This is a genomic window from Streptomyces griseorubiginosus (assembly GCF_001514195.1).
GTDB classification, from domain to species: Bacteria; Actinomycetota; Actinomycetes; order Streptomycetales; family Streptomycetaceae; genus Streptomyces; species Streptomyces griseorubiginosus.
On the sequence record NZ_KQ948747.1, the window covers coordinates 124554 to 182086 of the forward strand.

A 57533-nucleotide genomic window follows, 5' to 3' on the forward strand; every position below is an offset into this window, starting at 1 on the left:
ACCCGAGGTTCCGCCGACGATGAGAACGGTGCGGTTGGACAGATCCACGAGAACTTCCCTTAGTCCAGGGCGCCGCCGGCATTCAGGCGGCGCAGAAAGTGATGCTCCCTGTTCGGAACAGGTGCTATCGCAGTCTTGACGGCATTCGCCGGGTGTGGCAGGGCCCCCGTCTTCCCTGGTCCTGCCAGGGCCCCCTCTGGGACGCGTGCACCGCATTACGGTGTCGTTATGAAGGATGAGGAATCCGGCAACCGGCTCGGCAGCTACCTCCGTGCCCGACGCGAACTGGTCTCCCCGGCGCAAGCAGGACTTCCGCCCGGGGGCAACCGCCGCGTGCCCGGCCTGCGCCGCGAGGAAGTCGCCCTGCTCGCCGGAATCAGTCCCGACTACTACCTTCGCCTGGAACGGGGTCGTGACAAGAACCCCTCACCGCAGGTTCTCGAGTCACTTGCGCGGGTCCTGCAGCTCGACGACATCGAGCGGACGTATCTGCTCGGCCTCGCGGCGGCGCACCCCAGGGCGCCGCGGCGCAATCGGCCCGAGCACGTACCGGCGCGCATGCATGAGTTGCTCGCTCACCTTCAGATCCCCGCATTCGTCGAAGGGCGCGCGTTCGATGTCCTGGCCTCCAACCCCATGGCGGTCGCGCTTTCCCCCCGCCTGCAGCCCGGCCAGAACCGGCTTCGTTCCCTCCTCCTCGATCCCGAGGAACAGACCTTCCACCAGGACTGGGCGAAAGCCACCGCCGCTTTCATCGCCGCCCTTCGCAGCACCATCGGGGACGACACCGACAACCCCCGGTTCGTCGAACTCGTCGGAGAACTCGCACTGTCCAGTCAGCGGTTCCGCACTCTGTGGGCCCGCCATGACGTTCGCAGTTTCGACGGAGGCACGACCACAGTCCACCACCCCGTCGTCGGTGAGCTACGCCTCCACCGCGACAAACTCCCCATCGACGACGTCATCCTCGTCGTCTACTACCCCGACAAAGACAGCGACAGTGACGAGAAACTGCGGCTCCTCGCCGCCCTCTCACACACCGAGTCCGCCGGCACAGCACACGACCGACCGGCGGATGACCCACGCCCAAAGACACCCTGACGAGCACGCGCCGCCCCGGCTTCGCAATCAGAACGCCCGCACGATGCCGCATCGGTTCCCACCGCCGGACGTACCTTCATCGGGGCCTTCCTTCGTGGATACCCCGGCCTTCAGGCCGGGGAGGAAACGAAGCTCCTGCGGAGCAGGGCAGGAGACGTCGGTTTGCCGCCAGGGCGGACCGGCGTCCATCGCTCACCGGCCGAACACCCGCCGCTCACATGGGAGTTGATAGATTGGGAGGTATGGCGGAGCAGGTCAAGCGGGCGTTCAAGTACCGCTTCTATCCCACGGGCGAGCAGGCGGCTGAGTTGTCGCGCACGTTCGGCTGTGTCCGCCTGGTGTACAACAAGGCGTTGGGAGGAGCGCAGCCGGGCCTGGTACGGCGAGCAGCGCCGGATCTCCTACGTGCAGTCCTCCGCCGCGCTCACCCAGTGGAAGAAGACCGAACAACTGGCCTTCCTGACCGAGGTGTCCTCGGTTCCGCTGCAGCAGGCGCTGAGGCATCTTCAGACCGCGTTCGCCAACTTCTTCGCCAAGCGCGCGAAGTATCCGCGCTACAAGAGCCGCAAGAAGTCCCGCGCGTCGGCCAAGTACACCCGCTCCGCCTTCACCTGGCGGGAAGGGAAGCTGATTTTGGCCAAGATGGCGGAGCCTTTGGACATCCGCTGGTCGCGCCCCCTGCCCGAGGGCGCAGAGCCGACCACGGTGACCGTGTCCCGCGACGCGGCCGGCCGCTGGTTCGTGTCGATGCTCGTGGAGGACACCATCAGCCCCGCCCCCGCCACGCATGCGGCGGTCGGCCTGGACGCCGGGATCACCTCCCTGGTGACCCTGTCCACCGGGGAGAAGATCGCCAACTCCCGGCACGAACGCCACGACCGCGCCCGCCTCGCCAGGGCGCAGCGGGAGCTGTCCCGCAAGGCGAAGGGCTCCGTGAACCGGGCCAAGGCCCGGCGCAAGGTCGCCAAGGTCCATGCGCGGATCGCCGACCGGCGCCGCGACTTCCTGCACAAACTGACCTCGCGCATCGTCCACGAGAACCAAGTGGTCGTGATCGAGGACCTGACCGTCCGTAACCTGCTGAAGAACGGGCGCCTGGCGCGCGCCATTTCCGATGCGGCGTGGACGGACCTGCGCTCCATGCTGGAGTACAAGTGCGCCTGGTACGGGCGCGAACTCGTCGTGATCGACCGCTTCTTCCCCAGCTCGAAGCTGTGCGGAAGCTGCGGCACGGTCGCGGCGAAGATGCCGCTCAACGTCCGTGCGTGGACATGCAAGCACTGCGGCGTCGTGCATGACCGCGATGTGAACGCGGCGCGCAACATTCTGGCCGCCGGGCTGGCGGCAGCAGCCTGTGGAGACGGTGTAAGACCTCAACGGGAGTCCTCCCGCACAGGGCGGTCGTCGGTGAAGCAGGAATCCCAGCGGGTGACCGCTGGAATCCCCCGCCTCTAGGCGGGGGAGGAAGTCAAGGTCCTTCCCTCCGGCGGTGCCGGCCAGCACCCCGTCATTCCTCGTCGGTGACGTCCGGGTCGCCCAGCGGGCGCAGGCCACCGGGCAGGTCGGGAAGCTGGAAGGAGTACCGCCCTCCCCGCATCGCGGGGAAATCTCAGTGCCGCCCGAACAGGCCACGCGGCCCAATGGCATCCTGCTCCTCGACCCCGACATAGATGAGGATCTGAACCCGCAGGGACATCAGCCTTTCTCGTTGGCTGAGGTCGAGGCGGCGCCCACGGGTGGTTCCCGCGCGGGCTCCGGGGCCGGACGAGGGCGCGTGCCCTCGGATCGGCTGTCGTCCTCCAGGGCTTCTTCGTCCGCGAGCGGCTGGGCCTCGTACAGGACGCGGATGATGCCATCGCCGTGTCGTTCGGTGCGGGCGCGGACGCCGAAGACGTCGGCGAGGATCTTCGGGGTCAGCACATCGAGGACCGGTCCCGCCGCGACCACGGCCCCTTCGTGCAGGACGACCACGTGGTCGCAAAGGCGGGCTGCCAGGTCGAGGTCGTGCAGGACGGCGAGGGTGGTGATGCCGGTGGCCCGGATGAGGTCCAGCAGTTCGAAGCGGGCGCGGATGTCGAGGTGGTTGGTGAGTTCGTCCAGGACCAGCAGCCGGGGGTTCTGGGCCAACGCGCGGGCCAGCAGAACGCGTTGGCGTTCGCCACCGGACAGGGAGGCGTAGTCGCGGTCTGCGAAGGGCCGGACGCCGCAGCGGTCGACGGCGTCCGTCACGGCCTGGTGGTCTTCGGCGCGGTCGCGACTCAGCAGGCCGTGGTGGGGTGCGCGGCCGAGGGCGACGATTTCGGTGACAGTCAGGCCCGTGGTGTTGCCGCCCGCGTCTTGGAGGACGGTGCCGGTACGGCGTGCGGCGGCTCGGGGGGACAGCGCCCAGACGTCGTCGTCACCGATCCGGACGGCACCCTCCGCTGGGCGCAGCGAGCGGTAGACGGCGCGCAACAGGGTGCTTTTGCCGCTGCCGTTGGGGCCGACGAGACCGACGATGTCGCCCTCGCGGGCTTCGAGGCTCACGTTGTGGAGGATCGGGGTGCGGTCCAGGGTGATGTGGAGTTGGTCCACTGTGAGTTTCATTGGTCAGTCCAGGCCCTTGGTGTGGCGCAGCAGCCAGAGGAAGAAGGGGGCGCCTAGAAAGGCGGTGATGATGCCCAGTGGTAGTTCGTTGGGACGGGTGAGGGTGCGGGAGAGCAGGTCGACGAGGACCATGTAGACGGCTCCCAGCAAGGCGGTCAGGGGCAGGAGTCTGCGGTGGTCGGCGCCGAGGGTCAGGCGTACCAGGTGCGGGATCATCAGGCCGACGAAGCCGATGCCGCCCGCGACGGCCACGACCGTGCCGGTCAGCAGCGCGCTGAGGATCAGCAGGACGGCGCGCAGGCGGTTGACGTCGACGCCGAGCGCGGTGGCGGACTCGTCGCCGGCCAGCAGGGTGTTGAGACGTCGGCCGAAGAGAGTGAGGAGCACAGTGGTGGACAGCACCACCACGGTGACCGCGGGGAGTTGGTCCCACTGAGCTCCCGCGACGCTCCCCAGCATCCAGAACATGACCGTTCGCAACTCGTTCGGTGTCGCCTGGAGTTGTACGAAACTGGTCGCCGAGAGGAAGACGTAACCGACGGCCACGCCCGCCAGCACCAGCCGGGTCGGCGCCAGCCGGCCCCGCTGCTGCCCCAAGGCGAAGACGAGCGCGCCGGCCGCTACAGCACCGATGAAGGCCGCCGCCGATACGCCCAGCCCTGCGAGGGCCGCGCCTTCGCCCAAGGTGATGACGAGGACCGCGCCGAGTGTCGCTCCGTAGGAGAAACCGAGCACGACGGGGTCGGCGAGCGGGTTGGAGACCAACGTCTGGAGCACCGCGCCGGCCACGGCGAGCCCAGCGCCGACCAAGGCGGCAAGGACCACCCGCGGAGCGCGGAAGTTCCAGACGATCTGATCCAGCGCGGGGTCGGAGGGTGCCGAGCCTGCTCCGGTGACGTGGTGCAGGACGATTCCCCACACGTCAGTGAGGCGGACGTTCACCGCGCCGACGCTGATCGACACGATCATGGCGGCGAGCAGCGTGAGGAGCAGGAGCGTGAAGGCCAGCGGGCCTCGGATCCGGCTCAGAAGGCGTTCGGGTGGAGCTTCTTGGCGATCTTCTGGACGGCCAGGTCGTTGCTGGGGCCGAGGTACATCGAGTCGGACACCGTCACGTACGCGTTGTTCTTGGCCGCCGGCCACTGGGGGAACTCCTTCAGCAGTGTCTTGGCATAGGCCGCCGGATTTGGGTCGTTGTAGGCGATGACGACGAGGGCGTCGACGTCGGTGGCGGCCACCTTCTCCTTGCTCAGGTCGGCGAAGGTGGTCGTGGCGGCGCTTTCGAAGGCGTTGGCGGCGCCGGCCTTGGCGAGGATGTCGTTGACGATGCCCCTGGCGAAGACGGAGCTGAAGTCGTTGCTGCCCATCGACATGCTGGAGAAGAGCACCATGACCTTCGGTTTCATCTCGCCCTTGACCTTGTCGGAGACTGCCGCGATGTTCTTCTCCGACTCGGCGATCAGCTTCTCGGCCCGGTCACTGACGTTGAAGATCCTTCCCATGTCGCGCAGCAGCCGGTAGCTGTCGGCGATGGTCATTTTTGAAGGGTCGTCGTCGCAGCCCTGCGGGGAGACGTAGCTGTTGGCTCCTACCTGGTTCAGCTGCTCGCGGGTAGCGAAGCCGTTCTTCTGGTCGAAGCCGTACGTGGTGGTGGACAGGACGAGGTCGGGACGCAGGCCGAACATCGCCTCGCGCGGGATGTCGTAGGCCTCGTTGAGCTTGACGCCACCGGTGGGCAGCTTCTTGATGGCGGCGGCCCGGCCTGCGACATCGGAGGCGCCGTAAGTCTGCTCGTTGGCGACGATCCGGTCCCCCAGACCGAGGGCGAGGAGCGTGGAGACTTCGGCTACGGAGGCACCGTTCATGACGACGACCCGGCTGGGCGCCTTCGTGAACGTCTCTGTCCGGCCGCAGTTGTCCAGCCTCACCGGATAGCCGGCCTGCGAGGCCGGGGTCTTGGCCGTGTCGTGGGACGACGAGCCACACGCCGCTGTGAGCAGGCAGAAAGATGCGGCCAGGACGGTGGCGACCGGCCGGTTGATGGACATGCTGACTCCTGTGCGTGCGAGGTGCGTTGACGTTCTGAGAGCGTCTGATGCAGTAGTCGGGGCGCGGTGGCTGCGAGTTCCCACGAGTTCCTACGAGATCCGGAGCCGGGGTTGGTGCTCTCTTTCACCGGGAGCCCGGGGAGCACCAACCCGCTTGCGTGTCAGGCCGCCAGGGCAGCTGGTGCCTCGGCTTCCAGGAGTTGCCGTTCCAAGGTCGCCCGGGCGCGGGAGACCCGGGAACGGATGGTGCCGACGGGGCAGCCGGTGAAGCCGGCGGCCTCTATATAGGACAGGCCGACCACCTGGGTGAGGACGAACGCTTCACGGCGTTCGCCGGGCAGCGCGTCCAGCAGGTCGAACAGCGCCACTCTTTCTTCGAAGCCCGGAAGGCCGCGCGGCTGGTTGCGTTCGACGACCGGCTGCCAGTCGGGGACGTCGGCGAGCCGTGGCCTGGCGGCGGCGTGCCGGAAGCTGTCGACCACGGCACGGCGAGCAATGGACAGCAGCCAGGTGCGGGCCGAGGCTCGCCCCTCGAAGCGAGGCAGGCTATCCAAGGCCCGCGCGAAGGTTTCCTGGGTCAGGTCGTGCGCGCCCTGGGGATCGCCGCTGAGGCGGGCGACGTAGCACAACACGTCGTTGTGGAGCGCGCGGACGAAGTGCTCAGCTGCGCGGGCGTCGCCGCTACGGGCGGCCAGCGCCCAGGCGGTTGCCTCCGCGTCCGTCGCGGCGCGTCGGGTCCGGGAAGCGGGCAGGACGGTAACAGTCACGTGTATGTCCTTCTCGGGTCGTCAGGACGTCCGGGGCCGGCCGCTGGGAGCGGTGACGGCGTACCAGGACTTGAGGTGCGGCCGTACGCGGTGGGTACGGCGATGCCCGGGGCCCGACAGGAGGGTGTCCGCGCACGGCGGTACGTGGACGCGCCGGGCTGAAACGCCGGCAGGAAGGAACTGCGTGCCAACGTGGCAGGACGCAGAAGGAGAGCGAGACGTGAGGACCCGGTGGTTCCGGCTGTCAGGCGACAGCGGCACCCGTGGGCGGCGCCCGAGAGGTGAGGGAGCAGCAGAGGAGAAGGCGCGCCGGCCCCGGAACGTCGGCGGCGCGGCGTCGGCCCTCGATCGGGCGCGGGAGCGGCGGGGGCCCGGCCAGCAGCATCCGCAAGGGTGCCACCAGCCGCGTGGCCGCGGCCCGCAAGACGCGAAAGACCGCGCGCTCGCCGCACGCGAGCCAGAGCCCGCACAGGATTGCGGCCAGGAGGTGGGCGGCGAACATGCCGTACGGGGCGGTGCCGCTCGTACCGGTCATACCGTGCGTGTGGGGGGCGCCGGTCATGGCATGCGCCATGGGGCCCATCTCCATGGGACCCATGTGCATGGATCCCATCGAGCTCATGGAGCCACTGGAGCCCATTGGTGGAGAGCCCATGGCCATGCCACTCATGCTCGTCGTGGAGCCTGGGGCACTGGTCACGGCACCTCGTCCGGGCACCGACGCGGGTGTGAGCGTCTGCGCGAGCGAGAACCCCTCGTGCAGCACCGCCTGTGCAATCGTCACGACCGTGACGATCAGCATGTGCCCCCGTTCACGGCCGGCCAGCAGCCAGCCCGCGGTGCCGGTCCCGGCCGCACCGGAGACCATGGCCCACCAGGGGACCGAGGCGCCCGACATGAGCACGTGGCCGAGGGCAGCGAGCAGCACGCAGGCTGTGGCGAACACACAGGCCCGCAGCGCACGGCACCACCCTCGGACAGTCACAACCCGCCCATCCTCGCACTCGGCCTCCCCTCGTCGTCAGGGGGTACGTGCGGGCACCCGCCGTCCGAATCACCGACCAGCCAGTGCGCGCCTCACACTCGACGATCGGGAACTCGGCGACCGGGCGGCACGACTACTGGAACGAGGCACTTCCCGGACGCACCACCACCGCTAGGACCTTGACCCGCCCACTGCGCCGGAACTCCAGGGTGAAGGGCACCAGATCGCCCGAACGCCACTTACTGGCCGGAGCGGACACCGTCAGGTCCACCCCTTGCGGCGACATCACGACGCTCCCGCCCGCCGGTATCCCAACCGACTCGACACCGGCGCGGTAGGCCCCGTTCCCCTCGTTCATACGGTGCCGGGCGAGCGTTATGCCGCCGGGGACATCGCGCGAGGTCACCCGTATCAGTGTGTCTGCCGACCCGCCCTTGTTCTCCATACGGAAGAACGCGGCCGTCTCCGTGACTCCGGCGGACGGCAGCAGGACGCGTCCCTCGGTGACGTTCATACGTGCCGGGCTGCCCGCCTCGCCGGTGCCAATCCAGGCGGTGAGGCCCGCCAGTGCCACGCTGCACGCGGCGACGGGGACGAGGGCGGCCAGCACGCCGTCCTTCAGCCGACGCCGGTCGTAGAGGGCCGTGGTCGTCGACCTCACAGAACTGCCGCCTTCCCTGATCGTGCCCTGCGAGCACGGCCGCCGGGTGTCCGTTGCGGTTGCCAACCGCGCAGGCGCAGGCTGTTGGCCACCACGAGCACCGAGCTCACCGACATCGCGGCGGCGGCGAGCATGGGGTTGAGCAGACCCACCATGGCCAGCGGTACGGTGATGACGTTATAGCCGAAAGCCCACAACAGGTTGGCGCGAATGGTGCCGAGCGTCCGCCTGGCCAGCCCGACAGCGTCAACGAGTGCCTCGATGTCGCCGCGCACCAGAGTCAGGTCGGCTGCCCCGATGGCCACGTCCGTGCCGCTGCCCATGGCGATGCCCAGGTCGGCGCCGGCCAGCGCGGCGGCGTCGTTCACACCGTCGCCGACCACCGCGACCCGGCAGCCCTCCTCCCGCAGCCACCGGACCAGGACGGCCTTGTCCTCCGGGGAGCAGCAGACGTGCACCTCATCGATCCCGAGCGCCTCCGCCACCGCCCTCGCCGGAGCCTCGCGGTCTCCGGTGGCGAGCACCAGGCGCAAGCCCAGTCGCCGCAGCCGTTCCACGGCACGGTAGCTGCCGGGCCGCACGACGTCGCCGACGGCGATCAGCGCCACGGCCCTGCCGTCCACCCGGACCACCACGGGCGTGCACGCCTCCCCCTCAGCCGCGGCCAGAGCGTCGGCCAGCACGGGCGGCAACTCGCCCTCCGGCACGGCCACTTCGACCGTACGACCGGCCACACGCCCCGTGACGCCCCATCCCGCCGTGGCGGTGAAACCGATACAGTCCGGGAGCGGCCTCTGGCCCGCCGAGCGGCGCGCATACGCCGTGACCGCCCGCCCGATCGGGTGCTCGGAGCCCTGCTCCACCGCTCCCGCCAGGCGGACCACCTCCTCCTGCGCAGGGCCGCCGGGCACGGTGGTCACCCGGGCGACTGTCATGTGACCGGAGGTCAGGGTGCCGGTCTTGTCCAGGACGACCGTGTCCACGTGCTGGAGCGCCTCCAGCGTCTGCGGACCGCTCACCAGCACACCCAGTTGCGCCCCGCGCCCGGTGGCGGCCATCAGGGCGGTCGGGGTGGCGAGCCCCAGCGCACACGGGCAGGCCACGACGAGTACGGCCACGCAGGCGGTGAGCGCCGCCTGCGGGTCGGCGCCGGCGCCTAGCCAGAACCCGAGGACGGTCACCGCGATCGTCAGCACCACCGGCACGAAGACCCCGGCCACCGTGTCGGCCAGGCGCTGCGCCCGTGCCTTGCCCGCCTGCGCCTCGGTGACCAAGCGGGTGATCCGCGCCAGCCGGGTGTCCACACCGACGGCCGTCGCCCGTACGAGCAGCAGTCCGCCGGCGTTGACGGCCCCGCCGACCAGCGTCGAACCGGGGCCGACCTCGACCGGCTCACTCTCGCCGGTCACCAGAGACAGGTCCACGGCCGAACTGCCCTCCGCCACCTGCCCATCGGTGGCGACACGCTCCCCCGGACGCACGACGAAGACCTGCCCGACCCTCAACTGCCCGATGGGGACGGACCGCTCGCCGTGCTCGTCGCGGACGGACACCTCCTTGGCCGCCAGGTCCGCCAGCGCCCGCAGGGCCGTCCCGGTCCGCCGGCGCGCCCGCGCCTCCAAGTACCGTCCGGTCAGCACGAACAGAGGCACGCTCACCGCCGCTTCCAGATAGACGTGCGCAGTGCCGTCCGACGCGGACGGCAGCAGACTGAACGGCATCCGCATCCCCGGTTCGCCCGCTCCGCCGAGGAACAGCGCGTACGCCGACCAGGAGAAGGACGCCACCACTCCCAGACAGACCAGTGTGTCCATGGTGGCCGCGGAGTGGCGCAGCCCGCGTAGCGCGCGCTCGTGGAAGGGCCAGGCGCTCCACACCGCCACGGGGGCGGCCAGCGCGAAGCACAGCCACTGCCAGTTGCGGAACTGGAGGTCGGGCACCATCGACAGCACCAGTACGGGGGCGGCGAGCAGTGCGGTGATGAGAAGCCGTTCGCGCTCCTGCCGGGTGGCGGTCTCGGTGCCGTCCGGGTCGGCGTCCGCCGTCCGCTCGTCCTCTTGGACGGGCGGTACGGGCAGGGCAGCCTGGTAGCCGGCCTGTTCGACCGTGGTGACGAGTTCCTCCGGCGCGATGGCCGCCGGGTGACTGACCCGAGCAGTTCCGGTGGCGAGGTTCACGGTGGCCGTGACGCCGTCCAGCTTGGTGAGCTTCTTCTCCACCCGCCGCACACAGGCCGCGCAGGTCATTCCGCCGACGGTCAGGTCCGTGACCACGAGACCGGTCACCGCTTCACCCGCCGTCACTGCCCACTCCCGTACGTCATCCGCGGCATGTTCTGCATGCTCTTGTCCGTCCCGGGCATCTCCTCCATGCCGCCACCACTGCCGTCTCCACCGTCTCCGCTTTCGACGCTCCCGGTCCCGTGAATGCCGGGTGCCACCGGCCCGGCAGCCGATCCGACGGCGTAGGACACTGAGAACACGAGGACGAGCAGCAGCAGGAAACCGCACCACGCCGGGGGCGGCAGCAGCCTGCGGGCGATCACGCCGACAGGGTGGGACGGTTGTCGGATCTCGGCCATGCTCGACCTTCCTGGTCGCGTCGAACCGTCATACAACGGACATCACTTGAAGCCGTACCGTTGCAGGAGTCGGCCAGTTGGAACGCTGAGTTCCCGCGCCGAAGCGTGACGTGCGACACATGAGAGGCATTGGTCTTCGCGTGGTGCGTGTCAATGTCCGGCTGCGTCAGGTCACCGCACCGGACCTCGCGGCGATCTCCGGTTACGGCTGCGGCGTATAGGGCCGCCCGAGGTTCGAGGCGGCGGAGGTCGACCTGCCGGAGGGCAGCCTGCTCGCCCTCTACGCCGACGGCCTGATTGGAGCCCGCGACCACGACGCCGAGACCGGCCTCGCGCTCCTGCGCCACACACTCAATGAAACCCCCAGAGATCCGCGGCGACGCAACGGGCGTCGGCCGATTCGTTGTCCTCAGCACTGATGCCGACTATGAGCAGGAGCTGCTCGTTGGGGGTGTGTGCGGTCTCATCGGCAACATAGAAGTGTCTGTGTCCGGAGCTCTCGACCACCCTGCACCCGATCTTGGCCGCCCGGTCCACCCCGCTCGCCCGGCCGGTGATCGGTACGGTCCGCCCGCGCCGCGGCAAGGGCGCCGATGTCCGCGGCGCGAAAAGCCGTCGCCCAGGCCCTGGCCATCGCGAAGGACGCGGGCGGAACCGGAATCCGGATGGTGCGGGCGGACAACCTGTTCTGCACCGCCGACGTGGTCTCCGCCTGCCACACAGCCGGTGCCCACTTCTCCCTGACCACGGGCCTGAACCCCTCCATCGCCGCCGCGATCGGCCGCATCACCGAAGACGCCTGGGTCTCGATCCACTAACCCGAGGCCATCGTGGATCCCGACACCGGCGAAATGGTCTCCGCCGTCGAGGTCGCCGAGACCGAGTACACCGCGTTCACCGGACGCAAGAAAGCCGAGCAGATCACCGCCCGACTGATCGTGCGCCGGGTGCGACGCCTGAACACGCGAGTAGCCACCAGACAGGGCGAGTTGTTCGACTTCTGGCGCTACCACCCCGTTTTCACCAACAGCCCTTCGGCATGCTTCAGGCCGAACTGCACCACAGGCAACATGCCGTCGTGGAACAGGCGATCGCGACGGGAAGTCCTCCGCGCTCGCCTACCTGCACTCGGGAAACTTCCAGGCGAATGCCGCCTGACTGACCCTGCGGGCCATGCCGCACAATCTGCTGCTGGCCGCCGGCGCCCTGGCCTCGGCCTTTCACGCCAAGGCCCCCACCGCCACACTCTGCGCCCACCTGATCCACGTCTCTGCCCGACTCGCCCGCACCGCGAAGATCAAACTGCCCGCCCACCCTGCCCGCCAACTGGCCGTGGCAGCACGCCCACCAGGACTTGTTCGAAGCCGTCCACCACTCGTCATCAACACCTTGACGGCCTCTGTCTACACCGCACTCTGACGGCCGCCCGGCCACCGGCGACACCGCCACGACCCAGCCCCGACCCGAAAGACACCTCGGACAGGCCACGACCCGAGCGCGGCGGACACTGCACGCCCGCGAACTCATGGCCCCACCCCACCATCAGCCCTCGGCGAGAAAGCGGACTTCGGAAACATCAGCCGGTGGATCGGGGTTCAGTGACTCCTGTGGCTGGGGGAAACCCGCGATGACACCGCTGTAGCTGATGGTGCCTTCGTTGATCTAGTGGGCGTGCACGACCACGATCCCGCCCAGCAGCTCGCCGGCAAGCGCTGTGGCCGTGGGGGATACCCCCGCCACCCGGCACATCAGCTCAAGCCCGTAAAGTCTGGCCCAGGTGGCCGCGTTCCAGGAGCCCATGTCGGCCAGCGCTGCCGCTACTTCGGCCACCTTGACGCCCTTACGGCGCGTCGGCTTATCGCGCAAGTGGGCAACAAGTGCCCCATTACGGTGCACGACGAAGTCTGACTCCATATCATCGCGACGAGCGGGGCCATCGGCGCGCACACGGGTGATGTGACAGTTGGTCACGGCCAGCGTCCCTGCCGACAACTCCGGCCTGGGCGGGCCCATCCGCCAGTCACCGGCCAGCACCAGCGTGTGCGGGCCCAGCGCGACAGCAGCGACAGTGACCGCCTCGGCACCGGCTGGGTGCCGGTCGCGGCAGGCAGCCAGCTGCGCCCAGGTTCCACGGGTGAGCGCGTCACCCGCGAGGCCTAGCCGGCGCAGCGCCTCGGCAGGTCCGAGATCGCGCACGACCGTCGCGCAGTAGCCCCCCTCGCCTGTCAGGGAATCCACCCACGCTTCCAGCTGATGCTGGCACGACACAGGTGGCTGCTGTGGCGGGGCGGCCTCGGACAGGCCGCCCCGGGCTGTGGTCCACACCACTGTGCGATCGCCGCCGCGCAATTGCGCCTGACCCCTGACCACGACCAGCTCATGTCCTGGGCCGGCTATCTCGCTGACCACCGTTCCGTCGGGGTAGCGCATCTGCAGCATCCCGTCCTCGTCGAGGACGAGATACATCCGGGCCTGGGCCTCGGCGTCTCGCGGGTGAACCACCCCATGCTTATCCATCACGTTGAGCTGGCCCTGCTCGTAGGCGTGGTTCCACTTCAGCTCGCCATACGTATCGAGCACCGCTACCCACGAACCATCGGCAATCAGAACGGTACTGCCGTCGTCGCTGGTCAGGCTCTGATGCCGTAGTCTCTCGCCGCGCCGTAGCACCGCCCTTCGCCCTGGCTGCGGGGCGGCCACTGGTACGGTCGCCGCCCCGGTGGTCCAGACCACCCGGCTGTCGTCATCCACCAGCACAGCCTCGCCGCTGTCCCGCACCTCCAGCCGCTGTGCGCCGGACCTGGCTGTGCCACTCGTCCACACCGGCCGCCGGCCGCCGCCCCAAGCCACCAGATCGCCATCCAGGCCCAGAGCCAGGCAAGAAGACCGCCCGACCGGGGCGGACCACACCGGCCGACCCAGCGTGTTCTCATACAGAACCACCCCGGAGCCCATAGTATGAAGCAGGGAGTAGCCACCCGAAGACGAGGTGAGCGACTGGCACCTCAGCACCCCGCCCCGCGCCAGCCAAGAACCACCATGCCCCGGCGGCAACTTTGCATCCGCATCAACCGTCACAGACAGATCCTTAAACTTGTCCTACCTTCCAAGCGTGGGCCTGAGGCGGTCATTCGTAAGATCGTCGGGCTCCGGGCTTCTGGGTCTGGCTGTGAGCTTGTCGCCACTCGATGGCTCACGCTGATCGATTGCGGGTATGGTCTCACCCGGACGTGATCAGTCGATGTCCGGATCATCGGCCTCTTCCAGGAGACGGGCCGCGAGGTCGTCGGCCCACTCCACAGCCCAAGTGCGAAGCGCGGTGACGGTGGCGTCATCGAGGCCGTAGGCGGCGAAGGCTTCGTCGTCCGTCCACTCGGCGCCGGTGAGGTTCGACTGCAGATCCTCGTGCTCGAAGCGGCCGCGGGAGTGGCGGCGGCCGAACTCCTCGAGCTCGGCATTGCTCCAGCGGCGGGATGCTGCGAACACGTCGATCAGGTCGCGGGGTGCTCCGCGGTCGGCGAGGGCGCGGACCTTGGTCCCAATCACGTCCTCCTCCGCGAGGATGGGCCCGTATGGGCTATTGGCGACCGGCCGCCAGAAGATCTCCTTGAGGATGTCGACTTCGCATTCTTGCCCGGTGGCCGGGTCGGTCACGGTGAAGCGGGCGGACAGCGGGGCGGTCTCGAGCGCGTGCACCTGCCAGCCGCGGGCTTCCAGGCCGACGCGGAGTGTGGCGGCGATGTCGGCCATGGGCGCCGGGTTTTCGGTGGCGACGTCGAGGTCTTGACTGGGGCGGTTTACGAGGCGGTGCGCCCGCACGGCGTATCCACCGGTGAGGACTAGTGGATACGGGGAACCGAGCGCCATCACATCTGCCAGGAGCCGCGTGTGCAGCTCCGGCATGTCCGTCACGCGGCTGCCCGGGTACGGGCGGCGAGCTGGGGGAAGTCGTCCTCCCACACGGTGCGCACGGTGCGACCGACGAGTGTGCGCAGCACCGGCCACAGATGGAGAAGCATGTCCCGGTTGAGGTAGCGGGGCAGGTCGTCACGCAGGCCCTCGTGCAGGACGGTGCGGTACAAGCCCATGCGCTGGCGAGGCTTGCCTAGGTCGTACGACGTCATCCCGGACCAGGCCATGTGCAGCGGTAGCTCCACGACACCATGAGTCGGCCCTTGCAGCTGGTCCAGCGACTGTGGAAGACGAAGCCGGAACTTCTCCCGGTACAGCGCGAGGTCCTCGGCATCCGCGCCCGAGAGGTCTCTCGGTGCCGGGGCGCGATGCTGTGAGCTGGAAGCCATGAGCCCATTATGGCGGTTGAAGAAGCGGCGCGGGGCATGGGAGCGAGCCGATAGCTGGAGTGAGCAAGAAGGAGCCAGCAGGGGGCTGATCGTGGCAGCTCGGCTGGTGTGCTCGACCTGTATGCCAAGGTTACCGCGTGGAGCGTGTCGCAGGCTTGCGCCCCGTGCCTCACTGCGGGCTTCACGCGGCGGCGCACGGGTGAGGAGCACTCTGCCGCGAGTTCGTGAGGCGGCTGGGGGAAACGTCTTGATGCTCGTTCGACGCTGATTCTGACGGAGTATCACGACGCTTGCTCAGTCGGCGGTCGCCCAAGTCGCAGATCTTGGTCGGTTCCGAAGTTTTGATCCTCGGCGGCTGCGCGCGCTGGGGCAGCCGCAGCGACGCCTTCCACCAGCCCGGCGTGGCAATCGGCGGCAAGACCAGCATCCGGGAGCGGTCCGCTTCGAGCCGGTCCGCCGGGCGGGCCTGCAAAGTGCGGTGGATGCGCCGGCTCGCCCTGGTCAGCCAGTCTGCAAGCTGGATGTTGAAGTCCGCCGGCGAGGTAAACACTCGGCCGGGAAGGAACGAAGTTCCCAGAATGAGGCCTTCCTCGGCCTCGCCGTCTGCCTGATCATGCACCGCCACGTCCAGCGGCTTTGTTAGGGCCAGTAAGCCATCGCCGCCAAATCAGCGCCGACACGGTAGCTGTCCCGGAGTCGGTCGGTGCGCACCCCCGGGTCTTTGCACAGCCAGCCACTCGCTCCGGCCAGAGTGTGGCCGTCCGGGCTGAACGGGAGGTATAGCGGAGCTCCTGGCCCTCGGCTTGATTTTGGTGCGCTCCATGCGGCTGATTGCGACGTCGAGCAGCGGGGACCGGGCGCACTCGCAGCCTCAGCGCCAGTCGGGTGCCCCTGAGACGGGCGGAAGGTGAGTTTCGATCTTCGCTCGTGTCTCCCGCATCACGGAGACGATGTGGACCTCGTGTTCCCGGGTGAGCCGGGCCACCGGAACCGAGCAGCTGATGGCGTCGGTGGCGGGTGTGTCGTACCTCAGAGCGAAGCCGAAGCCGGCGATACCGGTCACCGTCTCTTCGCGGTCGATGGAATAGCCGCGCTCGCGCACCTGGGCCAGGTCGTCGAGCAGTGCGGCACGGTCGGTGTGAGTGTTCCCTGTGAGGGCGGTCAACGGCCTGTCCGCCATAGGTAGTTCGTCGTCGGCGCGCTCGGCGAGCAGCGCTTTGCCGAGGGCTCCGGCATGGGCCGGGACGCGACGGCCGACCCGGCTGATGGTGCGCAGGTACTCATGGGACTCACGGGTGACGAGGTAGACGACGTCCGGGCCGTCGAGCCGTGCCATGTGGATCGTCTCGCCGAGCGTGTCCGAGGCCTCGTCGAGGTAAGGGCGGACCGCACGGATGCGCCGGTCGCCGTCAAGATAGCTGGTGCCGGTGAGCAGCGCGCGGATCCCGATGCCGTAGAGGGAGCCGGTGGCGTCGGTGCGGACCCAGCCGCAGTCGACGAGGGTGCGGAGCAGCTGGTACATGCTGCTGCGTGGCACGCCCAGATCCTCCGCGAGCTCGTCCAGGCGCGAGGGCTGCTCGCCCCGCGCGGCGAGCAGTTCCAGCAGCGCGACGGTCCGGGCCGCCGACTTCACGCCGCGGACACCTCTCCCCTCCGACATGGCCCCATCGTAATTCCGCAGCAAACCGTGTCTGCACGCCCATTGACCCGTCCTGTTCACCAATTTAATCTGCATCTGCATACATGGACGGCATCTGCATACAGGGATGGAGCTCATGGCAGAGATCAGCGCGGAGGTCGCAGAAGCCACCCAGCGGCTCCGTGACGGAATGGCAAACGGGGTGCTGTCCTTCCCCCTCACGAGCTTCCGGGACGACGGCAGCCTCGACCTGGACGCGTACAGGGCGTACCTGGCCGACAGGTTGGCCACAGCACCCGGCGCGGTGTTCCCGGCCTGCGGGACCGGAGAGTTCTTCTCGCTGGACGAGGACGAGTACCGGGCGGTTGTACGGACCACGGTCGAGATCGCCGACGGGCGGTTGCCGGTGGTCGCAGGCATCGGCTACGGCTGGGCGCAGGCGCTGCGGTTCGCCCGGATCGCGGAGGAAGCCGGTGCCGACGCCGCGCTGGTACTGCCGCATTACCTGGTCGGGGCCCCGCAGGACGGTCTGGTGGAGCAGTTGAGCCGGATCGCCGCCGGGACTCGGCTGCCACTCATCGCCTACCAGCGCGGCCAGGTCTCCTTCACCGCCGACGGCCTGCGCCGGATCGCGCGGATCCCCACCGTCGTCGGCCTGAAGGACGGACACAGCGACCTCGACCGGCTCCAACGCCTCACGCTCGCCGCGCCCGACGGCTTCCTCTTCTTCAACGGCGCCGCCACCGCTGAGCTTCAGGCCCGTGCGTACGCCGCCGTCGGCGTCCCCGCGTACTCATCCGCGGTCCACGCCTTCGCGCCCGAGATCGCGAACGCCTTCTTCGCCGCTCTGCGGGACGGGGACGACGCGGGCGTGACCAGGCTCCTGCGCGAGTTCTACGTTCCGCTGGTCGAACTGCGCGACCGGGTGCCGGGCTACGCCGTCTCCCTGGTCAAGGCCGCCGCCCGGCTGCGTGGCCTCCCGCTCGGTCCGGTGCGCGCCCCGCTCACCGACCCCGGCCCGGTCGACCTCGCCGACCTGGAGAAGGTGCTGGATCACGGCCTGAGCCTGGTCGGCGCCGCACGCCGATCCGCTTGACGATCCTGCACCCGACGAACCCGCGGGTGCCCGTCGTGTTCGCCTGGTAACCCCCTACAGCCTGGACCGGAGCAGGCTCAGGCCAGTACCCACCCCGTCTCTCCTCGCTACCCCCACGCGCGGTACGGCCACAGCCGCCGCCCTCATCACCCCCAGTACCACGCGCCAGCGCCCTACCGCTCCTCCGGACGTGCGGCCGATCACGCCGTACACCGATCGGACCGTGCGCCGAGCCGGCGGAGCCTCCGACTGCTCACTCAACAGTTCAAAGGGGAACTGCCATGCCTCTGCTCGTAGTCGGGATCAGTGTTCTGAGTCTGCTTCTCCTCATGACCAGGCTGAGGCTCAACGGCTTCGCAGCCCTCCTGCTCGTGGCGGTCGGCGTCGCACTGGTCCGTGGAATTCCCGTGGCGAGCATCCCGGATGTCCTCTCCGAAGGCATCGGGGACCAGATCGGCGACACCATGCTCACCATAGGACTGGGCGCCATGGTCGGCCGCGTCATGGGGGACTCCGGCGCCGCACAGCGGATAGCCTGCACGCTCCTCCACGCCTTCGGCCCCCGGCGGGTTCAGGTGGCCATGGTGATCACGTCCATGCTGATCGGCGTGACCATGTTCTACGAGGTCGCTTTCATCATCATCGTGCCCATCGCGTTCACCCTGGTCAGGGTCACCGGATCGAAGCTGTTGTGGGTCGGCCTGCCGATGTCCATCGCCCTGTCCACCATGCACAGCTTCCTGCCGCCGCACCCCGGCCCCACCGCCGTCGCCGCGACCTTCCACGCCTCCGTCGGGCTGACGCTGTTCTACGGCCTGTTCATCGCCGTTCCCCTCGGTACGCTAATCGCCCTCACCTGGCCTCGCCTTCCGTTCATCAAGGCGATGACCCCGTCCATCCCCAAGGGCCTGGTCAGCGAGCGCGAGTTCACCGACGAGGAAATGCCAGGCCTGGGCTGGTCGTTGTTCGTGTCGCTGTTCCCCGTGGTGCTGATCGTCGCCGCCGCCGTGACCGACATGGCCACCGCCGAGAGCCCGTTCCTGCACGTCATCACCTTCATCGGCTCGGCACCGATCGCGCTGCTGCTGACGCTGTGTCTGGCGGTCTGGGCGTTCGGTCCGCGGATCGGCCGGAGTCTGGACGACGTCGGCGCCTCCTGCACCTCGGCGGCCCAGGCGATGGCGATGATCCTCCTGGTGATCGGTGCCGGCGGGGCCTTCAAGAACGTCCTCGTCGAAGGAGGGATCTCGGACTACATCAAGGACGCCACCGAGGGCTGGTCCATCTCGCCGATCGTCCTCGCCTGGGTCATCGCCGTCATCCTCCGCGTAGCGCTCGGATCGGCCACGGTTGCCGTCGTCACGGCCTCCGGCGTGGTGCTGCCGCTCCTGGCGGGCAGCGGGGTCCACCCGGAGATGATGGTTCTTGCGGTCGCCTGCGGTTCCATCGCCTGCTCCCATGTCAACGACCCGGGATTCTGGCTGTTCAAGGAGTACTTCAACCTCTCCGTCATCGAAGCGATCAAGGTCCGTACCACCTATACGACGGTGCTCGCCGTCCTCGGCCTGGGTGCCGTCCTGGTGGCCGAGCGGACCCTCGACGTCCTCAACCTCTGAACCCGCCAGCCTCCTGGACCCGGAAACATCCGACCCACCGCACCACCTCACCGCAGAAGGACACCCGATGAGCAGCGGACAGCCGACCGTCACGTCGTTCTCCGTCTACCCGGTCGCCGGCCGGGACAGCATGGAGCTGAACCTTTCCGGCGCACACGGCCCCTACTTCACCCGCAACGTCGTCGTCCTCACCGACTCCGAGGGACGTACCGGACTCGGGGAAGTACCCGGCGGGGAAAAGATCACGCAGACGCTGCGAGACGCCGAGTCCCTGGTCGTCGGCGCGAAGGTGGGCGACTACAAGCGCGTCCTGCGCATGATCGGCGACCGGTTCGCCGATCGAGACGCCGGTGGACGGGGTGCCCAGACCTTCGACCTGCGGACCACTGTCCACACCGTCACCGCCGTCGAGTCGGCGCTGCTCGATCTCCTCGGACAGCACCTCGACGTGCCCGTCGCGGCGCTCCTGGGAGATGGTCAACAGCGGAATTCCGTAAAGGTGTTGGGCTACCTCTTCTACGTCGGCGACCCGGACGCGACCGACCTGGAGTACGTCCGCGAACCCGACTCTCCTGTGGAGTGGTACCGGGTCCGGCACGAGGAGGCCCTGTCGCCGGAAGCGATCGTCCGTCAGGCTGAAGCGGCCTACGACCTCTACGGATTCCGGGACTTCAAGCTCAAGGGGGGCGTCCTGGAGGGCGCCGAGGAGGTCATGGCCGTACGCGCCCTCAAGAACCGTTTCCCCGAGGCCCGGATCACCCTCGACCCGAACGGCGCGTGGTCACTGCGCGAGGCGATCGAGCTGTGCCGGCCCCTGGTCGGCACGCTCGCCTACGCCGAGGACCCCTGCGGAGCCGAAGGCGGCTACTCCGGACGGGAGATCCTCGCCGAGTTCCGGCGCAACACCGGCCTTCCCACCGCAACCAACATGATCGCCACCGACTGGCGTCAGATGACCCACGCCCTGGCCCTCCAGTCGGTCTCCATCCCGCTGGCCGACCCGCACTTCTGGACCATGCAGGGCTCTGTGCGCGTAGCGCAGCTGTGCAACGCGATGGGCCTGACCTGGGGCTGCCACTCCAACAACCACTTCGACATCTCCCTGGCCATGGTGACCCACTGCGGTGCTGCGGCACCGGGTGAGTACAACGCCCTGGACACACACTGGATCTGGCAGGAGGGACTGGAACGGCTCACCACCGCCCCACCGCGCATCGATGCCGGTGAGATCGCCGTCCCGGACGCCCCGGGGTTGGGCGTCCACCTCGACACGGACCGGCTCCTCGCGGCCCACGAGCTCTACCGGGAGAAGGCATTGGGGGCACGCGACGATGCCGTCACCATGCAATACCTGATCCCTGACTGGGAATTCAACGCCAAGCGCCCCTGCCTGGTGCGGTAGACGACTGTCTGAGTGCCCTGCTCTCTTCCGCCCATGGTGTGCGCGACGCCAGAACGATCGTCTCGTCCGCCAAGGCCGCCTCGACGGGCGCCGCACCGACAGCAGTATGGTCACCCGCCGTCACGAAAAGCTGGGTCGACACCGGCTTCAAGAATGCCGTCGTCGAGCACGGCGCCACCCTCGGAATCGACGTCGAGGTCGTCAACAGAAACCCCGAGAAGCGCGGCTTCCACGTCGTGAAAAGGCGCTGGGTGGTAGGGCGCAGCATTGGATGGATCATGCTGCACCGGCGTCTCGCCCGCGACTACGAGACCCTCACCACCAGCTCCGCAGCCATGATCCACGTCGCCTCGATCGACAACCTCGCCAAGCGGATAACGGACGAGACCACCCCCACCTGGCGAGGAACTTACTAGAAGATAAGGGGCAATCTTTTTAGATCAAACGCCCTCTGAACGAGCGTCTCATCCTGACTTTCGGCTGGCGCCCCCGGACCTTCCCTCCCGCCCCGCCTGGTCACCCGACGGACACTGGATCAGATGCACTGGACTTCCACTTCGAATGGGACACCAGCAGTGGCTGGGCCCTGGCTGTAGTAGTCCGTGGAGCCGAGCTGGTCCCCCCTGGGTGGGAGTTGGCCTCACGCCAGTACCCGAGAAGGTCGCCGATTTCTTCCTTGCCGGCGTTATGGACTTCCGCAACGCTGGCAGCAAGGACTGTTCCCGCTACCGCCGGACTGGTGACGACCTCGACGGCCTGGCCGAACGGCTCGCTCCGTTCCACGAGAAGACCTCGTTCGAATGACCCTTTCAGTCACCCCCCGCAACGCCGTCGCGGAGCGCTTGGCCGTCAACGCCGTACTCCACGACGGCAAGGACGCGATCCTCTCCGTCCCCGTACGTGCCGGAGAGCTTGCTGCCCTCCAGTATCTGGTCTACATCGCCGGCATGGGCGATGACCTCCGAGAAGTAGCCATATTGCTCATCGCAGACCTCACGACTCGCGCCGTCCCTACAGCCGACAAGAACCACGCCCAGGTCGTCATCGCTCACAGCGCCGGAACGGAGCAGGCGAAACAGGTGGGTCTCCCACAAAAGCGTGGCTGGGCGAGAAGTGGGCCATGAAGGGATGGAGGCTGCCTACGGCACCTCGGTGCCACAGACGTGGCCGCCGACTGGGATGCCGCCGAAGGAGGGGGCTTGGCCGCGTCACTCGCGGGTCGACGCCGGGACGGGCACGGTGACTGTGGTCGGCGCCACCGCGATGTTCTCGTCGTGTCCGTCCTTGCGGCCGTGAAGGCCGAGCGCTGAAAGGACTGCGCCGATGAGGGCGAGGATGCCCGTGACGAGAGCGGCAGTGTGGACGCCGTTCATGAAGGCGGTGTGGCTGCCCTCCATCACGGAGGCCCTGAGCTGCGAGGGCATCGTGTCGGACACCGGTGCGACGCCCATGGCCACCGCGTCCTTCGCCTCCTGGAAACGCCCGGCGACCGCGTCGGGCACGCCCGACTCGGTCAGCGAGTCGGTGAGCGTGGAGCCGACACGGCTGCTGATGAGCGAGACGAGCACCGAGGTGCCGAGCGCGCCGCCGACCTGGAGCGAGGTGGCCTGCAGGCCGCCCGCGACCCCGCCATCTTGGACGGGAGCGTTGCCGACGATGGCGGCGGACGACGCGGACATCACCATGCCGACGCCGAGGCCGAGCGCGATGAAGGGCGGCCACATGGTCGCGTACGACGAGTCCACGCTCCACCCGAGCATCGTGAACGCGGCGCTGGCCTGGAGCACCATCCCGAGTGGCATGGTCAAGCGCGGGCCGAACCGCTGCGTGAGCTGCGCGCCGAGCGGCGAGGACAGCATGGAGGCGGCGCTGAGCGGCAGGGTGCGCACACCGGATTCGACGGGCGTGAAGCCCCGTACGTTCTGCAGGTACAGCATGACGAAGAAGATCACGCCGAGCATGATGAAAAAGTTCAGCGCGGTGACGACCGTGCCTATGGTCAGGGCCGGGTTGCGGAAGAGCCGCATGGGCAGGAGCGGGTGCGCGACGCGGGTCTCGTACCAGCCGAAGAGGACCAAGACGACAACTCCCCCGGCGATCGCGCCGAGCGTACCGCTCGAAGTCCAGCCCCATGTCTCACCCTTGACGACACCGAAGACGACGGCCAGCAGTCCGAGCGCGAGCAGGACGACGCCGGGCACGTCGAACTTCTCGCTGGCGGCCGCCTCGTTCTTGGACTGCGGCAGGACCAGCAGGCTGACGAAGAGGGCGATGACGCCGACAGGGGCGTTGATGTAGAAGACGGACTCCCAGCTGACGTGCTCGACGAGCAGTCCGCCGACGATCGGGCCGAGTGCGGTGGAGACGGACGAGATCATCGCCCAGATGCCGACCGCCGTCCCGAACTTTTTCGGCGGGAACACGGCACGCAGCAGCGCGAGGGTGTTGGGCATGAGCATCGCACCGAAGGCGCCTTGTACGGCGCGGAAGGCGATGACGCCCTCGATCGAACCGACGAGCCCGATCGCAACGGACGAGGCCGTGAACCCCACGACGCCGACGAGATAGAGGGTTCGGCGCCCGAAGCGGTCGCCGAGCTTGCCGCCGAGGATGAGGGTGGCGGCAAGGGCGAGCAGGTAGGAGTTGGTGACCCACTGCAGTTCAGGGGTGGTGGCGTTTAGGTCGCGGGCGATCTCGGCGTTGGCGATCGCGACGACGGATCCGTCAAGACCGACCATGAACAGGCCGAACGCGACGGCGATCAGTGTCAGCCAGGGGTTCGCGCGGAGACCGCGGTGGTGGGGATCGGATACCGAAGTGGGCGCTGTGGAGCCAGGTGTGACAGACATGCGTGAGATGTCCTCGAGACGTGTGGCGCGCGGCTGGGGCGCGTGGACATGTGTGAGGTAGGGCTGCGCAGGAGGGCAGCACACTCTGCCTTGCCGCGGCAGCGGCAGCGGCAGCGGCAAGGGGACAGGCGTACGGGAAGCCGGACCGGTCAGGCGGACTGGTCGGCGAGGTGTTGGGCGAGCGCCTCGAGGGCGCCGAGAGCCGCGCCGAGAGCCTCGAGATCGCCGTCGGTCAGAGTGCGCAAAGCTGACGAGAGGTGCCGCGTCGCGATGCCCTCGGCCTCACCGATACGTTGACGCGCCATGGCGGTGACGCACAAGCGCGCCACGCGCTTGTCAGTGCCGTCCTGATGCCGCTCCAGCAGACCTGCATCGGTGAGGCGGCTGACCAGGGTACTGACGTTGTTCGGCACCATATGCAGCACGTCGGCGGCCTTGTGGACGGTCGCGCCGTCGTGTGCAGCGACGTAGCGGAGCAGGGCCAACTGCCTCTCGGGGAGCCTGGGGTCAGGCAATTGCCGGTCGATGCTCTGTTTGATGTGCCGGTTCAGCACGGGCAGGCATGCCACGAGGCCAGCGGCCACATGGTCGACACCGCGGCTCGGACGAGCCTCCCTGATTCCGGTCACACCGCGAAGTTACCTATGAAGAGAAACCTATGTCAAGATACCAATCTACGAAGTCGATGACGCGGCAGGTGAGGTAGTCGACTCCACGCACGCAGCAAGGCTTCCACGCGTCTGCCCGGAGTCGGGCGCGCACTTGCGGGGGTCGTCCATCAGCCGGTCGCCGGTCTGCGGTGGCGCCGGAGCCAGGCCCGCGCCGTCTGCCGCGTGCTGCATGCTCCTCGACGTCTATGTGCTCCACGTTTTCGAGCGGGCTCTACGCCGGACGGCGTGCCATCGAGGCCGGCGGTATGGCCAGCCGATGCCCGTTGAAGTTCCTCGACCGCCTGAACAGATGGCCGGCCTACTGGTCCGAGAACCTGACCCGGGCAAGGGAGGTGCTGGAACAACGCCGCGGACCAGTCGGGAAGTTGACCAGTCGCTTGAGCCGTTGGCCGAACTCAAGCGCGCTGTGCTGTACGCGTAGCCGTCCTCAGGGTCACCAAGATTCGATGACACAGCGACCAGGCTCCCATGTCACAGGACACTCGATGCTCCCGCTCCGGCTCGCCGACCTCCATGTTCCGGAGGCTCGGAAGGTGTTTGATACCCCCGTCTTGTGAATCTTCGCCTGGATGGCCTGGGCGGTCTTCCAGATGGACCACCTGCCCTTCTCTTCGCGGCTTCTGGTCGTCGGGCCGCGGTGGTCACCGGTGCCGGTGCGGTGCTCTTCTCGAGCCACGCCTGAAAGAGATGGGCGATGGTCTCGATGCCCGCAAGTTTGCGAGGTCCTCCGGGCCGGGGCGGCAGGTGTAGACAGTTTTGAAGTGGCCGTCCTCGATCGGCACAGCGGCGGTCGTAGGTCGTAGTGCTTTCTGCCGAGGCATGTTGCGCCGGGAGACGGATCCATTCCCGTCCACGCGTTCCTAGGGTGATCCCCATGAGCGACGCCGCGCACAAGACCTCCCGCGACCGGGCCCTGGATGTCGTCCGGGGTTACGTGGACCACGACGCCATCGCGGTCCGAGATTCGCTGGACGGCCTGGACGCCGGCGGCTCCCTGGAAACGTATGCCGTCCTCAACGGCCTGCTGCGCTCCACCATCAGCATCATGGAGCTGACCGGCAGGACGTGGCGGATCGAGGACCTGGTACGACGGGCCGACGAAGTGGCCGTCTCGGCACCGCCGCACTACGAGTTCGCCGTGGCCGAGGCGACACGGGCGTGGGCCCGCGGGGACGAGTCGGCCATGCGCGCGGCATCGTCCCACGACCTCACCGGGGCCGTGCACATCACCGCCGTCGGCGTCACCGTTCTGGGGCTGGCGGTGTGGGGCCGCACCGGGTTCCTCGACGTGCTCGCGGAGTTCCGGCACGCCGCGGTCACGCTCACCGATGAATGGATCTACGACATCCCTGAGCCCTCGTAGTCCAGCCACAAGACTCTCGCCGGCCTCGTCGTCGATGCCACCCCGCCTGCGAAGCCGGCGAGACCCCCGTCACGCCAGGACGCGCCATCTTCCAGAGCCCGCTGCCCGCCCTTCTTCCCAGAACCATGGGCTGGCTCCGCACCGCCGATCACCTCGCCGACACCGACCAGCCACGACTAGCCACCGTCCCTCGACGAACTGTCCAGGACCGCAGCGGTCACGTCGACTCGGTGAAGAAGCGGCACTCTTCCGCCTCGGCCTCATCGCGCCCAAAGACAAAGGAGAAGCTGTACGTCTCGTCACCGGCCGTGTCGCCCGGACGGCTTGCGCCGGCTGGCGGACCTACGAGATGACGTGATCGACATGGGCCGCCGGGAGGCACAGGCACGTCTCCAGCCGGCACCGTGCCCTGGGCCGACTGCCAGCTCGAACTGAGGACAGGCCTGGCTGGCACGGAAAGGGATGAAGACGAGAAGGGCCAGGCCGTTCCTGGAAGCGGAGTCGGCCTGCTGTGACGTCTGGCTACTGCTTCGGCGGCAGTGCGTTCCGGAGTGATCTGCTGGCCAGTCAAGTCCGCGGCCGACCAGTTCGTTTACGGCGGCCCCCAAGGAGTGGGGAGTGAAGCCCGTCTGACGAGCCATCTTCGCGGCGGAGATGCCGGTGTCCATACGAGGTGCTGGAGAGCGTTGTGCTGCGCGGGCGCGAGGCCGAGCGCACGCAACGCCCTCTCCAGGCGCAGCCCCATCACAAGACTCACTGTTACGCCAGATAGCTGGTCCGCGCGGACGGGTTGCCCGCGTGCCGCTCATGACCTCCGAAAGCAAAGTGCCTGATATTTGCATGCCAGAAATAGAAGCTACCTTACTGTTGTTTTCGTCGCTGTCGTTGTCGTCAGCCATGGAGAAGCCCGTGTCCACGTCACCGCCCAGGACCGTCGAGCCCCGGCGCGCTCAGCACCACCACGCCCTGGACCCCGCCCCCTCGCAGCAGGGCGCGACCGGCCTGAAGGGGGTTCTGCTGCCGGCGGTGATCGTTCTGATCATTGGTTCGATCTTCGTCAGTGTGTTCCTGTCGGCCTTCCACGCCCCGCGCCCTCATGACCTCCCGGTCGCCGTCGTGGGCACGACCGAGCAGGCCGAGCAGGTCACGGGAGCGCTGGAACTCGGGCTGCCCGGCGGCTTCTACGTGAAGCGCTACGGCGACAAGAGCGCGGCCCGCCACGCTCTTGAGGGTCGCAAGGTGTACGCCGCCTACGTCACGGACCCCGGGAAGTCCGCCGAGCTCCTCTATGCCGGCGCCAACGGCCCTTCCGTCACCTCGACGGTCACCGGCGCCTTCTCCGCGGTCGCCCAGCACAGCGGTACCCGTCTGACCCTGAGGGACACCGTGCCGGCCCCGGCGGGAGACACCGGCGGGATGGCGGTGTTCTACGCCGGGTTCGGTGTCGTACTCGCCGGGTTCCTGTTCGGCACGATGACCTACCAGATCGCCCCCCGCCTGGAGTACCGCTGGCGGCTGGCCAGTCTGGCCGCCTTCAGCGTCGCCGCCGGACTCCTGATCGCGGTGATAGCTGGGGGCGTGGGCTTCTCGGCGCTGCCCGGACCCTTCCTCGGCATCGCGGGGATCATCGCCCTGATGGCCGCGGCCGTCGGCAGCGCGACCATGGCGTTCATGCGCCTCTTCGGGCGGGCCGGGATGTCGCTGGCCGCCGTGGTCCTGTTCACCTTCGGCAACAGCACCAGCGGCGGCACCCTGCCCACGGCCTATCTGCCGGGCTGGCTCCATCCGTTCTCGGAGATTCTCCCGGTGGGCGTCGGCGTTCGAGCCATCCAGGGTCTGTCCCACTTCCGCAACGACGGCCTGACCGCGGGCGTCTTCGTCCTGGTGGTCTGGATCCTGATTGCCGCCGCGGCTGTGTACTGGCGCGACGCACGCGGGACACGCAACCGGGCGGCCCCCTGAACCGGGTCCCCGCGCTGTCATCAGGGACCGACTCGTCATGGGGTACGGCACAGCAGGCCACGACAGCCGCCCGTACGACGAGTCGCCCCTGCGATCCCAGTCGCGTACCGCCCCGCGCGACGCGGTAGGGGAGCGGGCGCCCGGCGCCCGGGCCGGCGGATCGTGCGCTGGAGGAGAGGAGCGGCGGGCGCTTCCGAAGGCGGCCGGAAGGCGTTCTCGTAAACTGCCGACGTGACCGACGCCGCGTTCCCCACCACCGGATACCTGGCCTGGCAGTTCTCGCAGATCGTGGCGGGCCGGCTGGAAAGGGCACTGCGTGCGGAGGACCTCACGCTGGCCCAGCACAACGCGTTGCAGCACGCCGCCCTGACACCAGGGGTGTCCGCGGCGGAGATCGCCCGCCGGACCGGCTTCACTCCCCAGTCCATGGGAGCCGCCGTGACCCAGCTCGTCGAACGAGGGATACTGCGGCGCGAGCCCCATCCTACCAGTCGTCGCAGCATGCGCCTGTACGCCACCGACGAAGGGCGCTCGGCGGCCGCTCGCGCGGCGTCCATCGCCGGTCGCATCGAGGCGGAGACGACGTCACCGCTCGGCGCGGACGACAAGGACACCATCCACCGTCTGCTCCACCGCCTGGTCGAGCGACTGAATCCGGACGCTCTCACCGTCGACAGTCCCTCCTGACCCGGGGCCATAGCACCGCCCTTCTCGCGGTGTGACCTGCGGGCGAACGCCGGAACGGAGAGGATCGCCGCCGTGCCGTTCATGCGTGAGGCAGCCGTGCACCTCGGCATGTGACTGACCCTCTACCGCGTGATCGGCGCACCGGAGATCGCCGGAGCCGCCGGTCTGCTGCTCGGACTGGCCCCGGCTCCACTCGGCGTGCCTGCCGCTGCCGGGCTAATTCTGCGGCCGCCGCCGTGGTCCACCTGCGCCACGGTGACCGCCCGTGGAAGCCCTGCCCGCCGCCGTACCGGCCCTGGCGGCTATGGCATAAGCCGGGTTGGCCATCGCCGCCGGCTGACCGCCCCGGAGTGAGCAGGGGTCTCGAACGGGAGGTTGCTGATGCCCGACGGCTCACGAGTCCCTTGTTCGGCGTACCGTCGACGGTGTGGAGTACACGGCTGCCAGCCTCGTGTCCCGTGTCGCAGGTGACCTCGGGGCGATGGCGGATGAGGTGATCGCCGACGTGGTGCGGTGCCTGCGGCGTGACGTTCCCGAACTGTGGAGTAACCCGGATCTCATCCGCATGACGTCGCAGAACATCGCTGAGCATGTCGTCGGCGTGCTGATCGGCCTGGAGCACGGCGTCGAGCCGAGCGAGATCGATCCACCGGCCGCCGAGCTGGAACGCGCGCGCCGGCTGGCTCGGTACGGCACGTCGGTCACCGTGTTGTTGCGGGCTTTCCGGCTCGGTCAGGGTGTCATCCTGGACAGACTGCTTGCTGAGATGCCGCGGCTGACGAAAGACGCGGAGCTGATCACCGCGGCATCACGCCTCCTGATCGCGATGGCGAACGGATACGTCGACGACGCCTCCGAGCAGGGTGTCACGGCGTTCCAGGAGGAGCGCGACCGGCGACTGCAGTGGCGGCTTTCTTTGGTGAACGAGGCCGGTCTGCGCATCGGGACTACCCTGGACATTGCCCGCACCACCCAGGAGCTGGCGGACCTCGCCCTCGACCATTTCGCCGACCTGGTCACCGTCGACCTGCTCGACTCCGTGGTCCACGGGGACTGCACCGCGGCGCAGAGCCCCCTCGTACTGCACCGGGTCGCTCAGTCGTCGTCGGCGCAAGGCGGTCCCGAGCCGACAGTTGGGCTGGGGGCGGTTCACGCCTGCCCGGACGGATCGGTCGTGGCTCGCGCCCTGGCCACCGGCCGGCCCTCCAGGCACACGGAGACGCCGACGGATCCGGTCGACGCCTTCGGCAGCCATCCTGCCTGCTCGATGCTGGTGGTGCCGTTGAGCGCCCGCGGCGCCACTCTAGGCGTCGCACGGTTCTGCCGTCACCGCAACCCGGCTCCCTTCGACGACGAGGATCTGATCCTCGCGCAGGAGATCGCGGCCAGGGCGGCCGTGGCCATAGACAACGCCCGTCGCTACACACATGCCCGTGCCACGGCCCTCACTCTCCAGCGCAGTCTGCTGCCACAGCGCACGGCGGAGCAGTCCGCCGTGGACGTGGCCTGTCGCTACCTGCCCGCAGGTGCCCAGGCCGGTGTGGGCGGCGACTGGTACGACGTGATTCCGCTGTCCGGAGCCCGAGTGGCCCTGGTCGTGGGTGACGTGGTCGGCCACGGCATCCACGCCGCCGCCACGATGGGGCGCCTGCGGACCGCGGTCCGTACCCTCGCCGACATCGACCTGCCGCCCGAGGAACTACTGACGCACCTGGACGACGTCGTCATCCGCCTGTCCGCCGAAGCCTCGGCCGACCCGGACACGGAGACCGCCGGGGACATCGGCGCGACATGTTTGTACGCCGTCTACGACCCCGTCGACGGCCGCTGCTCCCTGGCGCGTGCGGGGCACGTGCTGCCCGCCGTGGTGAGCGGCGGCGGAACCGTCGAGCTTCTGCATCTGCCGCCCGGCCCGCCGCTGGGCCTGGGCGGCCTGCCGTTCGAGGCGGCCGAGGTTTACCTGCCCGAAGGCAGCCGCTTGGCCCTGTACACCGACGGCCTGGTCGAAACCCGCGACCGCGATATCGAGGCAGGCCTCACCCTCCTGCGCCACGCCCTCGCACAGCCCTCCGCCTCCCTTGAGGCCGCCTGCGACACCGTGGTCCAGGCCTTGCTGCCCGCAAGCCAACCCCACGACGACGCAGCCTTGCTGCTCGCCCGCACCCGCATCCTCGGAGACCAACAAGTCGCCGCCTGGGACGTGGACGCCGACCCGGCAGCCGTCGCCCGGGCACGTTCGAGTGCTGCCGGGCAGCTGTCCGCCTGGGGGCTGGAGGACCTCCACTTCATCACCGAGCTAGTGGTCAGTGAACTGGTCACCAACGCCATCCGCTACGGGCGACCCCCCATCCGCCTGCGTCTCATCCGTGACCGCTCCCTCCTGTGCGAGGTGTCCGACGCCGGGAGCACCACCCCCCACCTGCAGCGGGCCCGCGCCTTCGACGAGGGCGGACGCGGCCTGCTCCTCGTAGCCCAGCTCGCCGAGCGTTGGGGAACGCGCCACGCCCGGCAGGGCAAGACGGTCTGGGCCGAGCTGGGCGAGCAGAAGTACGCCCGGCCCTCGGATCCGGCCTCGTTCCTTTAGAGGGCATCTGATGTAGGTAGTTGGTGCTCTGGGATGCTTTTGTGACTGGTGCTGTTGGTGATCGTTGGATCAGGCGTGAGTGCTCGTCGTCCGTACCGTAGTGACGTGTCCGACGCCCGCTGGGCCTTGATCGAACCGGTCTTTACCGCTTGGCGGGCGAGACGGACCGGCCCCGGAACGGCGGCCCGGGTGCACGACCTGAGAGAGATCGTCAACGCGATCCTCTACATCAAGCGCACCGGCATCCCATGGGAGTACCTGCCGCGCGACTTCCCTCCCTGCAAGACCGTCTACGACTACTACGCGAAGTGGGAAGCCGACGGCACCACACAGCAAGTACACGACCTGTTACGCGACAAGACTCGCCGATTACACGGCCGCCGCGCGGAGCCCACAGCGGCCGTGGTCGACGCGCAGAGCGTGAAGACCTCGGCAAACGTCGCCGAAAGCAGTCAGGGCATCGACGCCGGAAAGAAGATCAAAGGCCGAAAGAGGCACCTGATCACGGACACGCTCGGCCTGGTGCTGGCCGTCCTGGTCACCGCCGCGAACGTGCACGACACCACGGCATGCACGTCGTAGCGGGTGAAGTCGCCGGCAATGCAGATCAGGCGCGGGCCGCTCCACAGGACCTGGGACGCGGCCGTCACCCCGAGCCGGTCGCGAACCAGGTGCTCGAACTCGGCACGATGGTCCATCAGCCACGCCAGATAGAAGAGACCCTGGTTGATGACGCCGGCATCGACACCACGCTTGTACTCCACGATGACCGGTGATCCGTTCTCGTCCAGACCGAGCGAATCGATCCGGCCCCCATGCACCGGCCCCGTTCCGTACTCGCTCGCCAAGAACCGCACCCCCAGCAACGTCTCCATGTGCGCCTCGACGAGACCCTGCACATCTGCCTCGACCTCAGCAAGACGCGGCGTGACCTCAGTCATGCCGCTTTTCGTTGTGTCCGTAGAAACAACTTCAAGCCGGTCACCCCCCGTTATCGGAGACGTATGGCGCCGGACTACGGCCTGTTCTTCACCTACTTGTGGCGCCGCGGACTTCGCTGAGACGAGGCGACGGCGGACGTGCTGGAGGACTGGGAGGACTGGACGTTCGGTCAAAACTTCCATTCCTCGGTGCCGACATCAGCGCACCTTTGGTCGCCGTCGCCTACGCCGGACTGGAAATCCAGGTCACGTCGACGAATCCATGGATGTCCGCGAGGGTCCTGTCGTTGGGCTTGAGCAAGCCATGCCCGCGGGCGCGAAGTTGGGATCAGCCAGAGCGACTACGACGCCGCCTCCCCGTAGCAGGGCTTGGGGGCTACGACTTGGCCCTGACCAGTCCGGTGTCGTACGCGGTGATGACGGCCTGGATGCGGTCGCGGGCGCCGATCTTGGCGAGGACGCGGCCCACGTGTTTCTTGACGGTGGACTCGGTCAGGACGAGGCGCTCGGCGATCTCGGTGTTGGTCCAGCCCTGGCCGATGGCGACGAGGACTTCGCGTTCTCGGTCGGTGAGGGTCTTCAGGCGAGGGTCCTCGGCGGGTGGGGTGTCCGTCGGGGCCAGGAGGCGGTGGGTGTAGGCGTCCAGGAGGCGACGGGTGAGGCGGGGGGAGACGACGGCGTCGCCGGTGGCGACTGCGTGGATGCCCGCGACGAGTTCCTCGGGGCGGGCGTCCTTGAGCAGGAAGCCGCCGGCGCCGGCGCGCAGACCTTCGTAGGCGTACTCGTCGAGGTCGAAGGTGGTGACGATGAGGACGCGGGTGCGGCCGCCGGCGGCGATGATGCGACGGGTGGCCTCGATGCCGTCCATGCCGGGCATGCGGATGTCCATGAGAACGACGTCGGGGCGCAGTTCGGCGGCCATGCGGACGGCCTCCGCGCCGTGTTGCGCCTCGCCGACCGGGGTCAGGCCGGGGGTGCCCTCCAGCAGCATGCGCACGCCCATGAGTTGCAGGGGCTGGTCGTCGGCGATCAGGACGGTGGTCATGGCTGATGATCTCCTGGAGGTACGTCGAGGACGACATCGACGAGCCAGCCCTGGCCGGTGGCTTGCGGGCCGAGGGTGACGGCGCCGCCGTACAGGGCGGCCCGCTGGCGGATGCCGACGAGGCCGTGCCCGGCGTCGCCGGACCGCGTCCCGGCTGCTGCGCCGGTGTCGGCGACCTTGATGTGCACGGTGTCGGTGTCCTTGGTGAGGGTGACGTCGGCGGTGGAGCCTGGGCCGGCGTGTTTGAGGGTGTTGGTGAGGGCTTCCTGGACGATGCGGTACACGGTGAGCTGAACGCCGCTGCCGAGGGCGTCGAGGTCGCCCGTCGTCCTGTAGGTCACGGGCAGCCCCGCCGCGCGCACCCGCGTCAGTAACGCGTCCAGATCCCGGAGGCCGGGCTGCGGGCCGAGCAGCCGTTCGTCCTCTTCAGGGCCCCGCTCCTCGCGCAGCACGCCGAGGACCCTTCGGAGTTCGCTCATCGCCTGGCGGCCGGTGTCGGCGAGGATGCGCAGGGGTTCGGCGGACGTCTCGCCGCGGTTGGTGGCGAGGGTGGCGGCGCCGTCGGCGACGCTGACCATGACGGAGAGGTTGTGGCCGACGATGTCGTGCATCTCGCGGGCGATGCGGGTGCGTTCGGCGGCGGCGGTGAGCCGGACGCGCTGGTCCTGCTCGATCTCTAGGCGCGTGGCCCGGTCCTCCAGGGCCGCGAGGTAAAGGCGGCGGATCCGCAGCGTCAGGCCGATGGCGATGGCCGCGGTCGCCGTGCCCGTCAGGAAGAAGAGACTGAGGAACGGGTGCTCGACGGGGGCTAGGAGCCCGACCGCCAGGGTCATTTCGGCCGCGGTGAGGGCGGCGGCCCAGCCGAGCGCGCGCAGTGATCCGTGCAGGGCCAGGCTGTAGAGGGCGATGAGCGCGGCCATGCCGGTCTGCTGCCACACGCCCAGCGACCACTGGGCCAGCAATACCGCGGAGATCACGAAGAATGTGACGGCCGGGGCCCTGCGGCGCCACCACAGAGGTACGACGAGCGCGACGGCGAAGGCGACCACCGCCAGCGTGGGCAAGTGGCTTGGGTTCGTCGTGTCTCCGAACGGGCCGTGGCGCCTGCGGGAGAGCAGGTCGGGAAGGCTGAGCAGGGCGACGACGAGGACGACTGCGGTGTCGAGCATCCACGGATGCCGCTGGTCCAGTCGGCGTCGGGCGCTGCGGCCGCGCAGCAAGCAGCGCAGGAACGGGTGCGCCCAGACGTCGGCGAGCCCGGAGGACGGCGCGCTGGCCGTCCCCCGGGCGGTGGTCGCGGGGGCCTGTCTCATGATCCCCACTGTCTCGCACCGCCGCTCAGGCGTCGCTCTTGAGGAGCCGCCAGGCGGCTCCGGCGAGGGTGAGGGCCACCCACCCGGCGAAGACGGCGAGTCCCGCCCCGGGAGAGAGGGCGTCGGAGGACTGGTGCAGGGCGTACATCGCCGAGCCCGCGTTGCCGGGGAAGTAGGGGTTGATGTCGTCGTGGACGGAGTCGGGCAGCAGGGAGGCCAGGCCCGGGAGGATGAGCAGGACGCCGACCAGGACCGCGATCGCGCCGGCGCTGGAGCGCAGCAGGATGCCCAGAGCCACACCCGCGACGGCGACCAGGGCGAGGTAGAGGCCGGCACCGGCCAGGCTGCGCAGTACGCCGTCGTCGCCCAGGGACAGGGCGATCTTCTCGCCGTCCAGGCCTAGAGTGCCCAGCTGGAAGGCGGCCAGGGCGCCGAGGGTGGTCAGGACCAGGGTGATGGGGCCGATCACGGCGGCCTTGGTCCACAGGACCGGCAGGCGGCGGGGGACGGCGGTGAGGGTGGAGCGGATCATGCCGGTGGTGTACTCGCCGGCCGACAGCAGGACGCCGAGCACGCCGACGGCCAGTGATGCGAAGGTCACTCCGAGCAGGGCGAGGCTGACGGCGTCCTGGTCGCCGGAGCCGGGTCCTGGCGGCCCGCCCTGCGCGGTCGCGTCGGGGCTGTAGGTGGCGGAGGCGATCGCGCCGAGGGCGACCAGCAGGACCACGGAGACCCCTAGGGTGATCCAACTGGAGCGCAGCGACCAGAACTTGGACCACTCCGCGCGCAGCACCCGCGGACCGGTGACCTTGTAGGCCCGGGTGCCGGCTCGGGTGGGGGAGAGTTCGGTGACGGTCATCAGGCTGCCTTTCGCTCGGTCTGCGCCGGGTGGCTCTGGTACTCGACAACTTCTCGGGTCAGGTCCATGAATGCCGCCTCCAACGAGACGGCCTGTGGGGTGAGTTCGGACAACGCCACGCCGTGCTCGGCAGCGATCAGCCCGATCTCTCGCGCGTCGCGTCCAGTGACCAGGAGCTCCTCGGCGGATGAGGAGGAGATCGTGACGTCCGGGCCCCCAAGCAGCGAGCGCAGCCTGGTGGCCTCGGCGGTGGCGACCTTCACGCCGCCGCCGCTCGCCTGGCGGGTGAAGTCGTCGACGGTGGTGTCGGCGAGCAGCCGCCCGCGCCCGATGATCACCAGGTGGTCGGCGATCAGTGCGGTCTCGCTCATCAGGTGCGAGGAGAGCATCACCGCCCGGCCCTCGTCGGCCAGCGAGCGCAGCAGGTTGCGCACCCACAGCACGCCCTCGGGATCGAGACCGTTGACCGGTTCGTCGAGCATGACGATCGCGGGGTCGCCGAGCAGTGCCGCCGCGATGCCGAGCCGCTGGCCCATGCCGAGCGAGAAGGCCCCGACGCGCTTGCCAGCCACGCTGGTCAGCCCGGCCAGTTCGATGACCTCGTCGACCCGGCGGCGCGGAATGCCGTGCGTGTACGCGAGGGCCATCAGATGGTTGAAGGCGCTGCGGCCGGGGTGGACGGACTTGGCCTCCAGTAGGGTGCCGATCTCGTGCAGCGGTGCCGGGTGCTTCGCATACGACCTGCCGTTGACGGTGACCGTGCCCCCGGTGGGGGCGTCCAGGCCGACGACCATGCGCATCGTGGTGGACTTGCCGGCGCCGTTGGGACCGAGGAAGCCAGTGACCTCGCCGGGCTTGACGGTGAAGCTCAGCGCGTCGACGACGGTCTTGTCGCCGTACCGCTTGGTCAGCTCACGCGCTTCGATCATGAGTGTTGGCCTTTCATCACGGACGCGGCCGGGCGACTGCCGCGACCTGTGCCATCGACGTTAGGCGCGCGGCCGGCCCGAGCCCTGGGACCACGGGAGACACTTCGGCGCCTGAGTGGTACTGCGGTACCACTCGGCGCGGATCACCGGTACGCCTGAGGTATGACGCGTCGGCGGATGCGCGCCCGCCTGCGGCCGCACGCCGCTCAGCAAGGGGACAGGCACCGCGCTGTCCGCGCTTCTCACTGCCGTGACCATGGGCTTTGCGGTTCTTGTTCTTGTGGTTCGGCAGGGACGTCTTCTCCAGTACCGCAACCTTGCGGGTTGTCGATTCGGCGTGGGGTGAGTGGTCCGGGGGTGCCCCGGCCCGGTGGTGCGGCGGGGGCCGCCGGATCGCCGGCGCGAAACGGTACATGGCTGCCACGTGGACGGGACACGAGGTTCCTCAGGCGTACCCGCCGATCACCGGTTGACTTCGGGAACGCTCGCGTACGTCGCTGCGTGATCCTGCAACCCGTTCCGACTTGCTCTGGACGGTGGCCTTCTACGTCGACGGCTGGTTGGGCCTGCCGGCGATTGCTCTGAGGCCGCTCGGTCTGGTGGTCGACGGAGTATGGAGTGGTCTCCTGCGACGGCGTGCGGTCGTCCTGCTGCTGTAACCGCCTGTTCGGCCCCTTTTTCCTAGGTCTGGCGTGCCGTGGCGGTCAGGAAGGCGTGCGCGCGCATGGCCAGAGTGATGTGCCGACGCCAGCCCACGTAGCGGCGGACTTCGTACTGGTCCAGGCCGCATTCGTTCTTCGCGGCTTGGGTAGGGTCGGCCGCGCGGTGAGGTGCCAGGTGTGCTGGTCCTTTTCCGCGCGGCCTCCCTCCGAACCGGATGGGCCCGCTTTCCAAGCATCTGGCTCTCCGGTGACTACTGCGTGAGCGGGAGGGGTTCCCGGTGGTGGATGTGGTCGTGGCAGTCGGCGCAGAGCACGAGTGTCTTGCGGCGCCGTTTGGCCATGACTCGTCTCCAACGGGCGGGTTCGACTCGGTCGAGTTCCTTCAGGTTACGGCCGTGGTGGACTTCCACCTCGCCTGTGTGCTGGCAGCGCTCGCATGCCCTGGACGCGTCCTCTATGGACAGCCAGAGCGGGCTGGCGCTTCTTGATGCCGACCTGCGGTTCTGAGTCTGGGGCCGGCCGCTTTCCCGTCTCAGGCTCCGTTCGGGTGCGCGCTCGCTGTGACCAGTTGACCGGCCCGTGCCGCGATCTGCCGTAGCCAGATGTGGGCTGGATCCCGTTCGTGCATCGGGTGCCACCACAGCGTCTCCACCAACACGCCCAGTTCGAAGGGCAGATCGAGGATCGTCGTCTTGCCCTGTGGGGCGAACAGCCAGGCGATCCGTTCGGGGACCAGGCTCAATCGGTCGGTTCCGGCGATGAGATGGGGCACGGCGAGGTAGTCCTCGGTCATGATCGCCGGCCTCGGCTCGACTCTGCCTTCGCGCAGGCGGCGCAGCGATGGGAAGACCACGGACGGGTGGTAGTAGGGCAGTACCCACGGACGTCCGGCGAGTTCCTCCGCGCTGGAGACGGCCGGCTCGTCATCGGCCGAGGCGACGCACACCCAGCGGTCCTGGAACAGGTCGAGGGACGGTAACTGCGCCAGGATTCCCTGCGGGAGCACGATCGCGTCCACGGTGCGCAGGTTGTCGTGGGCCCGCTGGACGAATTGCTCTGTGCTGTGCCGGAACCGCAGCCGCACGCCGGGTGCCGTCTCGCGGACGAGATCGGCCAGGGCCCGCCCGAAGGTGGGCAGTTGGCAGTCGGTCAGCACCAGGGTGAATTCGTGCTCGTCGACGGCGGGATCGAAGTCCGGTCGGGTCCGGAACACCCGGTCCGTATAGCTGAGCGCCTCCGCTGTGTTCTCGGACAGGCGCTCTGCCAGCGGCGTCAGTTCGTAGGTGTTGCCCACCCTGGTCAGGAGTTCGTCGCCGAAGTGGCGGCGCAGCCGGCCCAGCGCCGTACTCAGCGTGGGCTGGCTCAGCCCGAGTCGCTGCGCCGCCCTGGTCACGCTGCGCTCCTGCAGCAGGGCGTCCAGCGACACCAGCAGGTTCAGGTCCAGGCCCACGGCGTACGACCCCCTCGATGGTTATTGGGAATGCCAATGCCCAGCATAGGTGACTTCGGGTTCCCCAATGCCTTCGCGGTGGCCAGAGTGGAACCGCGGCCACACCCCGACGACACCGAAGCCCGTGTCCCAGGAATGAGCCGCCGTACGCACGACCTGACGTACTGCGCCCACGGGCTCCGCCCGCACAGGTCGTACACGCGCCCGCCCCTCGCCCGAGCCACGCGGCAAGGCGAAACACATCGACTCACCAAGGAGGAGGCGACAATGCCGTCGTTTCACGTTCTGATCGCCGGAGGAGGCATCGGCGGGCTCTGCCTCGCCCAGGGCCTGCGCAAGGCCGGCATCGACTGCACCGTCTTCGAGAGTGCGCCGAGCATCGGGCGCTCCGGCTACCGGCTGCACATGAACGGTGCGGGCGGCCGAGCCCTGCGGGAGTGCCTGCCCGAGAACCTCTTCGAGCTGTACATGCAGACCTCCCGCACCACGCCGCGCCGGGAAGTCCTGGTGCTGCTTGACCACCTGGGCAACGAATTGGGCGCACGCCCGCACATCGGCCCGCCGAACGACCCCGTCCGGCCGCACACCGCGGTCAACCGCCGCACGCTGCGGCAGATCATGAACATCGGTATGGAGGAGGTGGTCCGGTTCGGCCGTACCGTCACCCGCTTCGAGGAGGACGGCGACCAGGTACGGGTGCACCTCGACGACGGCTCCTCAGCCACAGGCGACGTCCTCGTGGCGGCCGACGGCATCAACTCGGTCGTCCGCCGACAGCTCCTGCCGGAGGTGCCGATCGTGGACACCGGTGACGTGGGCACGTACTCGATCGCACCGCTCACCGACGAACTGGCCGCCACCCTCCCCGACGCCCTCTTCGACGGATTCGCCGGGGCGTCCGGCCCGGACGGGGCGATGCTCGTCTACGGCGTCTACCAGCCGCGTCGGCCCATCGCCGAGGCGGTCGCCGAACTCGCGCCCGGCGCAGCCATCGACCCGGTCGATCCGTACATCATGGTCAACCTCGGCATCATGCCCGGCACCCCGTTCGGCCGCGAGGCCCCCGACCTGTGGAAGGCGTCCCCCGAAGAGCGTCACGCCGTGCTGCGCCGGGCCGTCCGAGGCTGGCATCCGGCACTGGCCGGCCTCGTCGAGCGCATCGACACCTCGACGATCTTCCCGGTGTCCGTGCGCCGGCTTCAGCCCGCCGACCCCTGGCCCACCAGCAGGGTCACGCTGCTCGGCGACGCCATCCACGCCATGCCGCCGTCCTTCGGCGCCGGAGCCAACAGCGCGCTGCGGGACGCCGCCGCGCTGGCCCGGGCACTCACGGCGTCGGTGCACGGCGAGATGCCCCTGCTGACCGCGATCGCGGAGTACGAGGCGGAGATGCGGGCCGAGGTCTTCCCCGTCCTGCGCGCCTCCGCCGACCCCCGCGCCTTCGACCCCGACTTCCTGCCGGACGACCTCTCCGTCCCCAGCCGCAACTGACCGCACGTCCCACCCTTCCGTACGACTTGTGAGGAGAGCCGTCATGCCCGTCGACGAAGACGTCGAGTTCACCGTGCCCGGAGCGACCCTGCGGGGGAAGCTGTTCCGCCCCGACGACAGCGGCGACAGGTCCCTGCCGGTCGCCATCCTGCAGAGCGGCCTGGGCGGCCCTGCCGAATCCATGTTCCCGGTGGCGCAAGGCTTCACCGACGCCGGACTGGCCGTGCTGATCTACGACCACCGCAACACCGGCTACAGCGACGGCGAGCCCCGTCAGCAATTCGACCCCTGGCAGCAGTGCCGTGACCTGCGCCATGTCATCACCCACCTGACGCTGCGCGACGACATCGACGCCGACCGCATCGGCCTGTGGGGCATCAGCATCGGCGGCGCCAACTCCCTGTTCACCGCCGCGATGGACCGCCGGGTCCGTGCCGTCGTCAGCCTCATCCCGCCCGTCAGCGGCTGGACCGCGCGCACCCTGCAGCCCGCCGATACCCTCGCCGAACTCGACGCCCTCATCCCCGCCGACCGCCAGGCCCAGCTGCGCGGCGAACCGGCCGTCACCCTCCGCCTGCACGGCACACCCGAACCCGGCAGCCCCGTGATGTTCAGCGACAACGAGGGGCAGGAATTCGTCGAGAACATGATTCACGACGTACCCAGCTTCAGGAACGAGATCACCGTCTCCACGCTGGACTACCTGTACGAGATGGAGGTCCGCGCCTACGCGGAGCGCATCACCGTGCCGCTGCTGATGGTTCTCGCCTCCCAGGACACCGTGGCGCCCGTCGAAGAGGCCCGCGAGATGTACGGGCGGATACCCGGGCCGAAGGAGCTGATCGAGTACCCCGGCCAGCACTACGAGATCCTCTCGAACCACTTCCCCGAGATCATCACCCGCACCGCCGAGTGGCTCGCGCGGACGCTGAGCCACTGAATCGAGGCCCCGCGGTTTTCACAGCCCTTGGGGTCTTCCTGCGCACCGGGCGCCCGCTTCGGAGTCCCGAGCGGCGGCTGCGCGCGCTCCACGAGGCCGTCGACGCCGGCCTCCTCGGCCTGGGAGAACCGCGGCACCAACGCGTGACCGCAAGCCCAGGTCGGCAAGAACGGGGCGCGGCCCGCCTGTTCGGCCGGCGTCCTGACCGTCTGCCTCCCCCTCTCTCTCATATCCACGCTCGGCGAACACCTGCCGTGCGCCTTCCAAGATCGCCTCTCGCGTGGGAGCCCGGCGCTCCGCGCGAGTGGACACACCATGACTGTCTGGGAGAAAACCATGAAGAACAACCGCAGGCTCCGGACCATCACGGCCGGCGTCGCCGCGATCACCGTACTGGGAGTGGGCTCGGTCGCCACCGCACAGGCGGGTGGAGGATCATCCTCCACGGCCGCCACCGCGGGCAGCGGAATCCCCGCATCGGTGAACCCCACCACCGACGTCGCGGCCCACACGCCCGGCTCCGGGCGCACCTGGAACGACTCGATCTACTTCACCAGCGAGGTCAAGGCCGGCGGTCACGACTTCGGGGTGCTGGTGCAGACGATGCGCATGCCGAACCAGGACAAGTACAGCATGACGGTGTCCGTCACCGACGAGAAGACCGGCTGGTACAAGAACTACGAGACCGGCATCGCCAAGGACGACTACACCTGGAGCACCAGCGGGCTGAACATCAAGATGCCCGGCCTGAGCTGGACGGGCGATGCGCAGAAGATGTTCGTCAAGGCCGCCACACCGTGGGGCTCCCTGGACCTCCAGCTCAAGGCCGAGGGCCCGGTCATGAACTACGCCGGTACCGGTGTGTGGGACATGCACGGGGCGCAGCAGTATGAGTTCGCCCTGCCGTCGATGCGGACCACGGGCACACTCTCCGTCCAGGGCAGGACGCACAAAGTCTCCGGCGAGTCCTGGCTGGACCGGCAGTGGGGTCCGCTGCCGCAGTCCCTGGTGCGCTGGACGTGGATGAACCTCAGCCTGCCGAACGGCGACAAGGTCGCCGTCTGGGACACCCTGGGCGGCACGGCCGAGAACGCCTGGGCCACCGTGCTGCATCCGGACGGCTCCTACGACCTGGCGGCGGTCAGGCCCCTCGCCGACAGCGCGCACAGGTTCTGGGCCGGCCCGACCTCCGGCAACACCTACCCCACCCGCTGGCGGCTGGAGATTCCGTCACTGAAGACCGATGTCACCGTCCGGATCACCGGTACCGACGCGCAGGAGATCACCGGCACACTGGGTAACCGCCTGGAGGGCACCGCGGCCTTCTCCGGCACGTACGAGGGCAAGAAGGTAAGTGGCAAGAACTACGTCGAGATGGTCGGCAACTGGTCGGCTGCCTGAGCTGCCCGCAGCCAGTGTCTTTGCGGACCACACCGGACCGTGACCGCCGACACGGCCGAGCCGGACTGCATAGCGCCCGCCCCGCATCCCGCGATCACGGGACGCGGGGCGGGCGCTTTGACGACCGATCGGCAGGCGCCGGACGCGGAGGGGCTGAAAGAAGACAACGGCAGCGCTCGCAATGAGCGGCTTTGGTGTTCCGGAATGCCTGCGTTGGCACGAGGGAGCTCTGTGGTTCTCCGATCTGGCGCACGGCACGGTGCATCGCTGGGACGGCAGCGGGGATCCGGAGACGGTCCTGAAGGTGCCGGGCCGGCGGACTCGGCTGGCTTCCTGACGGTCGCCTGCTGGTCGTGTCCATGGACGAGGGCTGGGTGTACCGGCGGGCAGCGGGCGGCTAGCTGGTCGAGCACGCCGATCTGCGCACCCTTGTCGGTGGCCCGGTCAACGACATGCTGGTTGACCCTCAAGGGCGGGCGTACCTCGGCAACTTCGGATTCGACTACCACGCTTTCATCCGCAGGCACCCGAACTCGCTGCTCTATGCGCCGCCCGGCCCCCGAGAACCCCGGTCGCCTGCCTCGCCCCGGACGGAAGTGTGATCGGGCTGTTGGAGCCGCTGCTGTTTCCCAACGGCATGCTTCTCACGGCCGACGGCACGGCGGTGGTAGTGGCCGAAACACTCGCCATGCGACTCACCCGCCTCCCCACCCACGGCGACGGCACGCTCGAAGGCCCGCAGCCCTGGGCCGCGTTGATCTCACCGCTTCTGTGGCGCCTGGTGAACCATCCGGGGCTGTCCGGACGCATCACCCGCAGGATCTCCGCCCTCCTTGACCATCCCGCCATAGCCAAGTGTTCTGCGTCCCCCGTCGCACCGGACGGCATCGCCTGGGACACCGACGGCGAGACGATCTGGGTGGCGAACGCGCTGCGCGCGAATGCGTACGTGTGGCAGAGGGCGGCCGTGTCCTCGATCGGGTGGCGACGAGCCAGCACACGCTCAGTTGCCTGGTGGCGGGCCATGACGGGCGCACCCTTTTCGCCTCCACCGTGCCGACGGACGACCCCGTCCGCGCCGCCGCCCTGAACGGCGGCCGTATCGAGATGGTCCGACTGTGACGCACCGGGTGACGGACGAACGACGCCGAAGCGACATGACCGAAGGAGTGTGCGGCAATGGGCCGGAGAACTGAGGAGGGACCAGGTCGTCCTGGTGACCGGCGCGGCACGTGGCATCGGGGCTGCCGTCGCGGAACTCGCCGTCGCGCGCGGCCATCGGGTGATGCTGACCGACGTCGACGAAGTGGCTGTCATCAGCCATGCCCGCAGCCTGGGGCCGGGCCGCCGCCTGTGTGCTGGACATCCGCAGCCCCGCGGGATGGACCAGCGCCTTCGAGGCGGCGGAAGCAGCTTTCGGCAGTGTCGACGTACTGGTCAACAACGCGGGTATCACCCACACCGGAGTGGCTCGCGACCTCCGTCAGCAGCAGCACCGGGACATCGTCGAGGTGAACCTGCTCGGCACCGTCACCGGCGTCTGCACGGCACTGGCGCGGATGACCGCGCAGGGCCACGGCCACATCAACGTGTGCAGCATGACTTCGTTCCTGCCGCTGCCCGGATACGCGACCTACTGCGCCTCGAAGTACGGGCTGCGGGCCTTCCACCACAGCGTCGCCATCGAAGAGCGCGACGGACCGCTGGACTTCACCATCATCCATCCGCCGTCCACCCGGACCGCCATGCTCGAACAGGAGATGGCCGACCCGTCCTGCGCCATCGCCTTCGCGGAGAAGTCCTACGCACCGCAGCAGATCGCCCGAGCCGTCGTCGACGCCATCGCCACCAAACCGATCGAGGTCGTCTTCCCGGCCCTCGCGGGCCGCGTCCAGCGGATCGCCGGTGTCTTCCCCCGGCTGATGCGCCTGATCCTTCCCGTCGATGAGGCCAGGGGGCTGCGGCACCGGGAGCGCCTCACGTCCCAGCCGGGGACCGGCTCATGAGGGACATCGGCGCCCTCGGACGGGCAATCCGACGGCCGATCCGTCTGGCCGCCGACCCGTCTGACGCGACCGGACCGCTACTTCGTCCGACCACGGCCGGCTCTGTGAACTCGCCAGAAAGGGTGCTGATATGAGTGAGCGCGTAGTGTCCCCGCCAGGCATGAAGACGGCCGCCAGTACCGAGGCAGGCCCGGGCGAGGCTCGAATGGCACGGCTGAACAGGGCGACCGAGCATCTTGATCCACCCTTCGCGGTAGTGGATCTCGACGCCTTCGACGCCAACGCCGCGGATCTGACCCGCTGTACGGGCGGCAGGGCGACCATCCGCCTGGCCAGCAAGTCGTTGCGCAGCCGCGCGCTGATCCGCTGGGCCGTCCGGCGCGAGGGGTATAAGGGGATTCTCGCCTTCACCCTCCCCGAGGCGCTGTGGCTGGCCGAGGAGCATGAGGACGTGGTCATCGGCTACCCGACGACGGACCGCGCGGCGCTGAGACAACTCGCGGCGGACGAGCGAGCTGCCTCCCGAATCACCCTCATGATCGACTCCATCGGGCAGCTGGACTTCATCGACGAGACGGTGGGCACGTCCCGTCCCGCCATCCGCGTCTGTATCGACCTGGACGCGTCGCTGGAACTGGCAGGCGGCCGCATCCATCTCGGTCCGTACCGCTCCCCGGTGCACACACCACGGCAAGCGGCGGTACTCGCCCACGCTATCCAGATCCGCGCCGGCTTTCACCTGTCCGGAGTCATGTCCTACGAGGGCCAGATCGCCGGACTCGGCGACAACCAGCCCGGCTCCGCCCTCAAAAGAGCCGCGATGCGCGCCATGCAGCGCCTGTCTGCGAACGAGCTGGCCGACCGGCGAGCCGCTGCTGTCGCCGCTGTCGAGGCCGTCGCACCGCTGGAGTTCGTCAACGGCGGTGTCACGGGCTCCATCGAGCAGACCTCCGCCGAGCACGTCATCACCGAAGTCGGCGCCGGATCAGGTCTGTACGGGCCGGGGTTGTTCGACTTCTACCGACACTTCCACCCGCGCCCCGCAGCCTACTTCGTCATGTCTGTCGTGCGTCGCCCGACAACCAGGATCGCCACCGTGCTGGGCGGGGGCTGGATCGCTTCCGGGCCGACCGGCGCGGACCGCCAGCCCACTGTGAGCTGGCCTCAGGGCCTGCGAACGAACCCCATGGAAGGGGCCGGTGAAGTCCAGACCCCGGTCCTGGGCCGAGCGGCGCACGGACTGCGGCTGGGGGAGCACGTGTGATTCCGCCACGCCAAGGCGGGCGAACTGTGCGAACGCGTCAACACCCTTCACCTGGTGTCGGGCACCGACATCGTCGAGCAGGTCCGCACCTTTCGCGGCGAAGGCCACGCCTTTTTCTGAACTCGTCCCCGCCCAGAGCTCCGGCCCGTCCCCTCGGAGGCCCGATGTCCCCAGAATTCCACTGCCCTGCTCCCGCGCCGGACGGCATCGCGGCGGCACCAGGTCCTGCCCGATGCGGAGAGCCGCGCCCAGGACCTTGGCATCATGAACATCGGCTCGGTGATCCCGCCCGCGCTGGCCCCGCTGATCGCCAGTCTCATCATCACTTCTGACCGCGGTTACCCTGTTCTCTTCGCCCTCGTGGGTGCCACTTCGGCCGTCGGAGTCCTGCTCGTGTATCGCGTACGGTCCGTGCGTTAGAGGCGCCGAGACCGTCACCGTCGAGTCAAGGGATGCGGCTCAGGAACCAGAATGCCGCGCTCGCCCGGGAAGGCTTCTCGTACTGCGTAACAGGCGCGACTCCGATCAGCGATTCATCAACCTTTACTTGCACCCTGTCCTGGGGCACGGTCACGCGCTTTTTCCGATCGGCGACCGTGATCTCGGCTACGGCGTCGCTGTCATGGTGCTGGTCGAGGAAATGGGACGTTCCGTGGCAGAACCTGGTCCTGCCAAGACGGGTGCGGCATCGGCTCGGCGTTCTCCGGTTCGGCCACCCGTTCCGCTGGAGCGCATCGTCGCGACCGCGCTTTAGATCGTGGATGAGGAGGGTTCCGACGCTCATGCGGACACTCGCCCAGCGTCTGGGACCGGGCACGGCGACGCTGTTAGAGAACCGGGCAGCCCTGGCCGCCCATGTTGTGGACCGCATGCTCGCCATCGAGGCGTTCGACGGTGACGAGCTGTCCTGGGCGGGTGGGAGCGGGCGCTGCGAACGGGTGCGCATGCCATGTTCGACGCCTTGACCCCGCATCGGAACGCGGCTCGGCTGCCGGTCGCGCAGGTTCCGCTGGGGCCGAACGCCATGGCACTGGGGGAGCATTGTCGCGGTGCTCGACAGCGGTTTCCCGCCGCGAACAGTCGCGTACGCGTACGTGACCTGGCCCGCTATGTGCTCGGCTTCGCCATACAGGTCGACGGACATAGCGGAGCGGGACGAGTCGGCGGCCGTATTCCAGAGCATCGGTCGGGACCTGTTCGAGGCCACCGTCACCGGGGCCGCGGTGATGCCCGTCCCGATCGAGGAGGAGTTCGACTTCGGCCTCGAACTCCTCCTCAGCGGGCTCGCCCACCTGCGCGAGGTCTGACCGGGGCCGCGAACTCAGTCGGAAAGGTCCTGGAAGCGGATCGCTCCTTCGGGCAGATCCCGCTCCGCGGTCAGCGGCAGCTCAACGGAGGTAAGCATGTCCCGGTAGCGTTCCGCCAGCTGGGAGGGGAGCTTTCTGCTGAAGACCACCAGCTCCCGGAAGTAGCCTGACCCGATCCGCCGTGCATGGCGCGACCAGCGCAGCGGTACCGCGTTCTCCGGTGCCACCGCCACACCGATCCCCTCGACCGCGAACAGCAGCGCCGCCGACACCTGGCCGGTGCGCGCCACGCCGCGCGGAGTGAGACCGAGGCGGCCCGCCAGTCGGTCCACCACCTCGCTCATGCCCTGTTCCGGTTCGTAGAGCACCCAGTCGGCAGCGGCCAATTCCGCCGCACTCGCCGACGCGTCCGGCGGGTGTTCGGCGGCGCCGATCACCACCATCTCCTCGTACCCGAGGGAATGGACGGGCCCCTCCCACAGGTGGGGCCGCGGGCCGACCGCGATGTCGCCCTGTCCGCCGCGCATGGCCTCTTCGAGGTCTCGGCGGTGTGAGTAGTCGTGCAGCCGCAGCACTGTCGAGGGGTACATGGCGTGCCAGCGTGCTGCGGAGGGCGGCAGGATGCCCGAGGCGACGGACCGTACGGTCAAGACATGGACGTCGCCTTTGCGACCCTCGACCACCTCGTGCACCGATTCCCGGGCATCCTGGACGACACGAAGGACATCCTGCGCCCGCGGGAGGAAGACCCGGCCTGCGGGGGTCAGGGTCACGCCCTGCCGGCCTCGTTCCAGGAGAACCGCGCCCAGCTCCTTCTCCAACGCCCCGATCTGCTGGGAGAGCGAGGGCTGTGTGACGTAGAGCCGCGCGGCCGCTCCGCTGAATGAGCCCGCCTCCCACACCGCGAGGAAGTACTCCAGCTGACGTAGCTGCATCTGACCACGCTACTGGAGCAGGCGGCACGCGTCGCGTGACGTGAGGCCGCACTGACCGAGGATCACGCTGTGACCACGACCCTGCCGTCCTTGCGGGCCAGGCGGGTCAGCAGGTAGTCGACCTCGCTGCGGGCACGCGCAGACAGCGCCGCTCCGGGCTTGCGCTGAGTGTCCGAGGCCAGGATTCCGCGCCGCTTCATCACGTACTTGCGCACCGCAAGGCCGACGCCCGGTTGCTGTTCGTAGCGCAGCAGAGGTAGATGGGCGTCGAAGACGTCATGGGCGGCGTCGCGGTCGCCGGCGGCGGTGTGGCGTACCACGTCGACGAGGAGTTCGGGCACGCAGTAGCCCGTCATGGCGCCGTCGGCTCCGCGCTCCGTCTCGAAGTCCAGAAAGAGGCCCCCGTTACCGCACAGGATCGATAGTCGCGGCATCGCTCCCTCGGCTTGGAGCTGCCGTAGTGCGCTGATCTTCTCCAGCCCCGGCCAGTCCTCGTGCTTCAGCATCACGCATCCGGGCGCGACACGGGCGATGCGGGCGATGACGGTGGGAGACATGACGACAGAGAAGGACAGCGGGTAGTCCTGGATCACGAACGGCACGTTCTCACCGATGGCGGCCGACGCACCCTCGTAGTAGTTCACGATCTGGTCGTCGGTCCGCAACGTGTTCGGCGGGGCGATCATGACGCCGTCGGCGCCAGCTGACATGACGTCAGCCGTCAGGGAGCGCATGGCGGCGTAACCGGGTGCGGAGACGCCCACGACGATCGGCAGGTCGGTGCGCTTGATGGCGTGCTGGACAATGCGCACGCTTTCCTCGTGGGACAGCTTGGGGGCTTCACCCATCTGACCCAGCAGGGTCAGTCCGGTGACACCGGCGGATCCGTAGAAATCGATCAACCGGCTGAGCGAATCGAAGTCGATCCCGCCGGATTCGTCGAAAGGCGTCGGAGCGATGGCGTATACGCCTGTGGTGTCGCGGGACAGCGCTGCCATTTCTGCCTCCTTTTGATTCTGAATTGGTTTCTCAGAGGCTGGCGATGAGGCCGCCGTCGACACGGACGACCGAGCCCGTGATGTACGAGGCCTGACTGCTTGCGAGGAAAGTGACTGCGGCGGCGTATTCGCGCGGTTCGCCGTAACGGCCCACGGGGATCGAAGCGGCACTGTCTGCGGAGATCTCCTCGACGGGCCTCCGCTCCCGCTCGGCCTTAGCCTGGTCGAGGACCTTCGTCCGCTGGGTGCCGATCCGGCCGGGAACGACCACGTTGCAGGTGACGCCGTCGGCCGCCACTTCCCGGGCCAGCGTCTTGGACCAGCCGAGCAGGCTGCCCCGCAGGGCGTTCGACAGTCCGAGGTTGGGAATGGGGGCGATCACGCCGGAACTGGCGCTGGTGATGATCCTGCCCCAACCGTGCCTCCGCATCAGGGGCGCGACCCGGTCGGTGATTGCGATCACCGACAGCACCATGGACTGGAAGTGCCGCAGCCAGATCTCCGGGTCCTGTCCGCCCACGAGCGAGGGTGGCGGTCCTCCCGTGTTGTTGACGAGGATGTCGACGGGGCCGAGAACCCTCTCGATCGTCGTGATGTGCCGGTCGACTGCGCCCAGATCTCCGAGGTCCCATTCGAGGGACACGGCCTTTCCGCCCAGGTGGGCCACCGCTTCGACGGTGCGCTCAGCGGCCTCGGCACTGATGTCCGCCACGGCGACACCGGCGCCCTCCGCTGCGAGTGCCTGCGCAATGGCGCTGCCGAGCCCCCCACCTCCCCCCAGTACCAGCGCGGTTTTGCCTGAGATTCCCAGATCCACAGTTCTTTACTCCTCGGGCGGGGCCCGTTCTCCGGCCGTACGGCCGACGGCGATGTCCGCTTCAGGACGACTCTGCCAGGCAGATGCGGTGGTCCTCCAATAGGAATTTGGCACGGTGCATATAACGGATGCCTATACGCCGGAGAGAGGAAAACGGCCTTGCCGACGTGCACGATGGGGTGGGGAAAGAGCCGTTGCTGTTCGCCGATCCCCCACGCATTCCCGTGGCCGAGACTGGAGACCCCCGTGTCCTTGCCGAAAACCATGCAGGCCGCGGTGCTGGGTGAGCCCGGCACCCTTGCCGTCACGACGCTGCCCGTTCCGCAGGTGGGTCCGGAAGACGTCCTGGTGCAGGTCCGCAGGGCCTCTCTGTGCGGAACGGACCTGAAGATCCGAAGCCGGCACTTCTTCAAGGACGGCGGCCCCACGGCGGGGGAGTTCGTACCGGGCCACGAATACGCGGGCGTCGTGGCCGCGGTGGGCGGCGCGGTGACGGAACTCCGCGTCGGTGACCGGGTCGTGACGGAGGCCCATCGCGGCTGTATGCGCTGTGCCAACTGCCTGGCCGGCGCCTACACGGACTGCCTCAACTACGGCCTTCGGCACACCGGGCACCGGGTGCAGGGGATGACCGTCAACGGCGGCTTCGCCGAGTACGCGCTCAACCATGTGGCGACCCTCCACCGGCTGCCGGACACCGTCGACTTCGACGCGGCGGTCGTCCTCAGCACCGTGGGTACCGTGATGCACGCGTTCGACGTGCTGGACACCCTTCTCGTCGGTTCGACTGTCGCCGTGCTCGGCCCGGGCCCAATAGGTCTGCTCGCGACGCAGGTCGCGCGGGAACTCGGGGCGAGGACTGTCGCCCTGACCGGCACCCGCGAAACCCGGCTGGCCGTCGGGAAGTCCTTCGGCGCGGACCTGGTCGTCAACTCCCGGGAGGAGGACGCCGTCGCTGCGATCAGGGAGGCGACCGACGGAGTCGGCGCCGACGTCATTCTGGAGTGCTCGGGCGCCCCGAATGCGGTGGACGACGCCCTCCGCATGGCCAAGCGGTCCGGGAAGGTCGTCCTTGTCGGGTTCTTCGAGCAGCCGGTGCGGGCCGATCTGAACCATGCCGTCATGAACGGCATCTCGATCCAAACGGTTCGCGGGGAGGGCGCTGGCTCACTGGCCCGCGCCGTGAGTCTCGCCGCCCGAGGTCGGCTCCGCACCGCGGAACTGGTCACCCATCACTTCGCGTTGAGCGACGTCTCCGAGGCCTTCGACACCTACGCCGAACGCCGCGGCAACGCCATCAAGGTCATGCTGGACATCTCCGAAGACCCGGAGCCCACCCGTGCCCGGTGACGGAGCAGGCACGGTGCCCGACCCTCCGGCAGCCGGGCGGGAGGAAGCGGCGACCGCCATGGCAGCGGCCGCCACCGCCTGGCTGGGCAGTCTGAACAAGGATCAACTGCCGCTCGCCGCCTATGACTCCCCGCTCCACCCGGATGCCGAGGCCGAGCGGCTGCGCTGGTTCTACACCCCCACAGAACACGGCGGGCTCGCCGTCCGGGACCAGAGTGCCCGCCAACAGAGCCTCGCCATGCAACTGGTGGCCACCGGCCTGTCCACCGCGGGCTACGCCACGGTCGCCACCGTGATGGGCCTGGAGAACGTACTGGACCAGCTGGAAGGGTGGACGGTGCACTGGGGCAGGCAGCGTGGGCGTGACCCCGGTCTGTACTGGCTCCGGGTCTTCGGCCGCCCCGGCGACCGGGTCTGGGCATGGCGACTGGGCGGCCACCACATCTCCCTGAACAACCTCGTCGTCGCCGGCCGGCTCATCTCCACGACTCCCTGCTTCATCGGCGCCGACCCGGCCACGACCGAGCTGCTCGGAGGGACCCTGCGTCCCCTCCAGGGCCCCGAGGACACCGCGCGCCAACTGGCCCGCAGCCTCGACGCGGGACAATTCGGGCGAGCTCTGCTCCATCCCTCCGCCGTGTCGGACATCGTGTCCGGCAACAGACCGCACGTCCGACACGGCGACACGATGATGCACATGCAGGACCTGTGGCGGGGGCATTTCGAGGATCCCCGTCTGGACCGGATCGTCCACGACATCGACCGCCGCGCGGAAGCGGGCAGCGGCTACACCGAAAGCGACCACGCGAGCGTGGCCATCATGATTCCCCCCAAGGGCATCAGCGGCCGCGACCTGGACGAAGACCAGCGGCACCTGCTGCGTCGTCTCATCACCCAGTACACCGGACGGGCCCCGGGAGATCTCGCCGACGCCTACGACACCCACTACGCCTCGGACACGGTCCTCGACCACGTCCACTTCGGCTGGGCGGGCAGTAAGGACCCAGGGAAGCCGCACTACTACCGGGTGCAGGATCCCCGCATTCTGATCGAGTACGACAACACCCAACGCCAGGCGAATCATGCCCACTCGGTGTGGCGTGACCTGACGTCCGACTTCGGTCTGGACGTGCTGGCCGCACATCGGGCACACCTCGCACACGAGTGAAGCGTCAGCGGGAAACCAGGAGAGTACTCCGGCTGTAGATTGTGATCTTGCCGTCAGGCAGGGCCCTACTCGTTCGCGCCGTCCCAGGGCGGCCACCCTACGACCGTCCGACTCGGGTTGTTCAGCGACGTCAAGATCTGGGTCCCCTCATTCCGTCGGCAGCCTCAGCTCCGCTTCCGCGCCCCCCTCGGGATGGTTGCGGAAGGTCAGACGGGCGCCGAGCAGACGGGCCTGGCCGGTCGCGATGGTCAGGCCCAGGCCGGTGCCGCCGGTCGAGGACCCGGTGCGGAAGCGCTGGGGACCGGAGGACTGCAGAACAGCGAGCAGATCTGGCGGGAAGCCCGGGCCGTGGTCGCGGACCCGGACGACCGGACCGTCGACCAGCACCTCCACCGGCAGGCCACCGTGCCGCAGGGCGTTGCCGGCCAGATTGGTGAGGACGCGTTCGACGCGGCGCGGGTCGGTCGCCACGACTGCGTCCGTCGCGATCCGTACTCGCACCTCGTCGAGGTCGGCGACCGCTCGCCGTGCCATCGCGCTCACCTCCCGCTGCTCCGTGTCCACCGCGGCCACCTGGGCATCCATCCGAGCTACCTCCAGCACGTCCTCGACCAGCCCGCGGAGGTTCCGCACCCCGCGCGTCACCAGCTCGGTCGCCCGGCCGGGAGGCAGCAGACCGACCGCCGCCGACAAGCCCGCGACCGGTGTGCGCAACTCGTGTGCGATGTCGGCGGTCACCCGGCGCTCCGCCTCCAGCCGGGCACCCAGCGCATCCGCCATGGTGTCGACGGAGACGGCGAGCCGGGCGATCTCGTCGCGGCCGCTGGGACGGACCCTGGCGTCGAGAGCGCCCTCGGCGATGCGTTCCGCCGTACGCGCGGCCGCCGTGGCCCGGCGGCCCATCCGCAAGCCCAGCACAAGCCCGGCCAGGGACACGGGCAGAGTGGCGGCCGCACCCGTGGCCAGCAGCGTACGGTCGAGCGCGGCCAGGGACCGCTCCTCCGGGGCGTACGAGCGGGAGAGCACCAGCACCCTGCGGTCCGAGATCCTGGTCGCTGCCCACAACACCGGCTCATCACCGGCCTGCAGGAAGGTCACGCGGACGTTGCCGCGCACGGCCCGCGCCACCGGCCCGGGCAGGCCAGGGGGGTCGGTCCGGGCACCCGTCCCGGCCCCGGCGGCGACATCGTGGGCAGCACTCACCAGTTGTCGGTCCAGGTCGGAGCGTGCGGTTGCCAACTGGTCGTCGGCGGTGATCCGGTGCACCAGCACTCCGATGACACCGGCGACGCACACGGCCGCGGCGGCGACGGCCAGGGCGACCTTCGCCCCCACGTTCACGGCGGCCCGTCTCATGGGCGCAGTTTGTAGCCGAAGCCGCGCACCGTCTCGATCCGCTCCCGGCCGATCTTCGCGCGCAGGCGCTGCACATGGACGTCGACGACCCGGGTGTCGCCGGACCATGCGTAGTCCCAGACCCGCTCCAGGAGCAGGTCTCGGGAGAGCACGGCCCCTGGGGCGGCGGCGAACTCGCGAAGGAGTTTCAGTTCGGTCATGGTCAGTGCGAGCGGCTTGCCGTCCTTGCTCGCGGTCAGGGAGACGGGGCAGAAGACCAGGTCCCCGAAGCCCAGGCGGGTGTCCGGTGTCCGCTGCTCGGCGGGTGCCGCCCGGCGCAGCAGTGAGCGGACGCGGGCCACGAGGACCGGACCGTCGAAGGGCTTGGTGACGTAGTCGTCGGCCCCTGCCTCCAGGCCCATCACCACGTCCACTGGGTCGTTGCGGGCCGAGATCAGCAGCACCGGGACGCCCGACTGCTCGCGGATGCGGCTGGCCAGGCTCACCCCGTTCAGACCGGGAAGCATGATGTCGAGGACGGCCACGTCGGGTTGGCGTTCGCGGAAGAGTTCGAGACCTGTCAGGCCGTCGGCCGCGGCGCGCACCCGGTAACCGCGCTCCTCCAGCGTGAGCCGGGTGGCCTCCCGGATCAACTCGTCGTCCTCGACGAGCAGGACTTCGTGCATGGTGTTCCTCTCCGACGGGTCGCCCTACCTGGGCTCCGTGACGCAGTCAGCTGTCCGGCAGGTTCAGGCTGCCCTTGCGGGCGAAGCCCGTCGCCCAGGTCGGCGCGGGGGGATGGACGGGTGTGATGGTCGCTTCGCCGTAGTACGCCACGGAGCCACGCCGCACACGGTCGCTCAGCACGACCCGGATCTGGTAGCTGCGGGCTTGGCCGGCGGTGCAGCCGACCTTGCAGGACGCCTCGCCGGTGGCTCGCGGCCTGGGTGCGCCCCAGTCCCGCCACGTCAACCCGTCCAGGAGGATGAGCGTGGTCAGATCGATCGTTTCGGGATGCTGCCAGGCCCGCCCGTACCGGTCCGCCACGTAGACCGGTCCCGACCAGGGGAGAGCCGTCGGCGCCGGGCCCTCGACGCGGACGCCGCCGTTGACTGAGCCGCACCCCGTAGGGAGGATCGCCAGGAGGGCGGTAAGCAGGGCGCACGGCGCGAGTTGGCGAAGCCGCAACCTCCACTCCTTCCGTCGCGCTTCCCGGGCATCCGGTGACGACCGCCGGGATGACATTTGAGCACGCGCGTGGTGCGCGGGGCTCGGCCGGTCCTGTTTCCGCGTACGTCCCCGTTACCCGATCCGCGCCCCTCTCTGGTCTCTGACCTGCAGATGTAACAGCTGGCCATAGATGCCTCATCGGAATCGACGCGTGCTTGTCGCACCGCCGACGAACAGCGTTGCGTCCGCTTCCCTACCTTCACTTCGGTCACTGCACCCGAACCGAACCGACTTGGGGGAACCTCTTGCGCAGAACCAGGAAGTCCGCGCGCACGGCAGCGGCCGCGATGACGGTGGCGGCGGCGCTCGCCGTGGGACTGACCGGATCGGCACGGGCAACGCCCGTACCGACGGCGGTACCGGCCGCCGCCAAAAGCACGGACAACACCGCCAGGCACCGCATCACCCTCGTCACCGGTGACCGCGTCATCGTCGACGCCAAGGGCCGAGTCGTCGGTATGGAGCGGGCCAAGGGACGTGAGCGCGTCCCTGTGCAGATGCGGAGGTCTGACGGCCACACCCTCGTCATACCGACGGACGTGGCCCAGATGATCGCGAGCGGCAGGCTCGACCAGCGACTGTTCGACATCACCGAACTGGACAAGGCGGCCAACCGCAGGAACCAGGGCGACGGCGTCAAGGTCATCGTCGGCTACAAGGGTGCGGCGAGCACCGCGAAGTCCGGTGTCCGGGACACCGGAACCCTCCGCCACGCCTTTGGCACCCTGAACCTGGACACCGTCCAGACATCCTCCGGGAAAGCCCCCGGCCTGTGGCACGCGCTCACCCACGAGGACGCCCTGTCCCCGGGCATCTCCCACGTCTGGCTCGACGGCGTCCGCACGATGAGCCTAGACAAGTCCGTGCCGCAGATCGGCGCACCCGCGGCATGGGCCAGGGGCTACAACGGCAAGGGCGTCAAGGTCGCCGTCCTGGACACGGGCATCGACACCAGCCACCCCGACCTCAAGGACCAGGTGATCGCCGCCAAGAACTTCAGCACGGCCACCACCACCGACGACCACCAGGGGCACGGCACGCACGTCGCGTCCACCATCGCAGGAACCGGCGCCAAGTCTGCAGGCAAGTACAAGGGCGTCGCCCCCGGAGCGAAGCTCCTCAGCGGCAAGGTCCTCAACGACCAGGGCGAAGGCGACGACTCCGGCATCATCGCGGGCATGGAGTGGGCCGCCGCGCAGGGCGCCGACATCGTCAACCTCAGCCTGGGCGGCGGCGACACTCCGGGCACCGACCCGATGGAAGCCACGGTCAACCGGCTGTCCGAGGAGAAGGGCGTCCTCTTCGCCATCGCCGCGGGCAACGAGGGAGAACAGGGCGCGCAGACCGTCGGCTCCCCGGGCAGCGCCGCCGACGCGCTCACCGTCGGCGCCGTCGACGGCAACGACCGGCTGGCGGACTGGTCCAGCCGCGGCCCGACCGTAGACGGCACGATCAAGCCGGATGTGACAGCGCCCGGCGTGGGCATCACCGCGGCCTCGGCCAAGGGCAGCGAGATCGCCAAGGAGTACGGCGAGAACCCGCCCGGGTACGTGACGATCTCGGGGACATCGATGGCGACCCCGCATGTCGCGGGCGCCGCCGCCCTCCTCAAGCAGCAGCACCCGGACTGGGCCTTCAGCCAGTTGAAAGCCGTGCTCGTGGGCTCGGCCAAGGGCGGCGCGTACACGCCGTACCAGCAGGGGTCGGGCCGTATCCAGGTCGACACGGCGATCGACCAGACCCTGCTCGCCGAGACGACCTCGATGAACTTCCCGGTCCAGCAGTGGCCGCACACCGACGACACCCCGGTCACCAAGAAGCTGACATACCGAAACCTCGGCACGAAGGACGTCACACTGGCCCTGTCGACCACGGCCTTCGGCCCCAAGGGCGAGGCCGCCCCGGCCGGCTTCTTCACCACCGGCACGGACCACGTCACCGTCCCGGCCGGCGGCACGGCGTCCGTGGACGTCACCGTGAACACCAAGCTGGGCACTCTGGACGGCGGATACTCGGCGTACGTGAGTGCCACCGGCGACGGCCAGACCGTCCGTACCGCAGTCGGCGTCGAGCGTGAGAGCGAGGCGTACAACCTGACGTTGAAGTTCGTCAACCGCCCCGGACAGCACCCCGTGCATTACACCACCCTGGACGTGGCCACGCGGGGCAGCGGTGGCTACCAGAACGTGTCCACCGACGACACCGTCACCTTCCGGGTCCCCAAGGACCACTACATCCTGGACGCGCTCAGCATGAAGGACGCCAACTCGACCGACGGCGGCGCCGACTGGCTGATGCAGCCCGTGCTGAACATCGACAGGAACACGACGATCACGCTCGACCTGAACAAGACCCGGTCCGCCGACATCACGGTGCCGGACGCACAGGCCAAGCCGCTCCAGGCCCTGGTGTCCTACGAGTACCTGCCCGCGAACGTATGGCTCGGCGTCGCGATGCCCTCGTTCTCCGACATACGGCTCGCGCACGTCGGCCCGGCGATGGACTCCGGCCTCGTACAGACCTGGTCCGGTCAGTGGACCAAGGGCGGCGACGCCGAGTACGACATCGTCGCCGGGGGCGAGACGAAGAAGGTCGTGGGAGATCGCGTCCACCACTACAAGGCCGGCGAGTTCGCCACGGTGAAGGCCGGTATGGGCGCCTCGACTCCCGGCAAGACCGGCGCTCTCGACATGACCATCGCGGTGCCCTTCGGCTACGGCACCCACGTCCCAGTGGCGCAGAAGCTGCCCGCCACCCGCACCCTGCACCTGTCCACCGGTGAGGGAGCCACGTACTACTTCGCCTTCGACCAGTACTCGGGGAAACTGGACGAAAACGGCGCCCCAATCGTCGACACATCGGCCGCCGCCAATGACTACGAGAAACTCACCGCGGGCAGGACCTACCGCAAGGACTTCAACGCGGGGGTGTTCGCGCCACGGGTGAGCCCCGACGACTCCCAGGGCGTCTTCCACGGCTCCGAGGGGATCTACGGTTTCCTGCCGCTCTTCGCCGACGGTCAGCGCCACAACGTGTTCTCCGACGTCACCTCGGTGCGCACGACGCTGTACCGGAATGGCACGAAGTTCGGCTCGAACACCGACCCCCTGACCGGGAAGGCCACGTTCAAGGTCCCGGTCGGCGCCGCCGCATACACCCTGACCGCCTCGGCCAGCCGCAGCACCAAGGTCCA

The 57533-nt window shown here is 68.8% G+C and carries 51 protein-coding genes and 5 pseudogenes (2 of these 56 cut by a window edge); 25 read left to right on the forward strand and 31 right to left on the reverse strand.

Annotation, left to right across the window (positions count from 1 at the left end; genetic code table 11):
- Positions 1–48: the start of an SDR family oxidoreductase gene (locus AQJ54_RS39640; RefSeq protein ID WP_062246046.1), read on the reverse strand. The gene continues 714 nt to the left of window position 1, outside the view; the window shows 48 of its 762 coding nt (coding positions 1–48); its start codon is at positions 46–48; its stop codon lies beyond the left edge, outside the window.
- 180 nt (positions 49–228) lie between these two features.
- Here AQJ54_RS39640 and AQJ54_RS39645 point away from each other — a divergent pair, with 180 nt between their 5' ends.
- Together AQJ54_RS39645 and AQJ54_RS39650 are read left to right on the forward strand one after the other, a co-directional pair.
- Positions 229–1101 (forward strand): helix-turn-helix transcriptional regulator, encoded by an 873-nt coding sequence (locus AQJ54_RS39645; RefSeq protein ID WP_062246048.1) that lies wholly within the window; start codon positions 229–231, stop codon positions 1099–1101.
- A 242-nt stretch (positions 1102–1343) separates the two neighbouring features.
- A pseudogene (locus AQJ54_RS39650) lies at positions 1344–2556 on the forward strand (RNA-guided endonuclease InsQ/TnpB family protein).
- A 240-nt stretch (positions 2557–2796) separates the two neighbouring features.
- Here the strand turns inward: AQJ54_RS39650 and AQJ54_RS39655 are convergent.
- The 8 genes from AQJ54_RS39655 to AQJ54_RS39690 form a co-directional block, all read right to left on the reverse strand.
- Positions 2797–3687 (reverse strand): ABC transporter ATP-binding protein, encoded by an 891-nt coding sequence (locus tag AQJ54_RS39655; protein ID WP_079070237.1) that lies wholly within the window; start codon positions 3685–3687, stop codon positions 2797–2799.
- A 3-nt stretch (positions 3688–3690) separates the two neighbouring features.
- Positions 3691–4656: a FecCD family ABC transporter permease gene (locus AQJ54_RS39660; protein ID WP_062246050.1), complete on the reverse strand. Its 966-nt coding sequence runs from the start codon at positions 4654–4656 to the stop codon at positions 3691–3693.
- 56 nt (positions 4657–4712) lie between these two features.
- Positions 4713–5735, reverse strand: a complete 1023-nt coding sequence (locus tag AQJ54_RS39665; protein ID WP_062246052.1) for an ABC transporter substrate-binding protein — start codon at positions 5733–5735, stop codon at positions 4713–4715.
- 161 nt (positions 5736–5896) lie between these two features.
- Positions 5897–6502 (reverse strand): sigma-70 family RNA polymerase sigma factor, encoded by a 606-nt coding sequence (locus AQJ54_RS39670; protein ID WP_062246054.1) that lies wholly within the window; start codon positions 6500–6502, stop codon positions 5897–5899.
- A gap of 244 nt (positions 6503–6746) precedes the next feature.
- The gene (locus tag AQJ54_RS39675) at positions 6747–7487 is read right to left on the reverse strand and encodes a hypothetical protein (RefSeq protein ID WP_248845541.1); all 741 of its coding nucleotides are present in this window, start codon (positions 7485–7487) and stop codon (positions 6747–6749) included.
- 133 nt (positions 7488–7620) lie between these two features.
- Positions 7621–8148, reverse strand: a complete 528-nt coding sequence (locus tag AQJ54_RS39680; protein WP_062246058.1) for a copper chaperone PCu(A)C — start codon at positions 8146–8148, stop codon at positions 7621–7623.
- Positions 8145–10451 carry a heavy metal translocating P-type ATPase gene (locus AQJ54_RS39685; RefSeq protein ID WP_346265480.1) on the reverse strand — a complete coding sequence of 769 codons (2307 nt, stop codon included), beginning with the start codon at positions 10449–10451 and terminating at the stop codon, positions 8145–8147. Before AQJ54_RS39685 ends, AQJ54_RS39680 begins: the two co-directional genes overlap by 4 nt.
- Positions 10448–10729 (reverse strand): hypothetical protein, encoded by a 282-nt coding sequence (locus tag AQJ54_RS39690; RefSeq protein WP_062246059.1) that lies wholly within the window; start codon positions 10727–10729, stop codon positions 10448–10450. Before AQJ54_RS39690 ends, AQJ54_RS39685 begins: the two co-directional genes overlap by 4 nt.
- Positions 10730–10998: 269 nt before the next feature.
- Here AQJ54_RS39690 and AQJ54_RS47895 point away from each other — a divergent pair, with 269 nt between their 5' ends.
- The 3 genes from AQJ54_RS47895 to AQJ54_RS45895 all read left to right on the forward strand — a co-directional run bounded on the left by AQJ54_RS47895 (position 10999) and on the right by AQJ54_RS45895 (position 12148).
- Positions 10999–11148 carry a hypothetical protein gene (locus AQJ54_RS47895; RefSeq protein WP_428843822.1) on the forward strand — a complete coding sequence of 50 codons (150 nt, stop codon included), beginning with the start codon at positions 10999–11001 and terminating at the stop codon, positions 11146–11148.
- A gap of 174 nt (positions 11149–11322) precedes the next feature.
- On the forward strand, positions 11323–11547 hold the full coding sequence (locus AQJ54_RS39700; protein WP_062246062.1) for a hypothetical protein: 225 nt from the start codon (positions 11323–11325) through the stop codon (positions 11545–11547).
- 355 nt (positions 11548–11902) lie between these two features.
- Complete coding sequence (locus tag AQJ54_RS45895) at positions 11903–12148, forward strand: hypothetical protein (protein ID WP_159055615.1); 246 nt, start codon at positions 11903–11905, stop codon at positions 12146–12148.
- Positions 12149–12391: 243 nt separating this feature from the next.
- On the opposite strand, the gene AQJ54_RS39705 is transcribed toward AQJ54_RS45895, so the two are convergent.
- The 5 genes from AQJ54_RS39705 to AQJ54_RS39720 all read right to left on the reverse strand — a co-directional run bounded on the left by AQJ54_RS39705 (position 12392) and on the right by AQJ54_RS39720 (position 16690).
- The gene (locus AQJ54_RS39705) at positions 12392–13672 is read right to left on the reverse strand and encodes a hypothetical protein (RefSeq protein WP_159055616.1); all 1281 of its coding nucleotides are present in this window, start codon (positions 13670–13672) and stop codon (positions 12392–12394) included.
- A gap of 291 nt (positions 13673–13963) precedes the next feature.
- Positions 13964–14632, reverse strand: a complete 669-nt coding sequence (locus tag AQJ54_RS39710) for a nucleotidyl transferase AbiEii/AbiGii toxin family protein (protein WP_062246064.1) — start codon at positions 14630–14632, stop codon at positions 13964–13966.
- Positions 14633–14637: 5 nt separating this feature from the next.
- Positions 14638–15030 (reverse strand): hypothetical protein, encoded by a 393-nt coding sequence (locus tag AQJ54_RS39715; RefSeq protein ID WP_062246065.1) that lies wholly within the window; start codon positions 15028–15030, stop codon positions 14638–14640.
- 181 nt (positions 15031–15211) lie between these two features.
- The gene (locus AQJ54_RS47900; protein ID WP_211278635.1) at positions 15212–15649 is read right to left on the reverse strand and encodes a hypothetical protein; all 438 of its coding nucleotides are present in this window, start codon (positions 15647–15649) and stop codon (positions 15212–15214) included.
- A 252-nt stretch (positions 15650–15901) separates the two neighbouring features.
- A complete protein-coding gene (locus AQJ54_RS39720) occupies positions 15902–16690 on the reverse strand; it encodes an IclR family transcriptional regulator (RefSeq protein WP_062246067.1) in 789 nt (262 codons plus the stop codon).
- Between the two features lie 115 nt (positions 16691–16805).
- Between AQJ54_RS39720 and AQJ54_RS39725 the strand changes: the two genes are divergently transcribed.
- The 4 genes and pseudogenes from AQJ54_RS39725 to AQJ54_RS39740 form a co-directional block, all read left to right on the forward strand.
- Positions 16806–17765 carry a 5-dehydro-4-deoxyglucarate dehydratase gene (locus AQJ54_RS39725; protein WP_062246140.1) on the forward strand — a complete coding sequence of 320 codons (960 nt, stop codon included), beginning with the start codon at positions 16806–16808 and terminating at the stop codon, positions 17763–17765.
- A gap of 281 nt (positions 17766–18046) precedes the next feature.
- Positions 18047–19381 carry a gluconate:H+ symporter gene (locus AQJ54_RS39730; protein WP_062246069.1) on the forward strand — a complete coding sequence of 445 codons (1335 nt, stop codon included), beginning with the start codon at positions 18047–18049 and terminating at the stop codon, positions 19379–19381.
- A 67-nt stretch (positions 19382–19448) separates the two neighbouring features.
- On the forward strand, positions 19449–20783 hold the full coding sequence (locus AQJ54_RS39735) for an enolase C-terminal domain-like protein (RefSeq protein ID WP_062246071.1): 1335 nt from the start codon (positions 19449–19451) through the stop codon (positions 20781–20783).
- 113 nt (positions 20784–20896) lie between these two features.
- Positions 20897–21199 (forward strand): annotated as a pseudogene (locus tag AQJ54_RS39740) (transposase); the annotation flags it as partial.
- A gap of 393 nt (positions 21200–21592) precedes the next feature.
- Here the strand turns inward: AQJ54_RS39740 and AQJ54_RS39745 are convergent.
- The 3 genes from AQJ54_RS39745 to AQJ54_RS39755 form a co-directional block, all read right to left on the reverse strand.
- Positions 21593–21835, reverse strand: coding sequence for a hypothetical protein (locus AQJ54_RS39745; RefSeq protein WP_062246073.1), 243 nt, complete (start codon positions 21833–21835; stop codon positions 21593–21595).
- Positions 21836–21991: 156 nt separating this feature from the next.
- A complete protein-coding gene (locus AQJ54_RS39750; RefSeq protein WP_079070239.1) occupies positions 21992–23632 on the reverse strand; it encodes an MFS transporter in 1641 nt (546 codons plus the stop codon).
- 149 nt (positions 23633–23781) lie between these two features.
- Complete coding sequence (locus AQJ54_RS39755) at positions 23782–24261, reverse strand: MarR family winged helix-turn-helix transcriptional regulator (RefSeq protein ID WP_428843821.1); 480 nt, start codon at positions 24259–24261, stop codon at positions 23782–23784.
- A 916-nt stretch (positions 24262–25177) separates the two neighbouring features.
- On the opposite strand from AQJ54_RS39755, the gene AQJ54_RS39760 reads away from it, so the two are divergent.
- The 5 genes and pseudogenes from AQJ54_RS39760 to AQJ54_RS44410 form a co-directional block, all read left to right on the forward strand.
- Entirely contained in the window at positions 25178–25666 is a 489-nt protein-coding gene (locus AQJ54_RS39760) for a hypothetical protein (RefSeq protein ID WP_062246075.1), read from the forward strand.
- A gap of 909 nt (positions 25667–26575) precedes the next feature.
- Positions 26576–27628 (forward strand): ABC transporter permease, encoded by a 1053-nt coding sequence (locus AQJ54_RS39765; protein ID WP_248845542.1) that lies wholly within the window; start codon positions 26576–26578, stop codon positions 27626–27628.
- 231 nt (positions 27629–27859) lie between these two features.
- On the forward strand, positions 27860–28315 hold the full coding sequence (locus AQJ54_RS39770; protein ID WP_062246079.1) for a MarR family winged helix-turn-helix transcriptional regulator: 456 nt from the start codon (positions 27860–27862) through the stop codon (positions 28313–28315).
- Positions 28316–28796: 481 nt separating this feature from the next.
- Positions 28797–30899, forward strand: a complete 2103-nt coding sequence (locus AQJ54_RS39775) for a SpoIIE family protein phosphatase (RefSeq protein WP_248845543.1) — start codon at positions 28797–28799, stop codon at positions 30897–30899.
- 75 nt (positions 30900–30974) lie between these two features.
- Positions 30975–31466: pseudogene (locus tag AQJ54_RS44410) on the forward strand (IS5 family transposase); the annotation flags it as partial.
- Here AQJ54_RS44410 and AQJ54_RS47655 read toward each other — a convergent pair.
- The 7 genes and pseudogenes from AQJ54_RS47655 to AQJ54_RS39805 all read right to left on the reverse strand — a co-directional run.
- Positions 31463–31884 (reverse strand): annotated as a pseudogene (locus AQJ54_RS47655) (PDDEXK family nuclease); the annotation flags it as partial. The pseudogenes AQJ54_RS44410 and AQJ54_RS47655 overlap by 4 nt on opposite strands.
- Before the next feature lie 332 nt (positions 31885–32216).
- Entirely contained in the window at positions 32217–32885 is a 669-nt protein-coding gene (locus AQJ54_RS39785) for a response regulator (protein WP_062246083.1), read from the reverse strand.
- The gene (locus AQJ54_RS39790) at positions 32882–34198 is read right to left on the reverse strand and encodes a sensor histidine kinase (RefSeq protein WP_062246084.1); all 1317 of its coding nucleotides are present in this window, start codon (positions 34196–34198) and stop codon (positions 32882–32884) included. The genes AQJ54_RS39785 and AQJ54_RS39790 overlap by 4 nt, the downstream gene beginning before the upstream one ends.
- 25 nt (positions 34199–34223) lie before the next feature.
- Positions 34224–35057 carry an ABC transporter permease gene (locus tag AQJ54_RS39795; RefSeq protein ID WP_062246086.1) on the reverse strand — a complete coding sequence of 278 codons (834 nt, stop codon included), beginning with the start codon at positions 35055–35057 and terminating at the stop codon, positions 34224–34226.
- A complete protein-coding gene (locus AQJ54_RS39800; protein WP_062246088.1) occupies positions 35057–35986 on the reverse strand; it encodes an ABC transporter ATP-binding protein in 930 nt (309 codons plus the stop codon). Before AQJ54_RS39800 ends, AQJ54_RS39795 begins: the two co-directional genes overlap by 1 nt.
- Before the next feature lie 913 nt (positions 35987–36899).
- Entirely contained in the window at positions 36900–37289 is a 390-nt protein-coding gene (locus AQJ54_RS47660; RefSeq protein WP_346265481.1) for an HNH endonuclease, read from the reverse strand.
- Positions 37181–38098, reverse strand: coding sequence for a LysR family transcriptional regulator (locus AQJ54_RS39805; RefSeq protein WP_062246090.1), 918 nt, complete (start codon positions 38096–38098; stop codon positions 37181–37183). The genes AQJ54_RS47660 and AQJ54_RS39805 overlap by 109 nt, the downstream gene beginning before the upstream one ends.
- Positions 38099–38365: 267 nt before the next feature.
- Between AQJ54_RS39805 and AQJ54_RS39810 the strand changes: the two genes are divergently transcribed.
- The 7 genes and pseudogenes from AQJ54_RS39810 (at position 38366) to AQJ54_RS39835 (ending at position 45320) form a co-directional block, all read left to right on the forward strand.
- A complete protein-coding gene (locus tag AQJ54_RS39810; protein WP_062246092.1) occupies positions 38366–39589 on the forward strand; it encodes an FAD-dependent oxidoreductase in 1224 nt (407 codons plus the stop codon).
- 43 nt (positions 39590–39632) lie between these two features.
- Complete coding sequence (locus AQJ54_RS39815; protein ID WP_062246094.1) at positions 39633–40529, forward strand: alpha/beta hydrolase; 897 nt, start codon at positions 39633–39635, stop codon at positions 40527–40529.
- A gap of 336 nt (positions 40530–40865) precedes the next feature.
- The gene (locus AQJ54_RS39820) at positions 40866–41930 is read left to right on the forward strand and encodes a lipocalin-like domain-containing protein (RefSeq protein ID WP_062246096.1); all 1065 of its coding nucleotides are present in this window, start codon (positions 40866–40868) and stop codon (positions 41928–41930) included.
- 181 nt (positions 41931–42111) lie between these two features.
- A complete protein-coding gene (locus AQJ54_RS47120; RefSeq protein ID WP_248845544.1) occupies positions 42112–42267 on the forward strand; it encodes an SMP-30/gluconolactonase/LRE family protein in 156 nt (51 codons plus the stop codon).
- Between the two features lie 644 nt (positions 42268–42911).
- On the forward strand, positions 42912–43052 hold the full coding sequence (locus tag AQJ54_RS47125; RefSeq protein ID WP_248845545.1) for a hypothetical protein: 141 nt from the start codon (positions 42912–42914) through the stop codon (positions 43050–43052).
- Between the two features lie 200 nt (positions 43053–43252).
- Entirely contained in the window at positions 43253–43936 is a 684-nt protein-coding gene (locus AQJ54_RS39830; RefSeq protein WP_248845546.1) for an SDR family NAD(P)-dependent oxidoreductase, read from the forward strand.
- A gap of 160 nt (positions 43937–44096) precedes the next feature.
- Positions 44097–45320: pseudogene (locus AQJ54_RS39835) on the forward strand (amino acid deaminase/aldolase).
- Between the two features lie 325 nt (positions 45321–45645).
- Here the strand turns inward: AQJ54_RS39835 and AQJ54_RS47665 are convergent.
- Positions 45646–45984, reverse strand: a complete 339-nt coding sequence (locus AQJ54_RS47665) for a hypothetical protein (protein ID WP_346265482.1) — start codon at positions 45982–45984, stop codon at positions 45646–45648.
- Between the two features lie 265 nt (positions 45985–46249).
- Here AQJ54_RS47665 and AQJ54_RS47670 point away from each other — a divergent pair, with 265 nt between their 5' ends.
- Complete coding sequence (locus AQJ54_RS47670) at positions 46250–46507, forward strand: hypothetical protein (RefSeq protein WP_346265483.1); 258 nt, start codon at positions 46250–46252, stop codon at positions 46505–46507.
- 14 nt (positions 46508–46521) lie between these two features.
- Here the strand turns inward: AQJ54_RS47670 and AQJ54_RS39845 are convergent, their stop codons facing one another.
- From AQJ54_RS39845 to AQJ54_RS39855, 3 genes are all read right to left on the reverse strand, one after another.
- A complete protein-coding gene (locus AQJ54_RS39845) occupies positions 46522–47442 on the reverse strand; it encodes a LysR family transcriptional regulator (RefSeq protein WP_062246098.1) in 921 nt (306 codons plus the stop codon).
- Between the two features lie 62 nt (positions 47443–47504).
- A complete protein-coding gene (locus AQJ54_RS39850) occupies positions 47505–48440 on the reverse strand; it encodes a dihydrodipicolinate synthase family protein (RefSeq protein WP_062246101.1) in 936 nt (311 codons plus the stop codon).
- A gap of 31 nt (positions 48441–48471) precedes the next feature.
- Entirely contained in the window at positions 48472–49257 is a 786-nt protein-coding gene (locus tag AQJ54_RS39855) for an SDR family oxidoreductase (protein WP_062246102.1), read from the reverse strand.
- Between the two features lie 246 nt (positions 49258–49503).
- On the opposite strand from AQJ54_RS39855, the gene AQJ54_RS39860 reads away from it, so the two are divergent.
- Positions 49504–50607 carry a zinc-dependent alcohol dehydrogenase gene (locus tag AQJ54_RS39860; RefSeq protein WP_159055617.1) on the forward strand — a complete coding sequence of 368 codons (1104 nt, stop codon included), beginning with the start codon at positions 49504–49506 and terminating at the stop codon, positions 50605–50607.
- A gap of 13 nt (positions 50608–50620) precedes the next feature.
- Complete coding sequence (locus AQJ54_RS39865) at positions 50621–51775, forward strand: DUF3500 domain-containing protein (RefSeq protein ID WP_079070251.1); 1155 nt, start codon at positions 50621–50623, stop codon at positions 51773–51775.
- A 147-nt stretch (positions 51776–51922) separates the two neighbouring features.
- Here the strand turns inward: AQJ54_RS39865 and AQJ54_RS39870 are convergent, their stop codons facing one another.
- From AQJ54_RS39870 to AQJ54_RS39880, 3 genes are read right to left on the reverse strand one after another with little or no spacing between them, the layout of a single operon-like run.
- Positions 51923–53131 carry a sensor histidine kinase gene (locus AQJ54_RS39870; protein ID WP_079070243.1) on the reverse strand — a complete coding sequence of 403 codons (1209 nt, stop codon included), beginning with the start codon at positions 53129–53131 and terminating at the stop codon, positions 51923–51925.
- Positions 53128–53796, reverse strand: a complete 669-nt coding sequence (gene cseB, locus AQJ54_RS39875) for a two-component system response regulator CseB (RefSeq protein ID WP_062246110.1) — start codon at positions 53794–53796, stop codon at positions 53128–53130. Before cseB ends, AQJ54_RS39870 begins: the two co-directional genes overlap by 4 nt.
- Before the next feature lie 46 nt (positions 53797–53842).
- Positions 53843–54298, reverse strand: a complete 456-nt coding sequence (locus AQJ54_RS39880) for a hypothetical protein (RefSeq protein ID WP_159055618.1) — start codon at positions 54296–54298, stop codon at positions 53843–53845.
- 287 nt (positions 54299–54585) lie between these two features.
- Here AQJ54_RS39880 and AQJ54_RS39885 point away from each other — a divergent pair, with 287 nt between their 5' ends.
- Positions 54586–57533: the 5' portion of a S8 family peptidase gene (locus AQJ54_RS39885; protein ID WP_062246114.1), read on the forward strand. The gene runs 373 nt beyond the window's last position; only the first 2948 of its 3321 coding nucleotides appear in the window; it begins with the start codon at positions 54586–54588; its stop codon lies beyond the right edge, outside the window.

Coding starts and splice junctions, on each gene's coding strand:
- AQJ54_RS39645 (WP_062246048.1), top strand. CDS start 229: ATGAAGGATGAGGAATCCGGCAACCGGCTCGGCAGCTACCTCCGTGCC.
- AQJ54_RS39655 (WP_079070237.1), bottom strand. CDS start 3,687: ATGAAACTCACAGTGGACCAACTCCACATCACCCTGGACCGCACCCCG.
- AQJ54_RS39660 (WP_062246050.1), bottom strand. CDS start 4,656: ATGATCGTGTCGATCAGCGTCGGCGCGGTGAACGTCCGCCTCACTGAC.
- AQJ54_RS39665 (WP_062246052.1), bottom strand. CDS start 5,735: ATGTCCATCAACCGGCCGGTCGCCACCGTCCTGGCCGCATCTTTCTGC.
- AQJ54_RS39690 (WP_062246059.1), bottom strand. CDS start 10,729: ATGGCCGAGATCCGACAACCGTCCCACCCTGTCGGCGTGATCGCCCGC.
- AQJ54_RS39700 (WP_062246062.1), top strand. CDS start 11,323: ATGTCCGCGGCGCGAAAAGCCGTCGCCCAGGCCCTGGCCATCGCGAAG.
- AQJ54_RS45895 (WP_159055615.1), top strand. CDS start 11,903: ATGCCGCACAATCTGCTGCTGGCCGCCGGCGCCCTGGCCTCGGCCTTT.
- AQJ54_RS39710 (WP_062246064.1), bottom strand. CDS start 14,632: ATGCCGGAGCTGCACACGCGGCTCCTGGCAGATGTGATGGCGCTCGGT.
- AQJ54_RS39715 (WP_062246065.1), bottom strand. CDS start 15,030: ATGGCTTCCAGCTCACAGCATCGCGCCCCGGCACCGAGAGACCTCTCG.
- AQJ54_RS39720 (WP_062246067.1), bottom strand. CDS start 16,690: ATGTCGGAGGGGAGAGGTGTCCGCGGCGTGAAGTCGGCGGCCCGGACC.
- AQJ54_RS39725 (WP_062246140.1), top strand. CDS start 16,806: ATGGCAGAGATCAGCGCGGAGGTCGCAGAAGCCACCCAGCGGCTCCGT.
- AQJ54_RS39730 (WP_062246069.1), top strand. CDS start 18,047: ATGCCTCTGCTCGTAGTCGGGATCAGTGTTCTGAGTCTGCTTCTCCTC.
- AQJ54_RS39735 (WP_062246071.1), top strand. CDS start 19,449: ATGAGCAGCGGACAGCCGACCGTCACGTCGTTCTCCGTCTACCCGGTC.
- AQJ54_RS39750 (WP_079070239.1), bottom strand. CDS start 23,632: ATGTCTGTCACACCTGGCTCCACAGCGCCCACTTCGGTATCCGATCCC.
- AQJ54_RS39760 (WP_062246075.1), top strand. CDS start 25,178: ATGAGCGACGCCGCGCACAAGACCTCCCGCGACCGGGCCCTGGATGTC.
- AQJ54_RS39775 (WP_248845543.1), top strand. CDS start 28,797: ATGGCGGATGAGGTGATCGCCGACGTGGTGCGGTGCCTGCGGCGTGAC.
- AQJ54_RS39785 (WP_062246083.1), bottom strand. CDS start 32,885: ATGACCACCGTCCTGATCGCCGACGACCAGCCCCTGCAACTCATGGGC.
- AQJ54_RS39790 (WP_062246084.1), bottom strand. CDS start 34,198: ATGAGACAGGCCCCCGCGACCACCGCCCGGGGGACGGCCAGCGCGCCG.
- AQJ54_RS39795 (WP_062246086.1), bottom strand. CDS start 35,057: ATGACCGTCACCGAACTCTCCCCCACCCGAGCCGGCACCCGGGCCTAC.
- AQJ54_RS39800 (WP_062246088.1), bottom strand. CDS start 35,986: ATGATCGAAGCGCGTGAGCTGACCAAGCGGTACGGCGACAAGACCGTC.
- AQJ54_RS39810 (WP_062246092.1), top strand. CDS start 38,366: ATGCCGTCGTTTCACGTTCTGATCGCCGGAGGAGGCATCGGCGGGCTC.
- AQJ54_RS39815 (WP_062246094.1), top strand. CDS start 39,633: ATGCCCGTCGACGAAGACGTCGAGTTCACCGTGCCCGGAGCGACCCTG.
- AQJ54_RS39820 (WP_062246096.1), top strand. CDS start 40,866: ATGAAGAACAACCGCAGGCTCCGGACCATCACGGCCGGCGTCGCCGCG.
- AQJ54_RS47120 (WP_248845544.1), top strand. CDS start 42,112: ATGAGCGGCTTTGGTGTTCCGGAATGCCTGCGTTGGCACGAGGGAGCT.
- AQJ54_RS39830 (WP_248845546.1), top strand. CDS start 43,253: ATGCCCGCAGCCTGGGGCCGGGCCGCCGCCTGTGTGCTGGACATCCGC.
- AQJ54_RS47665 (WP_346265482.1), bottom strand. CDS start 45,984: ATGAGCGTCGGAACCCTCCTCATCCACGATCTAAAGCGCGGTCGCGAC.
- AQJ54_RS39845 (WP_062246098.1), bottom strand. CDS start 47,442: ATGCAGCTACGTCAGCTGGAGTACTTCCTCGCGGTGTGGGAGGCGGGC.
- AQJ54_RS39850 (WP_062246101.1), bottom strand. CDS start 48,440: ATGGCAGCGCTGTCCCGCGACACCACAGGCGTATACGCCATCGCTCCG.
- AQJ54_RS39870 (WP_079070243.1), bottom strand. CDS start 53,131: ATGAGACGGGCCGCCGTGAACGTGGGGGCGAAGGTCGCCCTGGCCGTC.
- cseB (WP_062246110.1), bottom strand. CDS start 53,796: ATGCACGAAGTCCTGCTCGTCGAGGACGACGAGTTGATCCGGGAGGCC.